This is a genomic window from Anaerotignum lactatifermentans, from assembly GCF_016902535.1.
Taxonomy (GTDB): Bacteria; Bacillota; Clostridia; order Lachnospirales; family Anaerotignaceae; genus Anaerotignum; species Anaerotignum lactatifermentans_A.
The window spans coordinates 1-45,422 of record NZ_JACSNY010000015.1; the positions used below are offsets into that span (position 1 = coordinate 1).

Here is a 45,422-nt window from a genome sequence, read left to right on the forward strand (position 1 = left end):
TATAGTGGCTCATAGTTCCTCCTAGTTTAATGGATGTCTTTGCAAACACCATTTTACCAGAAACTGTGAGTCATTTTTACTTGTTGCACTTAGATTATAAATTCAAACCGGAAAAATAAAATTGCCGGCGTCCTTCGTTCCCGCAAGGATTCCGGCAAATTGATTTTCTTAGGAAAATATTATATTTCAGTCCTTTTCGATCTCTCCTTTGTTTTCTTCCTCCTTAGGCAGAGGATGCCAGGACACAGGCTCCTTGGAAGGAAACAGTCGTTTTTTCAGCCCCTCCAGAATCCCTTCTACAAAACGGAACCACATCTGCCCAAAAATCACCATCCCCAGCATCACCAGGAAGAGAATACCTGCTTCTTTCGGCACTTTCACCACCTCATTTTGTAGAGAAACGGTTCAGGAAGAACTCCGTAAAGGCCTTCAGTTCCTCCTCCTGAGAGACATAAACATAGAGCTTTTCATCCTCCAGCCAGTCATAGGCGTTGATGCCGATATAGCCTTTCTTGTCGGGATAGATTACAAAGGCGTCTGTGGGATATTTATTCCGATAAGCCTTGAGAATCTCGGACTGGCGATAATAAGTAGCATCACCGCAGCCGGAAAGATCCGGCACCGTAGGCACCACTACAATAGTATTGCTTTCCTCGTTCCATCCCACAATCAGATTGCCGATCTTCGTTTTGCTGCCATGGACAAAGCCATAATTGAACCATGCCACATCCTCCGTATAGCCAAAAATCAGACGGTAGTCATCCCCATGTTCCACCACCTGATTGAAAAGCAGACGCATCTTTTTGGCATTAGCATTGCTTTTTTCCATGTCAATCTCCGGCCCTTTGAATAATTTTCCGAATAAACCCATATGCTTTCCCTCCTGAAAAATATATTGCTTAAAAACGGCTTTTTGCCGTCGAACAGCCATAAAAATAAAGATTATTTTTATAAATTATCTTTATTTTAGGAAAAAGGGGCTCCGCCCGGATATGAGAGCGGAGTTTAAGATTCTTTTTTCATTTCTTCCAGACAATCCACTATAGAACGAATCTGAAAACGGACAGTTTCGTCCACCGCCTCCGGCACCAGCATGGGCAATGTTTCGGGAATGGCTCTGCGCAAAATCATCACTGCCAGACTCAGATTCGTAAACAGGGCAATTCGATCCCTATTGGCCCTCACGCCAAATATCTCCAGAATACCGCCAAACAGCGCCATTTGCTTCCGGCGAAAGGTATCATAGCTTTCCGGCGAGAGCCGCCGAAAAATCATCTGCTGTTCTTCCGTAGTCATGACGGCAATGCCGTTTCGCTCCCCATAACAGCAGGTATGGAGAAAACGGGTCACAGCCTCCTGCCAGCTGAGGGCAGGATCTGACACCAGCCTTCTGGCAAAATCCAATACTTTCGGCTGCTGTAAATACAGCGTCTCTACCACAAGGTCCTCTTTTGTGGGAAAGAAGGTATAAAAAAATGTGCGGGAAATCCCTACTTTTTTATAAATCTGCTCTACTGTGGTATGCTGGATGCCCTGCGCGGCCATCAACTCCAGCGCCGTCGTCAGCAGATCTCTGCGAATCTGTTCCCGTTCTTCTTCTGAATACCCTACCTTTGGCATAGATACCCTCCTAATAATAAAAACAAAATTTATAAACTGTTTTTATTTTATCACGAAAAGGCTTATAAGACAAGAGGGAAAACACCTCCCCTCTAGTTTTCCAAAAAAGAATAACTCCAGATACTGTCCATAAGAAAGCAAAGATTGCCGGAATCCTTTTCATTACAAGGATTCCGGCAATCTTTATTTTCTCAGGAAGATAGCCCATTTTCTTTTGCAGTTCCAAACTGGCAATACCGTTTCCTGAAAGGATGGAAAATTACCAGTTCAATGTATCCCAGCGGAAGGAGTACAGTGTCGTATAGCTGCCGGTCTCATCCCCCAGAAACTCCCGTACCACATATTCTGCCTGATCCGCCCAGCATTTCTGGTAGGGCTCAATCACATAGAGGTAAGGGTAGCTATTGTACTGAATGTACTGGTTGCCGGAAAATTCCGGCAGCATCTGGGTATCACACAGTGTCCACAGAAGCAGTGCGTCCCGGGAGCAGAAGAACACATTGTTCCGCACCGCACAATCCTTCTGGGGATTGTTGCCCCCGTCTACGGCGAATGCACAGGCCTCATTGAACGAATTTTCCTTGCTCAATCCGGAAAAGAGAACCATATTGTCCTCAAAGGTGCAATTCTGGAACATATGGGATTCGTCCGCGTTTTCGTCCCGGTTCATATACCCCAGGCCAGAGCCCACATGGTAAATCAGGTTTCCTATATAGTGGGTGTCCACCGGAGAACAACCGTCGCCGCTGAACATTTCCAGACAAATGCCGCAGTCGATGATGCTGTGAATATAGTTGTTCTGAACCGTCACATGGCTGCTGGCACCGTTGATTCCATCGCCAAACCGGGTCACGCCTCTGGGGTTTGCCTCCAGATCATCGAAGCTGTAAGAGGTTACACAGCCGCCGATCCATGCCACTTCGCAGTTTTGTACCCTGCAGTTGTCCGCGTTATAGTGATATGTAACAGTGCCCTGGGTAAATCCGATGTAGAGGTTATCCAGCACAGTTCCCTCCGACAGAACCTCTATGGACGGCATGGGGGTCACAAACTCGATGCTGTCGTAGATCTTACCGGGATTCCCTTCGTCGCAGCGGAAGTAGAGGGGGCCCTGGGTTCGGTACGCCAGGCAGCCCTCGTCGGTAAATTCTGCGTAAGCCCCCATGAGATAGATGGGCAGGGTGTCCGGCAGTTCACTGTCGGCCTGGGAGAAGAAGGTGAGATCCCGATCCAGCTGTTCTGTCACCACAAAGGGGTCGGCAGAGAGAATCTCTTCTGACGAAAAGGCATTGCCGAGGGATTGGTTATCCGGGCCAACATAGTCCAGATACTGCGTTCCGTCCCAGAAGCCAAGAATCTTCTCAGCCGATTGCTTTTCGTCCAGCACGATCATCCCGCAGTCGGGCAGATCCCGATAGAATACCCAGATGTTGTCTGTTCCCTCCAGCAGAGACCACTTGTCCGGGTCGGCCCCGTTTTCGGGCGAGCCAATGAGCCGGGGTTTCGCTCCCTCACCGTAGGCAGAGTAGGTCACATATGGCTGGGGAAGCAGCATTTCGCCCCGCCAGGTATCACCCCGCTGGAAAAACACCGCGTCTCCCTTTTGGAGCTGCGCGCTGTTCAGCCGGCCGATGGTGGCCCAGGCTGTTTCCGGGCTGGTGCCATCGGCGCTGTCATCGCCGTCGTTGGAGAGATAATAGGCGGTACCGGTATACTCGATTTGTGTTTCACTGTTCAGAATAGACTGCCGGCGCTCCTCCGCCTGGGCCAGGATCTCCTCTGCCACGGCGGCGGAGGCTTCCTCCTCAGGAAACAGGGCGGCGATTTCCGGATTGCTTTCGTACAGGCGCAGCACAGCCACAGCGGCCTCCCGATAGGTCAGAAAATCCATAAGCCGCAGGTAGGTCCCGCCCTCCACATCAATGTCTAAAAGGGGAGAGCCGGTGACACGGGAGAGTCTGCTGACTGCGAAATTGATCCCTCCATGAAAATGAGACAAAACCTCACTGTCATGAACCCAGGCTTCTGTTATGGCCTCGCTGGATTCAGAAAAGGATTCCTCACTCCATCCATCCGTTTTCTCCCAGTCCAAGGACCAGAAAGCTAACCAGTCTACAGAATCATTATTCAGAGTAGGATATCCGCCATCCGGCAGATCAGCGATGTCCATAGCCTCTGCCGCGTACAAAAGCTGGATGGCTCCATGGAAGCGGAACACACTGGCCTTATCCCCCTCTTTGATATAGGAGGTATTTTGCCATGTCTCCATGGCCTCCGGTTTATAAAGTTCTACCAGCCGGGTCAGCATGGTATCAAATTCTCCCTGTGTGACATTCCGCTCCGGATCGTCCGTCTCATCGGCCAGGCCATACCAAAGGGCACGCTCATATTCCTCCGTTGGCATGGGGGTATTGGACGATACAGCACCGGCGTTGTCACTTCCTGCGCCTTGCCCGCAGCCGGCAAGGCAAACACACATTACCAAAGCCAATATGAGCGCAATGCTCCTTTTTTTCATCCTGTATCCCTCCTTTTCTGCACATAAAAATGATTGTATGATATTCCCATTGTATCATGAAACTGATACGGGAGCAAAAACCGCCAAGCAGTTTTGCAGACCTCAAATAATTGAGAAAATGCCCGCTGCCACTCACATTGGCATCGGGCCTTTTTTATACGGCTACATAATTATTCTAACGTTTCAACGCTTTCATCACCGATGGCCAGCTTCTCATAGATCATGGTGTCGTTCTCATAGACGCTGTAAACGCCCAAGAGGGTCGATGCATCCGGCACAATCTCCTCTTTATTGTAAACAGTGCCGTTAAAGGTTACTGCAGGGCCGTCCATTATTACACCAATGGCGGATTCTGTCTCCACTGTGACACCTTCACAGGAGACAAACACTTTGACGAAGTTATCATCCATGGTAGCCTCCTTTGCAACTCCGGGCGTAACCTCTTTACAGGTGACAACGGAACCCTCTCCGAAGGAACAGCCGGCGCCTAAGCTGATCATAGCGTGATAATCGCCCAGGACCGTAAGGCCGCCGTTGAAAGTGCAGTTATCAAAATAGATGCCGCTGCGCAAATCAACGGAGGCATCCCGTGTGCTGGCCGGATCGACGGTCACTGTGACCATCTGGTCAAAGGTGACGTCATAGACTTCGGCTGTTTCCCCCGCCTTCAGCTGGTAATCATACTGCACCTCGGCGGTCTCATTCTGGGCGGAATCAGAGTTGTCGGTGGAGGCGGAGTTATCTGAGCTAGAACAAGCGGGAAGGGCCAGCAGCATGACCGCCATAAGGAATGCAAATAGCTTTTTCATGATCGAATCTCCTTTCATTTTTGGATTTCCTGCTACATGTACGCTGCGGCAGGATTTCAAATCCGGTTTTGTGTCGTTTGCATCTCATCACTACTGCCAGGGGCTCGGTAATTTCACCAGAGTACATGCTAAAGCCCTCAGGCAGCCAGGAAGGTACCCAGACCCTTCATGATGTACTCTGCCAGGGTCTTCTGCTCCTCCAGGGAGGTGGGAAGAGGTGCCGCCCTGAGCGGAGCTCACAGCGCCCAGTATCAGGCGTCATGCAAGGGAGAGGGTAATCCATTGTTTTGTTTTACGTTAGATTCCTCCTTCATAGTCAGCCTAAGCTGAAATTTCCTTCAGTATACCATGTCCAAAGGAAAAAGTGGTGCGCAGCCTGCATACTTTACGACTATTCAAACACAATCTCAAAGATCGCCTGTTCCAGTTGTTCCTGGGCCATGGGCTGATGCTGGAGGCTGAGGGTCAGCCGCCTAAGCCAGGGACAATCCAAAAGCGGGGTCAGGTCCGTAAGAGGATCGTTCCGTAGGTCCACATCCGTCATGGCGGGCATTTCAGGCAGAAAGGAAAGATCATTTATCCCTGTTTCACCAAGGTTCAAAAGGCGAAGGCTGGGTAAACTGGTCAGTGCCTCAGGATGAAGAAGTATGCAGCCGTACAGATCCAGATCCTGAAGCTTTTGAAATCCCGTAAAATAAAATAGATCCACGTTCTGCGTAGAATATAGCCGCAGTTCCATCAGACCAGTCAGTCCCGCCAGGGTTTCCGCCGCCCCGCTGGGCAGTTCTCCTATAATCAGGCAAGTAAGGTTAGGACAGGATTCCAGCGGGGAAAAGTCCGTGACCCAAGTACCGCGCACATTGAGAGACTGTATGCTGCTTCCCTCAAGTTCCTTCAGCGATGTAATACCGGATGCTTCCAATATTACCTCCCGCAATGCGGTCAGCTGGGATAGTACTTCCACAGATCGCACAGGGTTTTCCCCCAGATCCAGCACCCGCAGCTCCGTTTGACCGGCCAGCGGACGCAGATCCGAAATCTGATTCCCCGTAAGGCTGAGATACTCCAAGGGCAGTTCCGCCAGGGGGGATATGTCTGAGATCTGCTGATAGTCCAGGATCAGTATCCGCAAGTTAACACACTGTGCCAAAATCTCCAGGTCGCTGTCATTGATGTCCCCATGGGGGGTCTCCACTAAATAGCGATCATGGGCAAAACCAGCCTGTTCCTCGTGCTCCTGAAGAGTGCTCATCAGTTTTTCTCCGCATACCAGAAGCTGTTCCACCTCTCCCAGTCGCTCTATCGGAATGGGCTCATCCTCCTCCAGCCGCAGTTCCTGGCGCAGCGCGTCCTCCAACAGGGAGGAATGTACCTGCGCTTCCCCGGCAGATGACCAGAGCAGCAGAAGGAGAATGACCGCAAACAGTATTCCTCCAGCAATTCCTGCCATAAGATCCAGCCGGGGGTATTTCAGTGCCCGATATACCGCCCGAACAGAGCCATAGCGGTTTTTGGGGTCAAAAGCAGTGCATCGCCGGATCACACGGCATAGATAATTAGGTTCAATGTCCTGTTTGGAGGATTCAAAGCTGCCGGTAAGCAAAAAGCGCATGAGTACGCCCAAGCTATAAATATCAGAGCGCTGATCGGTCTGCTGATAGCCAAATTGCTCCGGCGGGGCGGTGACCTCTGTTCCAAGAAATACGGTATCCCCTTGCTGCTCTGGTCGGAAGCAGCGGGCGGCCCCCAGATCAATCAGATGACACCGTCCGGTTGGGTCCATCACCACATTCTGAGGCTTGACATCTCGGCAGATGACCGGCGGTTTTTGACTGTGCAGATAGTTTAGCACCTGGCACAGAGACAGTGCCGCTGTCCGTACTTTGTCGGGCGAAAGGGGCCCCTGGGCTGTCACCTGCTCATAGAGGCTGACCCCCTCCATATACTCCCGGATCAGATATTCCTTCCCCTCCCATTCCAGATAGGCGATGGGCTGGGGAAGCTGGGGGTGTCGCAGCCCCCGCAGAAGGTCATATTCCTGTCGCAGTGTGTCCTCGCGCCCCGTGGGCTGGAGTTTCAGCACCGCCGGCCAGCCAGCCTGATCCTGAACCAGATATACCTGCCGTTCTCCATCCTTCAGACAGGCCTGAAGGCTGTATTGTTCTCTCAGACCGGGAGGCAGCGCCAGCTTGTCCAGTACCTGCTCCTGATACTCCCGCAAAAACTGTTCCCGTATCTCCATATTAGCTCTCCTTAGTATAAAGGCTTCGTTCAGGCAGGGAAGCCAGCAATTCTTCCGTTTCCAGTAAAGTCATTTTTTGGTTTAGCGCAAAAATCACAGCGGCGTCCCGGCGTATTTTGGGATAAAGCGCCCCGCAGCCTCCCACCGTCAGCAAGCGTTGGGTTTCCTTTAGCCCCAGCGGCAGGATCAGCGCCGTGCGCAGGAGAATGTCCCGTCCCGGAATACGTTCTCCCCGTAAGACCTGATACCCATAGGACTTGCTGATATCGGCGGCGGCAATCCATTCCGGAATAGAGAATCCGGCCTCTTCTAACAGATCCCGCAATACCTGGGCACAGGTGGGCTCTGTCCGCTCCTTCTGCAAAAGGGCCTTACCGCTTTCACGGCCACGCAGTTTTTGGAATAATTTACTTGTAGTTTCGTACATCTCTTTCCCTCCTCTCAATCATAGCCTGACATTCACCCCAGCCAATCAGGCTGAAGAAGCAATTTTCTGATGCCTGATGCTGTCTCAGCGTAAAAGGTACCAATAGAAACCGCCAAATGTAATAAAATTCAATAAACGAAATTTTTATGAGTTTCTGAATGAATTTTATGCTTTTACATAAGCTGGTCCTGCATATTTTCTATTTTTATTTTATCGTAAAATAAATAATTTCGCCATAGGAAAAAACATCTCTAAAACGATTCCCCGAGATCATTTTATCCGTGGATTCCATGAGCCCCTTCCTTCTGCTGCCTGGGAAAGGCGGAGGCCACAGGATAAAAAAGGCCATACCTTATGAAAAGTATAGCCTTTTTCAAAATAGCGGAGACAGGATTTGAAGTTTACCCCAACCACAAAGCGGCCGGGGACCCCGAAAATATCAGGTTCTGCATGAGACATTTCCGGAACATACAAAAAGACACCATACCTGGTGGTATGATGTCTTTTTGTAATAGCGGAGACAGGATTTGAACCTGCGACCTCCGGGTTATGAGCCCGACGAGCTACCGGACTGCTCTACTCCGCGGCAGTATAGAATGGGCGGAGAAGGATTCGAACCTTCGAAGCTATCGCAACAGATTTACAGTCTGCCCCCTTTGGCCACTCGGGAATCCACCCATATAATGGAATCATTTTTTGCTTATGAGTTTCCGACCTTGCGATTGCTTTGCAATGCGCGAGGAAACGAATGAAAAATGATGGAATGGTTTTTCTTCCGCCAGGAAGAAAAAATAATCCTTTTTTGGAATCATTTTTCGTTTATAAAATCCCGCTCATGCGATTGCTCACAATCTGCGAGAAACTTTACAAAAAATGAAACTTACAAAAAAGAAAAAGCCGATGAACGGACTCGAACCGTTAACCTGCTGATTACAAGTCAGCTGCTCTGCCAATTGAGCCACATCGGCGTATTACATCAAATTATTTTCAGATGCGAATATAATAATAGCATAGGAAAATCATTTCGTCAAGTATTTTTCCGCGTTTTTATAAAAAAATTCCTTATCGCAAAAAATCTGCCGGGAAACCTGTCACGGCTCCCCGGCTCTTTTTCTAATATCAGCCGTATTTTACGGTCAGATTTACATAGGAAATATGCTCCCGCATGGCGGAATATGCTGTTTGATAATCCCCGTTTTTGATGGCATCCAGAATTTTTCCATGAAGTTCAATGGTAACATCGATTACTCTGGGGTTCTGGGTCAAAGATTCCCGCATGGCCAGACGGATACCTTTTTCAAAGGATTCTTTGGCGGCGATCATAGTACTCATCAACAGCTTATTATGGGTAGCCGCCGAAACCTGCATATGAAACATAGAGTCGTAATCTACAAAAAGATTGACGTCATTTTTATACTCGATCATTTTTTCATAGCAGTGGGTCAGCTGGACAATATCCTCCGCTGTCGCCCGTTTCGCGGCATAACTGGCTGTTTCCGCCTCCAGCATATACCGAAATTCCAAAAGGTCATTCAAATCAGAATTTTCCACTGTAATACTGAAGGGCGCGATATTGACGATATTATCAATTTCATTGACATAAGTGCCTGCCTTGGAGCGGCGGATAAAGCCAAAGACGGCCAGGGCCGTATACGCCTCCCGCAGTGTGCTCCGACCTACGCCCAGATGCTCGCTGACGATATTCTCGTTAGGCATCATATAGCCTGCCGGCAGTTTTCCATCAATGATGAGCTCCTTGAATCTTTGAAACAATGTCTGGGATATATTATGTTTTCCCAGATCCTGCTTTAAAAAGTCCACGTTCTCTAAAAAATAATCCCGTTCCATAGAGTCCCTCCTTTCTCTGTCGTATTTTTATGCAATTTTATCATTTGTACTTCCACTTTTATTTTATCACCGGTTTCTTTTAACAGCAAGCCGGAAAACAGTTTTTTCTATAAAAATACAATTTTTTAATTATTCCGTTTTTCTATCATAAATTTTATGGCTTTGGAAACACATATTCTTCTTGAATTTCTTCCAGCGGAATGTCCCGATCCAGCAGGAAGCAGGCTGTTTCCTCATGGATTTCCAATAGTCTCTGGTAATCCTTAGGCCGAACTACATCATACCGTTCACTCTCCGGCAGGGTAATCATTTCATAAACACTGCGGACCATAAAATGATCCTCATTGGCCGCGTTGCGGAACTGGGTCCAAATGGGTACAAAGGAAACTTCTTTCACATTAGGCGTATAATCCGCTGTCTGTTCCACAGTGATATGGAGCACAATAGAGGCGTTTCTGGGCGGTGTGGTCTGGGAAGAAATAAAATTTCCCAGTGAATAGATGATAAACCCATCATGAACGCCGTCGCCATGGTCCACCTGCCGGTATTCCATAGGCTGGAGCACATGGGGATGACTGGCCAGCACAATATCAGCGCCGGCTTCAAACATTTTATCGGCCCATTCCACAAAAACATCTCTGGGATAGGTCTCATACTCATTGCCCATATGCGGCATCACCACCACAATATCGGCCATTTCCTGCGCTCGGGAAATATCCGCCAGAAACTGGGGGTCCTCCAGCCGGTTTACCAGATAATCCTCCGGCACGGGGATGCCGTTTGTGCCATAGGTGGCGGAAACAAAGGCAAAGGTAATGCCGTTGACTTCTTTTGTATAAATCTGGTCCCGTTCTTCCTGAGAGGCATAGGTCCCCACATGGTCGATACCGTATTCATCCAGCAGGGACAACGTGCGAAGCACGCCCTGCGCTCCCGTATCCATACTATGATTATTGGCCGTAGTCAGCAGGTTAAAACCGGCGTCCTTGACGGCGTCCAGAAAGCTGTCCGGCGTATTAAAGCAGGGATAGGAGGAATAAGGCCGATCTGTACCTCCGAAAGTCAGCTCCAGATTTCCGATCACAAAATCATAGCCCTCAAAAAACCGCTTCACGTCCTGAAAATTATGCATAAAATTATAGGTATCCGTGGCGGCGTCATAAGCCTCGTTATATTGATAGTCATGCACCATGATATCCCCTACCACCGCCATGGTAACCTCCTTCACCACCGGGGAAGACGCTCCCGCCGAGGCGGTATATTCCGCTTCCTTCTCGCATCCCCCCAAACAGAAAAGCGCCGCCAGCAGCCCAAGAATAAACACTCTTTTTTTCATACCTATGCCCTCCTTTTTCACGATTACGTGGTTCTTACTCCGATTATATCATTTCTTCCCCAAAACCAAAGTATTTTGTCGAAAAAGGACAAAATTATTTTCCCCGGAAATCTATTTTTCCGCAAAAAAAGAGTACCCGCTTTTTTATCAAAAAACGCATACTCTTTCGTGATCCCATCAGGCTGTTGATTCATTTATTTTAGAATTTTCCGCCGCCTCCGCCAAAACTTCTGCCGCCATGGCTGAAGGTAGAGGAACCGCCGCCCCAGCTGGAACCGCCGCTGTGGTGGTTATGATTTTCCGGAATCTCTGTGCGGATGGTATGGGTAGAAACAAAGGAATCACGGTCGATCCTCATATGCAGGCCGTTCTCCTTCAAGTAAGCCCGTCCATCCGTATAGGGCCGCACATTATTATGTCCCCGCTTCATGGAAATCACCGAAACCCCGGCAATCACAATGGAAAGGACAAAGGCCACCCCCAAGCATAACAGCAGGGTATGATTGGATTTTGACATCTGGTATTCGGAAACAAAGCCTTCCGGATTTTCCAGATACTGCTGATACTGTCCACAATAGTAGTCGACATTATCCAGAAACAAAGACATGGCTCCATAGTAATTTCCTGCCGAAAGTTCCGGCTTTACCTGATTCCAGATCCCGTCGATATAATAATCCGTAAAAATATCAATGGCTTCGCCCGCCGTCACCATCTGGGCATCTCTGCCGCCCATATCAATGATAAAGACAATACCGCTCTGGTCCTGTCCCAGACCAAACGCCCCATCGATATAAAACTGGGCCGCATATTCTCTGGCGGAAAGCCCGCCGGTATCCTCTGTGGTCAGAAACAGCACATCCAGTCCCCAATCCTGACCAATCTTCTGAGCTCTGGCGGAAAGCTCCGCCGCTTCCTCCTGTGTATACAGCCCGGCTTCATCAAAGACATAGCCTTCCGTCCGCCCAAAGGCACTTACGGAAAACAGCAGCAAAAAGCAGAGCGTCAGACAAAAGCATCTGATTTTCCTCATAAGAGAACACCTCCCACCAAAAAGGCAAGAATACCTGTAATGACCAGAGAGATCAGGAAAATAAGAAAGAACCATTTGACGCTTTTTCCGCTGTCTATGGGCAGCTGGCCCACAATCTTCCCGGTCTGGCCGTTCATGGCGAACAGATAATTCTGATCCTTATAGCGGCTCATGAGCATCCACACCGGCAGAAGCAGGTAGTCCTGCTTTTCCGATTTGAATTTCGTATCACAGCGGATGCTGTGAACGCTGTGATACCTTCCGCTGTTTTGGCCCGCCTGACGCTGGACGCCGGGAGAAATGCGGTTGGTCATGCGCTCATACAGATCCTTTGGTTCATACGTGTATTTTTCCGCCAGATAGCCGCTGAGATACCGGATATCGAAGGGCTGGGCCTTGGAAAAATCAAAGGGCTCCAAAGCATCCATAAGATCATCCTGCATTTTTTCCGAAGCATCCAGAGGGATCTGCGCAAAATCCATAGTACCAGCCCGGTGGATATGGAACAGGTCGATCTTAGTATAATGAAAACGGCTGTCGCTCCAAATGGTATGTATCTCTCCAGTAGCGTGATAATCGAAATCGGCGCTGCAGTCGAAAAGCCAGAAGGGCACATAAATGCCCGTGATCTTTTCCAGCCGCTGTTCCTCCGTAAATCCGTCAGGCAGCAGCTTTTTCCCCTCACAAAGCTTTAAAAAGGCTTCCTGCGCCTGTTTTTTATCCGTTTCAAAGGGGACCACCGCCGAAGGATGGTATTTACCGCTGAATTTCTGGGGCAAAACCGTAGGGTTCTGGCAGAATACGCAAAAGGTAGCCGCCGTAACGTCATCCGTGATGATTTCCGCCCCGCAGCTGGGACAATGATACGCCCGAAGATGGGCGTCCTCCTCCTGCTCGGTGATATTCTCCTGAAACTCAAATTCCAGTTTTCCCTGTTCTCCGCTGTCGCCGGGGCTTACCTCATAACTGCTGTCCTCCACAGCGGCGCCTCGCTGCTCCAGTTCTTCCTTCGTAAATTCCGAGTCGCAGTAATCGCAGACCCATTTTTCCCTGCCGCCGTCATAACGCAGATAAGCGCCGCAGCCGGGACAAAGAAAGGTAATGGCTTCCATGCCCGCTCCCTCCTTCATGACAGAAAATGTCTCCCACCGGACATTGATCCCATGGGGAGACATTTCACCTGTTTTTTATGCTTCTGTTTCCTGTTGCGCTTCTTCTTGGGCGGAATCGTTTTCTTCGTCCGCAATATCCTCTTCGGAAATTTTTGCCACACTAACTACGCTGACGCCTTCATCCAGATTCATCAGTTTCACACCTTGTGAAACTCTGCCAATCTGGGAAATATCCCGTCCTCTCAGACGAATGATGACGCCTTCGGAGGTAATGAGCATCAATTCCTCGTTTTCCTCTATCACCAGAACCCCTGTCAGAAGTCCTGTCTTTTCCGTCAGCTGATGGATCTTAACGCCCATGCCGCCGCGGTACTGGAGCTTGAATTCTTCCAGGGAAGTACGTTTGCCATAGCCGTTTTCCGTTACGTTGAGGATATCGGCCGTAGGGCTCAGCTTGCAGGCGGAAACCACATAGTCCCCTTCCTTCAGCTGGATGGCCTTTACGCCGGTCGCCGCTCTGCCCATGGGACGAACGTCCTTTTCACTGAAACGAATGCCCATGCCATTTCTGGTGGCCGTAAAGATTTCGTCCTCGCCTTCCGTATTCATAACGGAAATCAGGCTGTCGTCCTCCCGCAGATTGACAGCGATCAGGCCGCCTTTGCGGATATTGGCGAAGCTGGCCAGGTCCGTTTTCTTGATGATGCCGTTTTTCGTTACCATGACCAGATACCGGTCCTCCCGGAACTCCCGGACAGGGATGCAGGCTGTAATTTTTTCATCAGCGGCAATTTCCAACAGATTGACAATAGCCATGCCTCTGGCCGTTCTGCCGGCCTCCGGCACTTCATAGCCTTTCAGGCGGTACACTCTGCCATGGTCCGTGAAGAACAGAATGGTATCATGGGTAGAGGACAGGAACAGGTCTTTTACGAAGTCCTCTTCTCTGGTCTGCATACCCACAACGCCTCTGCCGCCCCGGTTCTGGCTGCGGTAAGTCATCAGCGGCGTACGTTTTACATAGTTCAGATTAGACAGGGTAAAGACGCAGGTCTCTTCCTCAATCAAATCTTCCACGTCGATTTCGCCGGGATTGGGAATCAGCTCTGTCCGTCTGTCATCAGAGTATTTCTCGCTGATCTGCGTGATTTCATCCTTGATTACCCCTAACAGCAGCTTTTCATCCGCCAGCAGGGATTTATAATAAGCGATCTTTTTCTGGAGCTCCGCATATTCCTCGTCGATCTTTTCTTTTTCCAGCCCCTGGAGTCTGCGCAGCTGCATTTCCAGAATGGACTGGGCCTGAATCTCAGACAGGCCAAAGCGTTCCATCAGGCGCTCTTTGGCATTGTCATAGCTGGTGCGGATGATGCGGATGACTTCGTCAATATTGGAAATGGCGATCCGCAGACCTTCCAGAATATGGGCCCGTTTTTCCGCTTTATCCAGATTGAATCTGGTTCTTCTGGTGACCACTTCCTCCTGATGCTTCAAATATTCGGAAAGGATCTCCTTCAGATTCATAATGGCGGGCTTGCCGTCCCGCAGGGCCAGCATAATGGCGCCGAAGCTCTCCTGCAGCTGGGTATATTTATAAAGCTGATTCAGCACTACATTGGCGTTGACGTCTTTTTTCAGCTCAATGATAATTTCGATATCATCCCCGGCGGAGGAATCCCGCAGGGCGCTGATGCCGTCGATGCGTTTTTCCTTGGCCAGCTCCGCGATCTTTTCGATCAGACGCAGCTTATTGACCATATAAGGGATTTCCGTTACGACAATTCTTTCTCTGCCGCCGGAAATAGGCTGAATCTCCACTTTGGAGCGCACCAGAATTTTCCCTCTGCCGGTGCGGTAAGCGGCACGGATGCCGGATTTTCCCAAAATGGTGGCGCCGGTAGGAAAATCGGGGCCTTTGATGTATTCCATCAGTTCCTCAATATCCGTATCCTCTCCGGCAATTTTATGGTCGATCATGCAGGCCAGACCGTTGACCACCTCCCGCAGGTTATGGGGCGGGATATTGGTGGCCATACCTACGGCGATACCGGAGGAGCCATTGATGAGCAGATTGGGGATTCTGGAAGGCAGAACCACCGGCTCTTTTTCCGATTCGTCATAGTTGGGCACAAAATCCACCGTATCTTTTTCGATATCCGCCAGCATAGCCTGGGTGATCCGGGACATACGGGCCTCTGTATAACGGCTGGCAGCGGCGCCGTAGCCGTCAATGGAGCCAAAGTTCCCATGGCCGTCTACCAGCATATAACGCATGGAGAAATTCTGTGCCATACGCACCATAGCCTGATAAATGGAGCTGTCCCCGTGGGGATGGTACTTACCCATGGTATCGCCGACGATACGGGCGGATTTTTTATAGGGCTTGGTCGGCTCCAGATTCATCTCGCTCATGGAATATAATATTCTTCTCTGCACCGGCTTCAGACCGTCCCGGACATCAGGCAGGGCTCTGGCAACGATAACGCTCATGGCGTAGTCGATATAGCACTGCTTCATTTCGTCGTTGATGTCCACGGAAACGACCTTATCCAGTTCCTGATTCATCTCACTCATGCTTTCACCTTAATTCCTTTCCTCAGAAATCCATTTCCGCGTACTGGGCGTTTTCTTCGATAAATTCCTTTCTGGGCTCTACGCTGTCCCCCATAAGCATACTGAAAATCTCATCCGCCAGAAGGGCGTCACCAATGGTGACTTTTTTCAAAATACGGTGTTCCACCGCCATGGTGGTATCCCGCAGCTGGTCGTAGTCCATTTCCCCCAGACCTTTGTAGCGCTGTACTTCTTTGATATTGTCTCTGCCGATTTCGTTGTACAGTTCTTCCAACTGCGTATCGTCGTAAACATAATAATGCTGTTTATTCTTCTCTACCCGATACAGCGGCGGCTGAGCGATATATACCTTGCCTTCCTCAATGAGCTGTGGCATATAGCGATAGAAGAAGGTCAGAAGAAGGGTACGGATATGGGCGCCGTCCACATCGGCATCGGTCATGATGACGATTTTATGATAACGCAGTTTTTCCAGGTCGAAATCATCGGAAATGCCTGTGCCGAACGCCAGGATCATATTTTTGATTTCCTCACTGGAAAGAATACGGTCCATTCTTGCCTTTTCCACGTTCAGGATCTTGCCCCGCAGAGGCAGGATGGCCTGGGTCAGGGGATTTCTCGCCTTGATGGCGGAGCCGCCGGCGGAGTTCCCCTCTACGATATAGATTTCACATTCCAGAGGATTGTTGCTGGTGCAGTCTGTCAGCTTGCCCGGCAGTCTGGTATTTTCCAGCCCCGTTTTATGGCGCACCAGTTCCCTTGCCTTTCTGGCCGCTTCTCTGGCCCTGGAAGCCATCATTCCCTTTTCGATAATGATTTTACCAATGGCTGGGTTTTCTTCCAGGAAATAGGTCAAATATTCGCTCAGAACTGCCTCCACAGCCGCCTTGGCTTCGGTGGTGCCCAATTTGGCCTTTGTCTGGCCCTCAAACTGAGGGTCTTCCACCTTGATGCTGATGACGGCGCTCATGCCCTCTCTTACATCATCGCCGGAAAGCTTTTTGTCGGCATCCTTAATCAGGCCGATCTTTTTGCCGTAGTCGTTGATGGTCTTTGTCAGCCCGGACTTAAAGCCCACCAGATGGGTGCCGCCGTCGGGCGTATTGATATTGTTTACAAAAGTAAACATATTTTCCGTATAGCCGTCATTATGCTGGAAGGCTACCTCTACCAGAATGCCGTCCTTTTCGCCGCTGGCGTAAAAGATACTGTCATACAAAGGCTGGCGGTTTTTATTGATATAAGCCACAAATTCCTTAATGCCGCCCTCATAATGGTAGGTCCGTTCCTGTTCCATGCCTTCCCGCAGGTCAATCAGATTGATTTTCAGCCCCTTGGTCAAAAACGCCGTCTCCCGCAGGCGCTGTTTCAGGGTGTCATAGGAAAATACCGTTTCCTCAAAAATCTCCGCGTCGGGCAGGAAATGAACAAAGGTCCCATGTTCTTCTGTTTCCCCGATTTCCGTCACGGGACAAAGCACATTCCCCCGGCTGTATTTCTGCTCATAAATCTTTCCATCGGTACAGACACGAACCGTCAGCCATTCCGACAGGGCATTTACAACAGAAGCGCCTACGCCATGTAGGCCGCCGGATACCTTGTATCCCCCGCCGCCGAATTTGCCGCCGGCGTGAAGGATCGTGAATACGACCTCCAGAGCGGAAATGCCCTTCTGATGGTGGATGCCTACGGGCACACCACGGCCGTTATCCAGAACGGAAACGGAATTATCCGGATGGATCTTGACGGTAATCTCGCTGCAAAATCCCGCTAACGCTTCATCCACCGCGTTGTCCACGATTTCATAAACCAGATGATGCAGGCCTCTTTCCCCGGTAGAGCCGATATACATACCAGGACGCTTGCGGACTGCTTCCAGTCCTTCCAGTACCTGTATCTGACTTTCGTTATACTCTGCTGACATACTTTTCTCTCCTCACATCTGTCTGCTTTTTTGCTTTTCATACACACAGAGTCATTATATCATTTTTTTCCTGTTTTCACAAGGAGAATGAATTGATTTTTCAAGGAAAACCCGCGTTTTTCATGGATTTTTTTCAATTCTGTATTTTCCTTATAAATGTTTTTCGCTTTTCTTAAGAAAAATTCTCTTTTTTCGACAAAAAAAGAGACCTTCCGTTTTGCCGAAAGATCTCTGTTATTTTTTCTGCCAGGCTTCTCCTGTGATTCTGCCGCGGGAAACATGAAACAGATTTTCCCGATTCAGATATTTTTTCACAGCATCCTCTATGCCGGTACAGGTCAAAAAGGCCTGCATCCCTTCGATGCTCTCCATCAAAAACCGCTGCCGGTTTTCGTCCAGCTCCGAAAGTACATCATCCAGCAGCAAAACCGGGCTTTCCCCCGTTTCCTCCCGGATCAGGTCAATCTCCGCCAGACGGGCGGAAAGGGCCGTGGTCCGCTGCTGCCCCTGGGAGCCGAACTGCTTGACATCTCTGCCATTGACCAGAAAAACAATATCGTCCTTATGGGGGCCGTTCTGGGTGCTGCCCAGAAGAATGTCACGTTCCGTGCTGCGCTCCAGACGCTCCGCCAGGGCACCCCCCTCACAATTTGGCTTATATTCCGTTCTAAGGGCGTCTCTGCCTCCCGTCAGTAAATCCTGCTTCTTTGCGGCAATCTCGTCCAGACGGGCCAAAAATCGGCTTCTGGCGGCTATAATCTTTTCTCCCCGCTCCGCCAGCTGACTATCCCATATGGAAAGGGTATCGGCCAGAGCCGGTTTTTTCCGGATTTCCTTCAGCAGATTGTTCCGGTGCTTCAAAATACGGTAATACTGCTGCAAGTCGTAGTAATAGACCTTATTGAGCTGACAAAGCTCCATATCCAGAAACCGCCGCCGTTCTCCCGGTCCGTTTTTTACCAGAGAAAGGTCCTCCGGGGAAAAAATCACAGTATACAGTGTACCAAAAAGATCCCCCAGCCGGCGAATGGGAATCCCATTGACGGCAATGCCCTTTTTTTCCTCCCGTTTCAAATGGACGTCAATTCGATCCTGCCGGTAAGAGGAAACCAGTTCCAGCCGGATATGGCTTTCTCCTTCCCCAAAGGCAATGAGCTGCTGCTCGTGGCGGCTGCGCATAGACCGGCCCATGGCGCAAAAATAGAGAGACTCCAGAAAATTGGTCTTTCCCTGCGCGTTTTCACCATAAAACAGGTTGATGCCTGGCGACGGCGTCATATGAAGGGGCTCCAGATTCCGGAACCCCTGTAAAAAAACTTCTTTTATATACATAAATATGCACCAAGCTTTATTAAATATAAATTTTGCATAATACCCATGCATTATCCCCGCACGCTTATGCAGTCCGGCGGTTCTTTTTTATCAACAGAGCATTACGCTTCCGCCAAAACTTCCACTTTGCCGATGCCCTTTACTTCCACCACATCGCCGGGGTGAATTTTCTTTCCCCGCTCTGTGGCTGTAACTCCATTGACCAAAACCTGACCTTCCGCCAGGAACACCTTTACATCAGAGCCCTGGTCAATAAATCCCGCCAGCTTCAATACCTGCTGCAATTTGATAAATTCCGTATGAATATAGACTTTTTCCATGGTTCCACGTCCTTTCTTACATCCGCAGAGGAAGGATCAGATATTTATAAGCGTCTCCCTCCACTGGTGTAATGATGCAGGGACTGAGAGAGCCGGTGAAACGGATGGATACCTTTTCATCGTCGATGGCCCGCAGGGCTTCTATCAGATATCTGGGATTAAAAGCGATTTGCAGCTCGTCCCCGTCTGTTTCATTGGCCACTTCCTCATAAGCGGTGCCCATATCACTGCGGGAAGTAATCACCAGCACGTTGGGCTTTAATTCCAGGCGCACTGGCGTTTTCCGATTATCTCTGGAAACCAGGGAAGCCCGTTCCAATGCCTGAATCAGTTCGTCGGTATCAATGAGGATCTTTGTTTTGTAATCCTCAGAGAAATTATTTTCATAGCTGACATAATCCCCCTCCAGCAGGCGGGAAACCATAATGGCGGTGCCCAGATCGAAAAGAACATGTTTGTCTGTAAAATACAGATGCACTCTGTCCTCTTCTTCCTGAGAAAGGATTTTGGTCAGTTCATTCAATGTCTTGCCGGGAACAACAACGCTTTTTTCCGCGAATTCATGCGCCAGCGGGCTTTTGCGGAAGGAAATGCGGTAGCCGTCGATGGAAACCACCTGCAGGCTGTTTTCTTTCATTTCGAATAATTCCCCTGTCAGAATCTGTTTGGTAGATTCCTGAGAAATGGAGAATATGGTCTGACGGATCAGCTCCCGCAGTTCGTTCTGGCCCAGCGTATAAACTTCCTCCTGGGCTACGGAAGGCAGACCGGGGAAGTCCTCCCCTTTCTGTCCCATAATGGTAAACTGGGAAGAGCCGCCGGTAATGGTGATGGTATTTTTTTCGTCTGTTTCCAGCGTTACCATCTCTCCGTTCAAACGGCGGATGATTTCAAAGAATATCTTCGCTTCAATGGCGATTTCTCCCCGTTCCAGAATATCCGCTTCAATGGGGGCGGTCTGAATCCCCAGTTCCAGATTGTTGCTGGTCATGGTAAATCCTCTGTCATCCGCTGTCAGCAGGATACATTCCAGAATGGGCAGTGTGGTTCTGGCGGATACGGCCTTGTTGACAATATTGATGTACTGCAGCAGTACGTCCTTCCGGCAAATCAGTTTCATTGTTGTACACATCTCCTTTTTGCACAGTGAAAAGATAATATAATAGCATTTATTAAGTCGTAATCGTAGTAGGGGCTGTGATATTGTGGAAAAGTCGGTTTTCCTTGAAAATCTAAGGAAAATGAGCTGGGATAACTCTGTGGAAAAGTACGCCGTATTTTTTCAGTTATACACATTGTGCACAAAAGAAAGCGGCGGAAGAAAATCATCCACACAGATTCCCTGTTTTTTCACAGCGAAATGTGGATAAAAAGAAACTTCCGTTTTTCTTCTGAAGTTATCCACAATATCATTGATTTTTGATCTCTTTTTCCAGTTCCATAATGGTATTTTTCAATTCCGCATCAGCCTCCATCTGCTTTTCGATTTTGCCGATGGCGTGGATGACGGTGGTATGATCTCTGCCGCCGAAGGCCTCGCCGATTTTCGGCAGTGTCAGATCCAGCATCTTTCTGCACAGATACATGGAAATCTGTCTGGGGAAAGCGATGTTCTTGGGCTTTTTATTGCCCTGGATATCCTCTACCCGAATATTGTAATGGCTGGCGACAACTTCCTGGATCAGTTCCGCCGTCAAAGGCACCTGGGCGCTGTCGCTGTAAATATCCTTCATGGATTTTTCCGCCAGGGAAAGAGAAATCTTCTGGGTAGTCAATGTGGCATAGGCCACAATTCTGGTCAGAGCGCCTTCCAGCTCACGGATATTGGATACAATATTTTTGGCGATATATGCCATAACGTCATCGGGCACTTCCAGATGATCCCGTTCCGCCTTGGTACGCAGAATGGCGATTCTGGTTTCATAATCCGGCGGCTGAATGTCGGCGATGAGGCCCCACTCAAACCGGCTGCGCAGTCGGTCTTCCAGCGTTTTGATTTCCTTGGGCGGACGGTCCGAGGAAATGATAATCTGTTTATTGGATTCATAAAGGGCGTTGAAGGTATGGAAAAATTCCTCCTGAGTCCCTTCTTTTTTGGAAATAAACTGAATATCGTCAATGAGCAGTACATCAATATTTCTGTACTTGTTCCGGAATTCCTCGTTTTTGTTGTTCTGGATCGAAAGGATCAGCTCATTGGTGAAGGTCTCACTGGTCACGTAGAGTACCTTTGCCGCCGGGTTTTTATCCAGTATAAAATGGGCGATGGAATGCATCAGATGGGTCTTGCCCAGACCGGAGTTTCCGTAAAGGAACAGCGGATTATAGGCCTTTGCCGGGGATTCCGCAACAGCCAGAGAAGCGGCGTGGGCCATACGGTTGCTGTTGCCAACGACAAAGGAGCTGAACACATATTTCGGGTTCAGGTTCTGGGGAAGTTCCGGACGGCTGTTTTCTGTTTTCTGTGTCTGTGTCACCACAGAGTCGATGTCCTGATTTTCCTCCAGAATTACGATTTGATAGTTGACCTTTGTAACGGCCGCCACAGCACTCTGGATCAGGGGCAGAAACCGTTTTTCTACCATATCCTTATAGATGGGGTCCGGAATCCGGAATATAAATTTGTCCTCCTTGATCCCCACAGGGACCAGAGGCTGGATCCATGTCTGAAAGCTGAAGGAAGAAGCGATCTCGTCCTCGATGATCTTCAGCGCTTCCGACCAGTATTGATTGATGTCCATAAATTTTTCCTCCTGTTTATTGGTTGTTTTTTTTCTGCGCTCCTCTGTGTATAACCGCTCCGGTTGTCCACATATTCGGTGGATGTTTCCGTGGACAGGCTGCCGGCGGAAAAAGTTATGCACAGGATGTGAAAAAAAGAAACAGAAGTTTTACACAAAAAAGGATTTCGGTAAAAATCTGTTGTTTCATCCCTGTTTTCATAAAAAACCCACAGTATTTTCACAGCTTTCAAAAGTTATGCACAAAGTTATCAACATCGTGTGGATAACATGAATAGATTTTTCTGGAAAATGTGGATAGCTTAGAAAAAATCATAATTTTTTTCAGTATAACAAAAGTTATCCACAATCGCAAGGATGAAGCGCCTGATTTTTTCCTTCCGCGGACTTTTTTGTGCCTGAAAAAAATTTTTTTTCCACAAAGCCAGCTCTGCCTAAGATCAATATATGGAAAAAAAAGTCTCATTTCGTCTCAAATTACTCTTTATGTTGTAAAATTAGCGGCGGTTGTCTGGGGACTTTCCTTTATTTTTCATAGTTTTCGTGAATTTTTTTCTTGACGGCGGATTGCTTTTTCAATATAATAGTAGCAGTGCTCGTTAGTGGGCAGTCATGAAACTGCAAGGAAGAGGAGGTGCGTCGTAAATGAAAATGACATTTCAGCCTAAGAAAAGACAGAGAAGCAGAGAACACGGCTTCAGAAAAAGAATGAGAACAGCAAACGGCAGAAAAGTGCTGGCTGCAAGAAGAAGAAAAGGTAGAAAAGTATTATCCGCATAATTTTCGATCATACCAGATAAGATTAAGGCCGCTGAATGTGGCCTTTTGTTCGTACTAGGAGAAAATTTTCGGGTAAAAAAACGGTATTTTTTTGGGAAGGAAGGGGAAAGAAATGCTTTTTACAGAATCCCTGAAAAAGAATTTTCAGTTTCGGTATGTTTATCAAAAAGGAAAATCCTTTGCCAACCGCCAGCTGGTCATGTATGTGATCAAAAACGGTACCCAGAAAAACCGCTTGGGGATCTCCGTCAGCAAAAAGGTGGGCAAGAGCGTGATGCGCTCTCATGTGACCCGCCTGATCCGGGAGGGCTACCGCAGCCTGGAGCCGGAGCTGAAAAAGGGCTATGATATTGTGGTCATCGCCCGGGTATCCTGCAACGAAGCCACATATTGGCAGGTACGGGACAGCCTGCGTCATTTACTGAAAAAACATAATTTTATTCTGACCGTTCCCGCGGGGGCGGAGGAAAAGAATCGAGATGAAAATTGATGGCAAAAAAAATTCTTCTGTTTCTCATTCGGTTGTATCAGTTGGGGATCTCACCCTATATCGGGCCCCACTGCCGTTTTACGCCAACCTGTTCCAGATACGCGTATGAGGCCATTGTAAAGTACGGGGCCATCAAAGGCGGCTATCTGGCAGTACGGCGTTTATTGAAGTGCCATCCCTTTCATGAGGGCGGCTATGATCCCGTTCCATAAGAAAAAGGAAAAAGGCTGTTTGAAAGAGAGAGCAGCGACAGCGGCAGTCATGTTTTGTGGCGGGATGGAAGGTCCGGGCCGCTGAAAAAATCCGTTATTTAAGGAGGCAAAAGTGTGATTGAGTTTAGTTTGTTGACGGCCATGAAAATGGTTCGTGAGCCGGGGATCTTCAGTCCCATTGCGGCTTTTCTCGGGAAGTTTTACAATATGCTGTTTAACGGCATCTACGGCAACGTCAGCGCCGGGGCGCTGGGTCTTGCCATCATCGTATTTACTCTGATCGTAAAACTGATCCTCTTCCCTCTGATGGTAAAGCAGCAGAAATCTTCTTTTAAGATGCAGCAGCTGCAGCCGGAGATGAATAAGATCAGGAATAAGTATAAAGACAAAAAGGATCAGCTTTCTCAGCAGAAAATGGCCATGGAGATCCAGGACCTGCAGAAAGCCAACGGCGTTCATCTGATGGGCGGCTGTCTGCCTCTGCTGATCCAGCTCCCCATTCTGTACGCCCTGTTCTATATTTTCCAGAACGCGTATGTATATGTAGACGTCATTGGAAACAACTATACGGATATCGCCAATGTGATCCTGCAGATTCCTGAGGCGCTGCGTGTAGAAGTATTCGCGCCTTTCGCGCAGGATATTGTCAATACATATAAAATTCAGGAAGGGATTGACCTGAAGAGCCTGAATGATGTGATCCTGCTGGTAGCCAATATCAAGGCGGATGACTGGACCACCATTCTGAATACTCTGGGTGACAGCGGAAGCGCACTGCTGCCTCTGATGGATGTGAAGAATAATATTGAAACCTTCCTGACCATTCCTCTGGTCAGCAAATGCGGCCTGTCCTTCCCCGGCATTATTGTGCCCATTGTGGCAGGTATTTCCACATATGCCCAGTCCAAGATCATGTTGATGATGACTTCCTCCAATACGGCGGCAGCTGGCAACGATCAGGCAATGGCGATGACCAACAGCATGAACAAAATGATGGTTTACTTTATGCCTTTTATGATGGCGTTCTTCTGCATCAACGTACCCGCGGGTCTTGGTGTGTACTGGACCATCAGTAATATTTTCGGTATCCTGCAGCAGATTTTCCTGCAGAAATACTACAAAAAGAAACTGGCAGAGGGGGCGTTGTAAGCAATGGATGAAATCAGAAAAAGCGGCAAGACCATTGACGAGGCTGTGGCTGCGGCCCTGGCGGAGCTGAACGCTTCCAAAGAAGAGGTCAGCATCACCGTTATTGACGAAGGCTCTAAGGGTTTTCTGGGCATGTTCGGCGGCAAAGACGCGGTGGTTTTGGTAAAGAAGAATTTTAACCCGGAAAAAGCGGCGGAAAATTTCCTGCGGGAAGTATTCCTGTCCATGGGGCTGATTATTAAGATCACAACAAAAATGGAGGACAAGCATCTTCTGGTTAACCTGACCGGGGATGATATGGGCATCCTCATTGGTAAGCGCGGTCAGACACTGGACGCTTTGCAGTATCTGGTGAATCTGGTAGTCAATAAACACAGCGCTTCCTATATCAGCGTGATGCTGGATACGGAAAACTACCGCCAGAGAAGAAAAGAAACACTGGAAACACTGGCCTTCAATCTGGCGAAGAAGGTAAAACATACCAGAAGAAATGTTGTTTTGGAGCCCATGAATCCTTATGAAAGACGGATCATCCATTCCGCCCTGCAAAACGACAGATATGTAACTACCTTCAGCGAAGGGGAAGAACCCTTCCGGAATGTAGTCATCGCTCTGAAAGCGAAGAATTCCAAAGATTCCAGAAGAGCGGAACGGGCGGAAAGAACAGAAAAAACAGAAACAGCGGAATAAGAATTACAAAAGACGGCCGTGCGAAAACAGCGTTCGGGCGTCTTTTTGCATACAGAAAGGAGTCGTTTTTATGCTGCAGAAAGCCAATTTTCTGGATGATATTATCGCGGCCATTTCCACCCCTTTGGGCAGCGGCGGCATTGGCATTGTCCGTATGAGTGGGGCAGGCTGTATCGAACTGGCGGATCAGCTGTTTCAGGGAAAGAAGCATCTGACACAAAAGGCCACCCATACCATTTCCTACGGCAGAATCACCGATGGGAAAGACGGGGAGGTCATTGACGAGGTTTTAGTATCTGTTATGAAGGCGCCCCATACTTACACAAAAGAGGATATTGTGGAAATCAACTGCCACGGCGGTTTTCTGGTGACGCAGCGTGTTTTGCAGGCCATGCTCCATGCCGGCGCCAGACTGGCGGAGCCCGGAGAATTTACGAAACGCGGATTTTTGAACGGCCGGATTGACCTGACCCAAGCGGAGGCGGTCATTGACCTGATCCAGTCCAAAACGGAGCTTTCCCGTCAGGCGGCGGTGAATCAGCTGGAGGGCCGGCTGAAAACGGCGGTCCGTGAAATGCGCAGTGAGATCATTGATATGATCGCCTCCATTGAGGCAGTCATTGACTACCCCGATTATGATATTGAGGAAGAGACCTACGGCAGTATGGAGGCGGGCGCCAGAAAACTGCTGGCGGAAATGGAGTGTCTGCTGGCGGGGGCGGACCGTGGGAAAATCCTGCGGGAAGGCCTTCAGACAGTTATCGTGGGAAAACCGAATGTGGGAAAATCTTCTCTTTTAAACTGGTTCCTGGAGGAGGACCGGGCCATTGTAACGGATATTCCCGGCACTACCCGAGATACGGTGGAGGAGTATATCAATATTGACGGTATCCCCGTAAAAATCGTGGATACGGCAGGCATCCGGGAAACGGGAGATATTGTGGAAAAAATGGGCGTGGAAAAATCCAAGGCCTATGCCGAGCAGGCGGATCTGATTCTGATGATGTTAGACGCCTCCCGGCCGCTGGAGGAAGAGGATAAGGAGATTCTTTCCTTTATCCGGGAAAAGCACAGTATTGTGCTGCTGAATAAATCGGATCTGGAGCAGGTTCTTTCGCTGGAAGAGCTGTCCCGGTTTGTGCCAAAGGAGCAGATTCTGTTTGTGTCCGTAAAACAGAATACGGGTTTCGACGCTTTGATCGACGCCATCAAAACCATGTTCTTCAGCGGCCAGACGGCAACGGCCGACGATGCTCTGTTAGGCAATACCCGACACAAAAACGCTTTGTATCAGGCAAAAGAGGCCATGGAGCATTGTCTGGTGACCATCCAGACCAGAATGCCGGAGGACTTTATCTCTATGGATTTACAGGACGCCAGCCGGGCATTGGGTGAAATTACCGGCGACGTGGCTGATGAGGAAATTATTGATCGTATCTTTACGAAATTCTGTTTAGGCAAATAAGAAAAAAGAAGGTGCCGTTTATGGAACATCAACCTGAACTGCAAAAAGGTCTGGAGCAGGAAAATCCGCTGGGGACGGAAAATATCAGATCCTTATTGAAAAAGCTGGCCTTTCCGGCCATTACAGCCCAGGTGGTCAATGTGCTGTATAATGTGGTAGACCGTATTTATATCGGGCATATCCCGGAAACAGGGGCTTTGGCGCTGACAGGGGTAGGGGTCTGCATGCCTATTATCATGCTGATTTCCGCTTTTGCGGCTCTGGTCAGCATGGGAGCCGCGCCCAGAGCCTCTGTGCTTATGGGGCGGGGCGAAAAGGAAGAAGCGGAAAAAACACTGGGCAACAGCTTTGTGATGCTGCTGGCTATTGCCGTAATACTGACGGTGTTTTTTCGGCTGTTTGCCAGAGATTTTCTCATGGCCTTCGGCGCCAGTGAGAATACCATCGGCTATGCCATGGAATATATGAATCTCTATTGTCTGGGTACCATATTCGTACAGCTGGCGCTGGGGCTGAACGCCTTTATTACGGCCCAGGGCTTTGCCAAGATCAGTATGCTCACTGTGATGATCGGCGCGGCGTTAAATATTGTGTTAGACCCTGTGTTTATCTATCTTTTGGGGATGGGAGTACAGGGAGCGGCACTGGCGACCATCCTTTCTCAGGCGGTTTCCGCCCTTTGGGTCATCCGTTTTTTACTGGGAAAAAATACTATTTTAAAGCTGCGGGCGAAAAATTTCGGACTGCGGGCCAATGTGGTATTTCCCAGCCTGCTGTTGGGGATGTCTCCTTTTATCATGCAGGCTACGGAAAGCGCCATCAGTCTTTGCTTCAATTCTTCCCTGTACCGCTACGGCGGGGATACGGCCGTAGGCGCCATGAGTATTCTCACCAGCATCATGCAGTTTTCCATGCTGCCTCTGATGGGGCTTGCCCAGGGCGCCCAGCCCATTACGGGCTATAATTTCGGCGCCAAAAAACCGGGGCGTGTCCGGGAGACCTTCCGGCTGCTGCTCAAATGCAGTCTGGCCTATTCTCTGAGTCTGTGGGCTGTCTGTATGATTTTCCCCCGGCTGATCCCTATGCTCTTTACCAAAAATGAGGGCCTGCTGGATTATACGGCCTGGGCTTTACGGTATTATTTCGCCGGGGCCGGGATTTTTGGCATACAGATCGCCTGCCAGCAGACCTTTATCGCCATTGGCAACGCCAAAACATCGCTGTTTCTGGCCGTATACCGGAAGATTATTCTGCTGATTCCGCTGATTTATCTTCTGCCCGCTTTTCTGGAACAGAAGGATCGGGCCGTATTTCTGGCGGAGCCTGCGGCGGATATCATCGCGGTCTGCACCACGGCCGCCATGTTCTTTTTCCAGTTCCGAAGGGTTATGGCAAAATTGGAAAAAGAAGAAAACGCGCCGAAAATGGCGTAAAAATCGGATATTTTTTGATGGGACCCCCGAAAATGCTTGCATTACGGGGGTTTTTCCCATAAAATGATACAATGGAATTTTAATAGACAAAACAAACGGCGGTTTTTTTGATATACAGAGGTGAATGGGAAAATGTACGAAGCGGAAACCATAGATGTGGCCGTCATCGGCGGGGGACACGCCGGCTGTGAGGCGGCTTTGGCGGCGGCGAGACTGGGCATGAAAACAGTGATGTTTGCCATCAGTCTGGACAGTATCGCCATGATGCCCTGCAATCCCTCCATCGGCGGCAGCTCCAAGGGCCATCTGGTCCGGGAGATCGACGCTCTGGGCGGGGAAATGGGCAGAAATATTGACAAAACCTATATTCAGACAAAAATGCTCAATACGGGCAAGGGGCCGGCGGTTTATTCCCTGCGGGCCCAGGCCGATAAAACGAGATACCACGAGGAAATGAAGCATACTCTCGAAAAAACGGAAAACCTGAAAATTAAGCAGGCGGAAATTTCCGAGATCCTCATGGAGGACGGCCATGTTTGCGGCGTAGTGACTACCAGCGGAGCGGTATTCCGCTGTCGGGCGGCGGTGCTGTGTATGGGCACTTATATGAAAAGCCGCTGTCTCAGCGGGGATCATATTGTGGAAAGCGGACCCAATAACCTGATGCCCGCCACAAAGCTGAGTCAGAATCTTATGGATATGGGCATCCGGCTTTTCCGTTTCAAAACAGGCACTCCCGCCCGTATGAACCGGAATTCTCTGGATTTCAGCAAAATGGAACCGCAGTACGGAGACAGGGACATCGTTCCTTTTTCCTTTGAAAATACGCCGGAGGACATCGCCAGAGAGCAGGAGCTTTGCTGGCTGACTTATACCAACGAAAAGACCCATGAGGTCATCCGGAAGAACCTGCACCGTTCTCCTTTGTTTGGCGGGCTCATCGAGGGCACCGGCCCCAGATACTGCCCCTCCATTGAGGACAAGGTAGTGCGCTTTGCCGATAAGGAACGCCACCAGCTTTTTGTGGAGCCGGAAGGGGAAAATACAGAGGAAATGTATATTCAGGGCATGTCCTCTTCTTTGCCGGAGGATGTGCAGATCGAGATGTACCGCACCATTCCCGGCTTGGAACACTGTGAGATCACCCGTTTTGCCTACGCCATTGAGTATGACTGCATCGACGCCACCCAGCTGAAGCTGTCTCTGGAATTCAAAGACTTCCATGGCCTTTTTTCCGCCGGACAGTTCAATGGTTCTTCGGGCTACGAGGAAGCGGCGGCACAGGGGCTTATGGGCGGCATCAACGCCGCACGGTATATTCAAGGGAAGGAGCCTGTGGTCCTGCGCCGTTCCGATGGCTATATCGGTGTTTTGATTGACGACCTCATTAGCAAAGGCAGTAAGGAGCCTTACCGCATGATGACCTCCCGGGCGGAGTTCCGTCTTTTGCTGCGGCAGGACAACGCCGACCAGCGTCTGACGCCTTTGGGCTATGAAATCGGCCTGATTTCTCAGGAGAGATATGACAGCCTGCTGGAAAAGGAACGTCAGACGGCGGAAGAGATCCAGCGGGTACAAAATCTGACCATTGCGCCTTCTCAGGAGGCGGCGGCGGTACTGGAGCAGTATCATAGCTCTTTGATTAAAACCGGCGTTAAGCTGGCGGATCTGGTGAAACGGCCGGAGCTGGACTATGAAAAGCTGGCGCCCATAGATAAGGATCGTCCTGTTCTGCCGCCGGCGGTGCGGGAACAGGTGAATATCCAGATCAAATATGAAGGCTATATCAACCAGCAGCTGAAACAGGTGGAACAGTTCCAGAAACTGGAGAACCGCAGACTGCCGGAGGATATAGACTATGAAACCATACAGGGGCTGCGTCTGGAGGCCAGACAGAAGCTCAACGCCATCCGCCCCGAATCTTTGGGACACGCCTCCCGTATTACCGGCGTTTCCCCGGCGGATATTTCCGTACTGCTCATTTATATGGAGCAGCACAAACGGGGCCGATAAATAGAAAGGAGGTAGAAAGAAATGTTTTTTCTGCCTTGGCACCAAAGAAAACAGGAACAGAAACGAAGAATGAGATTATATCTGCCGTCAGTCCGCCGCAGGTTCCCCATGGAAACGGCGGCTCTGCGGTGTTTGAAGCAGCCGTATTTCTCTCTTTCCGATACCCGGGGAACGGTCATGGCCTTTCTTCGGGCGCTGCAGAAAAACCGGACGGAAGAGGCCAGAGGTTATCTTTCCCGGACGGTGGGAAACGGCGCGGATATGGAGCAGATCCAGAAGTTCTTTTCCTCCGAGGGCAGCTACTGCCTGTTTCTGGAGGAAAAAGGAGAGCGGACCAGAACGGTTTCTCTGGCCTGCGCAGACCGGCGGGAAATGATTTTTCTGCGGCTGGTGACAGAGCCGGACGACTACGGCAGATGGAAGATTTATGAGATAGAAAAGGAGTAAGCCATGGAGCATAAAAGCCTGCTGATGGACTGCGCGAAGGAAATGGGTGTAGAACTGACGGAAGAGATGCTGTCCCAGTTTGAGACGTATTTTTCTTTGCTTATCGAATGGAATGAAAAAATGAACCTGACGGCCATTACGGAGGAGCGGGAAGTGGTGCTGAAGCATTTTGCCGACTGCATCAGTGTACTGCCCCATCTGGCTCTGACAGGGAAGGAAAAGATCATTGATGTAGGCACCGGCGCTGGGTTCCCCGGCATCCCCTTGAAGATTGCCTGCCCCTCTTTAGAGGTGACACTGCTGGATTCTTTGCAGAAGCGCATCGGTTTTCTGGAGGAAGTGGGGCGGCAGCTGAATCTGGAAGGCGTGACCTATCTCCACAGCCGGGCGGAGGACGGCGGCCAGAATCCGGAACTGCGGGAGCAATTTGATCTGTGCGTATCCCGGGCGGTGGCTAATCTGTCGGTGCTTTCGGAATACTGCCTGCCTTTTGTGAAAACCGGCGGCAGACTGGCGGCTTTGAAAGGCCCCGATGCCCTCAGAGAGCTGGAAGAGGCCCAGGGCGCCCTGAAAAAGCTGGGCGGCACTTTGGAGAAAGTAGTGGATGTGGAGATTCCTTTTACCGACCTGCGCCATAAACTGGTCATCATCAGAAAAACAGAGAAAACACCGGCGCAGTACCCCAGAAAAGCGGGAAAAATACAGAAAAATCCCCTGCGTTAAAGAAAGACAGCGTTTTCCCATGGGTTTGGGAAGACGCTTTTTTTTCGGGGAAATATGGAAAAATCACGGTTCCTGTCGAGGAGCCGTTTTTTTTGTTGTACGGTTTTTGGGAAAGAGCGAGAAAGCTGTGCTACCATTAAAAAAAGAGGGGGATCTGCCCGTCTTTGGACGGAAAATACATCAAAAAAGGAGTGATCCTATGGAAGCATTGAAATTTCCTGATCTGCGTATGAAAAAAGAAATGTCGGTCTGTCATCTGCCTTTGGATAAAATACGCCCCAATCCCTATCAGCCCAGAAAGTATTTTAACCGAATGGCGTTGGAGGAACTGGCGGATTCTATTGCCGCCTATGGCCTGCTGCAGCCTATTACGGTGCGGAAAATGCATAATGGATATTACGAGCTGGTGGCGGGGGAACGGCGTCTGCGGGCGGCGGAAATGGCAGGACTGACTTTGATTCCGGCCATGATCTTACAGGTGGGAGAGAATGAAAGCGCCCTGCTGGCTTTTATTGAGAATATCCAGCGACAGAATCTGTCCTTTCTGGAGGAGGCGGAGGGCTACCGGAATTTGATGGAGGACTATGGTATGACCCAGGAGGAACTGGCGGAAAAGCTGTCTAAAAGCCAGTCCTTTATCGCCAATAAGCTGCGGCTTCTCAGATTGGAGGAAAGCGTCCAGCGGATGCTTATGGACCACCATTTCACGGAGCGCCACGCAAGAGCCCTGCTGCGGCTGCCGGACGAGGAAAGCCGGATGACGGTGCTGGAGCGGATGATCCGGGAGGAATTGAATGTCCGCAAAACGGAGGAATTGGTGGAGGACACCATGGAGCGACTGCGGGCGCGGACGGAGGAAAAGCCGGAGCAGAAGGAAAAGCGGTATGTGACGGATTTCCGGCTGTTTACCAATACCATCAAGCAGTCGGTGGAGGTGATCCGAAAGGCAGGGATGGAAGTCCTTTATGAGGATAAGGCAGAGGAGGATGGCTGTGAAATCCTGATCCGGATTCGCAAAAAAGAGGAATAGGCTTATAAGAAATAGATAAAGGGTTCTTGTTTTTTGTGAAAAGAAATGGTATATTTTACTTAAACACAGCGGTTTTTATCAGAACAGGCTCTGTTTTGTGTATAAAAACTGGAAGAAGAAAGAAAATATTGTGTATTTTGCTTTCTTCCGCGCTGAGAGAATGTTTTAGGGAAAGAACAGTAAAAGGGGGAATGTACCATGAAAAAACAATGGAAGATCATCAGTGCCATGGGGCTGACACTGGCCCTTCTGGCCAACAGCGTACCGGCTTTTGCGGCCCATCCTAAGGGATACTGGCCCTATCTTTCCGCTTTTACGGAAGCGAAAAACGCCAATAATAAAGATCAGATGCTGGTAAAGGGCAACGCTTTGCTCCAGTATTATCAGAATCTGCCGCTGGATTCCGATGTGGCGTCTATCCGGTATAATGTCAATTACGCCAACTACCCCATTTATGAATCTAAAGGGAATTATACCAAAGCCAAAGAGGCTCTTCAGCAGGTGGAGGTCAACGGGGCTTATCTGGGCTTTACAGACGCTGTGACCATGGCGAAGGAACGGGAGAGAAAGATTTCTCCCAACGCTCAGGTATACGCTTTGACCAATGCCCAGGCGCCTTATTATGGGGCGAAAAATGAGCCGAAAAGCGGCACCTGGTACGGCCGTGTCTGGACGGAGGCCAATGACGCGGCGGCAGAAGGGGAATCTATCGTTTCCTTCTATGTAGAGCTGGGTCAGAGCACGGCGGCGGATATGGACCGGTATATTTCGCCTTTTGACGATGGAAAACACGCCATCCATATTGCCTGGAACTTCCCTCAGGAGGGGAGCACCGTTGCCGCCATCAACGCGGGAACGTATGACGCTAATATCCAGAAAACGCTGAGCTATCTGGCAACGTTGAAAAGCCCTGTGCTTCTGCGTATCGGCGGGGAAATGAATGTATGGACCAACGCGACTATGGGAGAGGCCTTTAAAGCGGCCTATACCAGAATCGCGCAGAAAGCCAGAACTGTGGCGCCTAATGTGGCTCTGGTCTTCTCGCCCAACTACACCTCCTCCTTTGGCGGGGATATGGAGACTTATTTCCCCAGCGCGTCTTTGGTGGACTGGGTAGGCGCTTCTCTGTATGTGAACCAATATCAATCCGCTTTCAGTCCCAAACCGGGGCAGGATGCCAATGAAATGTATTTCGGCATCGGCAATTACGCGGACCCTGTAAAGAGCTTTTCCCACGCGGCGGATCTGGCAAAGAAATATAACAAGCCTATGATCGTAACCGAGGGGGGAAGCGGACACAGCATTTCCGGTTCCGCTTCTTTATCCAATTTCGCGGCGGAGCGGGTGAAAGAACTGTATACGACCCTGAATATGGTTTATCCGCAGGTAAAAGCCATCATTTATTTTGACAGAAACGGCAGTGGATATGACTATACTCTGCAAAATAACGCGGCGGTACAGGCGGCTTATGTCAGCGCTTTGAAATCCAATCCTACGCTGATCTCTCAGGTGGGACAGCAGGCGCAGACCTTCCAGCCTCTGTCGGCAGTCCGCGGCGCCAGCGGCGTCATTACCCTGCGGGCATACTGTGATGTCATTGGCCAGACCGTGACGGCAACTTATTCCGTAGACGGAAAATGGCTGGGCACACAGACCTCGATGCCTTATCGGTGCCAGCTGGACAGCAGTACATTGACGGTGGGAAATCATACCCTGCGGGTAATTTTCCAGGCGCCCAACGGTTACAGCCAGACTTTGAATTATCAGCTGACCAAGGCGGCGGACGGAAGCGTTTCCTTCCAGCAGGCATAAAATCGCATAAAAAAGAAAGGAGCATGGGCCCTTTTGGGGCCATGCTCTTTTTTTATACGGGGGTAGGGAATGTCTGCTCCAGCTTCATAAAGGTGGCGTTGGATACCGCCGCCAGGATATCATCCCGCTCCAGCCGGGCTTCCGCCGTCAGGTGGTAGATGGTATGGCCCATACGGTTGATGCGGACCTTATAATGGATGGTATCCGTCTCCATGACCGGCTTTAAGAAGGTGGTATCAATGGAGATGGTGGAGATCATATGCTGTTTGGCGTAGTAATGGCATAGCAGGCCAAAGGATACGTCAAAGCCTGTGACGATAATGCCGCCATGAAGGCCTTTTTCCGGGTTCAGCTGCCATTCCTGTACGGCAAAGGCAAATTCCGCCGTTCTGTTTTCATAATCACAGGAAATGACTTTTGGCTGAAGAAGCTGCAGGACACTGTCTTTTATCAGACCAAATTCCGGGTTTTCCAGCTGTTTCAGCCAGGCCAGCATTTCTTCCTGAGAGGAGTGTTCTTCTGTTAAATAAATCATAAGGACTTCCCTTCTTCCGCGGCCTTCTGGGCCAGTAATTTTTGTTTTGTCTTATAGTGCAGGATTTTAAATGTACCTGTTGCCGTTGCCGCTAATTTGCCGCTGCTTTTCAGATAAACTTCGCCGTCCATGGTGACCAGGCTTCTGCCGAAGGATTTGATCTTGCTGTGAAAGAACATGGTGTCTCCCAAACGGATGGGCCGCAGAAAAGAAGTAGATAGATTGACTGTGGTCAAAATATTAGGAGAAGCGTAGTAATGACAAAGCATGCCCAAAGAAGTATCAAATCCGGTGGACGTAATGCCGCCATGGATCATTTGCTGAGGGTTCAGTTCCCAATCCAGCACTTGAAAGGACATAACGCTTTCTCCTGCCAAAAAATCGCAGCTGACAAAGGAGGGTTTCATTTTGGCGATGACGCCGTTTTTCAGCCGAGGGGAATCCGGTCCGGTCCCTTCCCGGAACCAGGCTTCCATATGTTCCTGGGAAAGCCCAGGGATCTCATTAAAATTCAAATCAAAGACCTGCCTTTCTTTTGTGTTTTTTACCGCTGTTCGTCTATAAACTGAGTTACAGAAGAGACAAAAGCGGCAGTGTTTTCCATATGGGGCAGCGCAGCAGTATTTTCAAACAATAAAAATTCGCCGTTGCTCCGTGTTTTTTCCGCTTCTTCCATGTACTGCCAGGGATTGGCGATGTTTTTTTCGCCCCAGATCAGAAGGAATGGCTTTTCCAGACGATGAAAGGCGTCTTTTGTATCCGCCGCCGCGAATCTTGTTTTTATGGCCGCATAGACCATTTGGGCATGGGCACCCCGGCGGGCGTTTTGGCAAACAGCCTCCAGAAAATCGGGGTCCAGACGTTCTTTTTCGTAGAACATTTCCTCCAGCATGGATTTGAGCCGGCTTTTTTTGGTGTCCTGCAGAAAACGCTGGGTCCCTATGACAGGAGAAAGCAGCATTTTCAGCGGTTTCATATCCTCTGTTGTGGCAAATCCACGGCCAAAGCCCTCTGGTGAAATCAGCACCAGCTTTTCCAGATCTTCGGGATAAAGCATAGACCAAATCAGCGCCAGGTCAGCGCTGCTGTTGGCTGCCAGGACAGAAACGCTTCCGGAAATTTCTTTTTGAACGAAGTCATGAAGAAAGGCGGCATATTGATAAGCCGTCCAAGGTTTTTTTGGCTGTTGGGACTGTCCGAAACCGGGCAGGTCCATGGTATAAACCGTGTACTCTTTCGAAAGCGCTTCCGCTGCTTTCTCCCATTCCATTCGAGAGGCTCCAGGAAAAATACTGTGGAGCAGAAGCAGTTTTTTCCCGTATCCTCTTTTTTCAAAGGCTGTTTCTATTCCATAAAACTCCTGCTTCTGGCAGGAGGACAGATTTTCTTTTTGATTGGCCCGACGGAGGGTCACGCATTGATAAAGAATCAGCGCGCCCATAGTGGCGCCCAATGAAGCTGCCAGCGGAAGTGAAAACTGTTTGAGTATTTTTTTCATCATGGGAAAAGCCTCCTTTCCAGTATAAATTTCTGTATTACTATTATGAACCGAAAAGCGGCATTTGAAAAGGGGGTATTTCATAGGATAGAATGAAGTTTTTTTGGAGCGGGGAGGCGTTTTGGTGGATTTATTCATGACTTTGGCGGGACAGCTGTTTTTGATTCTCTGCGTTCAGTCCATATTGGAGGTACTGGCGGCATCCCGCTGGTCCGGCAATTTGCAGAAGGTCATTTCCTTTGGCTGTTACCTGGCGGCCCTTGTTTTGGTGCTCCAATTCATGCAGCAGTATATGGATGATATTTTTCGATCCATCCTTCGGATATTCTAAGGGAAAGAACGTTGATTTTACGCGGATTTTATGTTAAATTATCATAGGACAGCTATGGTATTCGCATGCAGCCATGGCAGAAAGAAAATAGGTTAGGAACAGAAGCAAAATCTGACAAAAGAAAGCAGATCATTTTTCTTTGTGATTTTGAATTATGTAAACCAATATTCGGAGGTTTGTAAGTATGGATATGAAAATGGAACTGGCGAAATGTCTGGCAGAAGCGTCAGGTGTGGATGCGAAGGAAATATATGGAGCATTGGAAGTTCCCGCAAATAAGGAAATGGGGGATTATGCTTTTCCTTGTTTTAAGTTGGCAAAGGTACTGCGTAAGGCGCCGCCTATGATCGCGGCGGAAATTGGAGAAAAACTGCATAAGCCTGATTTTATCGAAAAGGTGCAGATCGTAGGGGCATATATCAACTTTTTTATGGACAAGCATTTTTATGCTAAAATGGTGCTGGAAAGTGTACTGACAGAAAAGGAAAACTATGGAAAGAGCCATATGGGTGAGGGAAAGACCATTGTCATTGACTATTCCTCTCCCAATATCGCGAAACCTTTCCATGTAGGCCATCTGCGTTCTACAGTGATCGGCAATGCTTTGTACCAGATTTATAAGGCGCTGGGCTATACCTGTGTAGGGGTCAACCATTTGGGAGACTGGGGCACACAGTTTGGCAAGCTCATCGTTGCCTATAAAAAATGGGGCAGCAAAGAAGCCGTAGAAGAAAAAGGCATACAGGAATTGATGCGGATTTATGTAAAATTCCATGACGAAGCGGAAAAAGCGCCGGAACTGGAAGACGAAGCAAGACTTTGGTTTGTAAAAATGCAGAACGGAGACGAAGAGGCTCTGACACTTTGGAAATGGTTTTATGACATCAGCATCAAGGAATTTGAACGTGTTTATGATATGCTGGGCGTAAAATTTGACGCTTATACGGGCGAGAGCTTTTATAACGACAAAATGGCGCCCGTTGTGGAAGAATTAAAGGAAAAAGGTCTGCTGGAGGAAAGCGAAGGGGCGATGATCGTAAAGCTGGACGAGGAAAATATGCCTCCCTGCCTGATTATCCGGAAGGACGGCGGTACCCTTTACGCTACAAGAGACATTACAGCGGCGCTGTACCGGAAGAAAACATACGATTTTGACAAGTGTATTTATCTGACCGCTTTGGACCAGAATCTGCATTTTGCCCAGTGGTTTGAAGTTATCCATAAAATGGGTTATGACTGGTACAAGGATCTAATTCATGTGCCCTTTGGTCTGGTTAGTCTGGACAGCGGCAAGCTGTCTACCCGTCACGGGAATGTGGTGCTGATGGAGGATCTGCTGCATCAGGCCATCGCGGAAACCAAAAAGATCATTGAAGAAAAGAATCCGGATCTGCCGGACAAGGAAGAGGTAGCCAAGAAAGTAGGCATTGGCGCTGTTATTTTCAATGACCTGTATAATACCAGAATCAAAGATGTTGTGTTCTCCTGGGAGAGAATGCTGAACTTTGACGGGGAGACAGGGCCTTATGTACAGTATACCCATGCCAGAAGCTGCAGTATCCTGAAAAAAGCGCCGGAATTCACTCTGGATGGACTGGATTACAGCAAGCTGGCGGATGAGGCGTCTATGGATGTCTGCAAACTGCTGGAAGCCTTCCCTGAAAAAATTAAGGACGCGGCCGCAAAGCTGGAGCCCTATCTGGTGACCCGCCATCTGGTGGCGATTTCTCAGGCATTCAATAAGTTCTATCATGACAATCCTATTCTGAACAGTGAGCCGGAAGTTCGTCAGGCAAGACTGGCTGTGGTAGTTGCGGTAAAGACCGTTCTGGCGGAAGGTCTGGCGTTATTGGGGATTGAGGCGCCGGAACAGATGTAATGTTTTTCGAGGAGGGTGACCGAATGAAAAAACTGAAATTGATTTACAATCCATTTTCCGGAAACAAAAGCTTTAAGTTTGATCTGGATGTCTGTTTCGGTATATTTCAGAAGGGCGGCTACGAGGTACACCCCTTCCGTACGCTGACACCTGGGGATATCGAGGAGCATATTGCCCAAATGGACGAGGATTATGACGCTGTGGTAGCCTCCGGCGGCGACGGCACCATCAATATTGTACTGAATGCCCTGATGCACCGTGGTCTTCGGATTCCTCTGGGGATCATCCCTTCCGGTACTGCCAACGATTTCGCTACTTTTTTAGGATTGAAAAGCGGAAATGTGGAAGAGGCCTGCCGTGTGATCGTAGAAACAAAGCCCCAGAAAATAGATATCGGTGTAGTCAATGAGAATTTGTATTTTATCAATGTCTGCGCCGGGGGTCTGCTGACCAATGTTTCCCAGACAGTGGACAAGGATGTGAAAAACGCTTTGGGCAGCCTTTCCTACTATTTAAAAGGCGTAGAGCAGCTGCCCAACTTCCATAAGATCCCCTTCCGGATTACGGCGGGGGATAAGGTTATAGAGGAAAATCTCTATCTTTATATGATTATGAACAGCACCGGCACCGGCGGATTTACGAAGCTGTCTCCCGAGGCCGATGTCACAGACGGGAAGTTTGAGCTGATCGGTGTTCGGGGAAAATCCATACTGGATATTCCGCCTGTTTTCTTAAAAATGCTGACGGGGGATCATATCAAAGACGAAAAGGCCATTCTCTATCTGCGGGAGGATTCCTTCCGGATCGAATGTCTGGATGAAAATTTCAAAATCATGGAGACAACGGTCGATGGTGAAATGGGACCGAAAATGCCGCTGGATGTGCGGGTGTTAAAGGAGGAATATCCTGTTTTCGGCAATATTAAACCAAAGCCTGTTTCACGTGAAACAAAATTACCCTTTTCCGTTAACATAAAAAAATAAAAAAGTAAGAGATGTTTCACGTGAAACATCTCTTTTTCATTTGCAGGACAGAAAAAATATGCTATAATTTACTTTACAAAGTACGGGAGAAAGGCAGGGTGAGCAACCATGGGAAGAGTAAGAGTTATTGCCATAACCAACCAGAAGGGCGGCGTAGGAAAAACCACTACGGCCATCAATCTGTCCGCCTGTCTGGCGGCGGCGGGAAAGAAGGTGCTGGCCATCGACGCGGATCAGCAGGGAAATACCACCAGCGGTCTGGGTCTGGAGAAAAACGAAATGGAACGCACCATCTATGAACTGCTGTTGGGAGAGGCGGAGATCTCTGAAGTAATGCAGCCCACCTGCGTGGAGGGGCTGGAGGTAATCCCTGCCAACATTCGTCTGACCGGTGCGGAGATTGAGCTCATCGGCAAGGAAGGCCGGGAATTCATATTGAAAGAAGCTCTGGACCCCATCAAGGATCAATATGATTTTATCATTATCGACTGCCCGCCCTCTTTGAATCTGATTACCATTAACGCCCTGACGGCGGCGGATACGGTGCTGGTACCGATTCAGTGTGAGTATTTTGCGTTAGAGGGGTTGGAACAGCTGCTCCACGCCGTAAATCTGGTAAAAAAACGGTTGAATCGACATCTGGAAATCGAGGGCATTGTCTTTACCATGTTTGACGCCCGTACCAATCTTTCTTTGCAGGTAGTAGAGGAAGTCAAACGGAGTCTGGGGGAAAATGTATACCGCACCATTATCCCGCGGAATGTGCGACTGGGGGAATCCCCCAGCCATGGTCTGCCCATCCATCTGTACGATCCCAAATCCAAAGGGGCCGAAAGCTATGGACTGCTGGCGGAGGAAGTCATGGAAAAGGAGTGGAACTAAATGGCTGCACCGAAAAAAGGACTGGGCGCCAAAGGTTTGGGACTGGAAGCGCTCATTAACAATAAAATGGAAGATTTCCAGAATGCCGGAGACGGTATTTTAGAGCTGGATATCAATAAGATCGAACCCAACCGGAAACAGCCCAGAAAGCATTTCGATGAAACGGCGCTGGAGGAACTGGCGGAGTCCTTAAAGGAATACGGTGTAATCCAGCCGCTGGTGGTACGCAAAAACGCGGAAGGCTATTATGAGATCATCGCTGGGGAACGTCGCTGGCGTGCCGCGAAAATCGCCGGACTGCATACGGTGCCCGCGGTACTGCGCGGCTGGGAAGAGGAAGAGGCTTTCGGCGCCGCGCTGGTAGAAAATCTCCAGCGGGAGGACCTGAATCCTATGGAGGAGGCCCAGAGCTACCGCCGTTTGCAGGAGGAGTTTGGATACAGTCAGGAAAAAATCGCCGAGAAGGTGGGAAAAAGCCGCCCCGCCATTGCCAACGCCATGCGTCTGCTCCAGCTGGACAGCCGTGTGCAGAATTTTGTGGCGGAAAATAAGCTGACGGGCGGACATGCCCGGACATTGCTGGCCATTGGGAATGGAGACCTTCAGTTTGAGCTGGCGGAACATATTATCGAGGACGGTCTCAGCGTCCGTGCCGTGGAGGCCATGGTAAAACGGGTGTTGGAGCAGAAAGAGAAAAAACCGGAACCGCCTGCACCGAGGAAAGAACCTGGTTACATCAGGATTGAGGAAGAATTGAAGCAGATCTTTGGAACAAAAGTGAAGGTAAATCAAAAAAAGAATAAGGGAAAAATCGAAATCGAATACTATTCCGAGGAAGATTTGGACCGTTTGCTGACAATGATGAAAAAACTGGAAACAGAAAGGTTATGACGACATGACAGCTTTTTTTCAGGAATATATGGCGCTGCTGTTTTGCGCCCTGGGGGCTGCCGTACTGTTCCTGCTGGTTTTCTGTATCATTCTGCTGGTGAAGATCAACAGGGAGAAAAAGCGGTACGACTATTTTATGGGGGCCAATCGCCGTCCGTCCCACAATCTGGAAATGAAAATACAGGAATATTTTGAAACATCCAAAAGTATCGAGGAAAAATACGAAAAACTGCTGGATATGGTAACGGATATGGATAAAACCATGAAGTCCAACGTGCAGAAAGTGGGGCTGGTACGCTACAATCCCTTCGAGGAAATGGGCGGCAATCTCTGTTTTGCCCTGGCACTGCTGGATGGAGAGGATAATGGTGTGGTGCTCAACGGCATCCATAGCCGGACCGGTTCCTTTACCTATGCTAAGCCCATTGAAATGGGCGTCAGCATATATATGCTTTCCGAAGAGGAGAAGCAGGCGGTAAAAATGGCGCAGGATCATGCCTATGTACCGGAGCATGAAAAGGTAATGAAGGTAAAATTCAAACCGCTGTTCAAACGCCGCTATGCCGCTATGGATCAGCAGATGGAGCTGGAGGAAATGCTGGCGGAGGCCAGAGAGAAAATCAAATCCATCGGCGATGTGACTATGGCGGAAAAAGAACAGATTCAGGAAGAGGAAACGCAGGCGGGAAAAATCGCCGCTGCGGAGGAAACGGCACCGGTGATCCAGGAGGCGCCGCTGTCTATTTCAAAAGAAGAGATCCTGGAACAGATGGAGCTGGAGGATTTTTCCTCGGAAAAAGAGGAAGAAATCAAAAAGCCCCAGGAAAAAAACGAAGAACCAGACAAATAAGAAAACCGCCGTTTGTCTTTTGGGACGACCGGCGGTTGACTTTCATCTATTGATTTTGTCTGCGAAATAATGTGGAAATGTGAATAAAACTTGTGGAAAAGTCCACAAAAACGAAAAGTTATCCACATTTTGCCGGGAAAATCCTGGGATTTGTCCACATTTCCCCGATTTTTTATCCACAAAAAGGGGAGAAGTGGTGGATAACTTATGTAAACACAGGAGGATGGAAACATGGCCTATAAAATGATATTTTCCGATATGGACGGCACTTTATTGAAAACGGAGACAGAGATTTCTCAGAAAAATGTGGACAAAGTGATCCAGGCCGTCAATCATGGCACAGAATTTGTCATCTGCACCGGCAGAGGTGTCTATGGCGTAGAACGTTTTTTGGAACAGCTGAAACTGATGGGACGCAGTGGATATGTAATCTGCCAGAACGGCGCGGCGGTCTATGATCTGCGGGATATGCGCCTGACCATACAGCATCATTTTTCCGCTGATGTTCTCCGCCCGGTGGTAGAGACAGCCAGAAAAATGGGGATTGCTGTTTATCTGTACGATGATCGGACCTTTATGGCGGAAAAAATGACAGAGGAAGTAAAAGCCTACTGCCGTGTCATGCATGCCGATATGCGTATTTTGCCCGACGGGCTGGAATACGAAGGGAATTATACGAAATGCTTGCTAAGCGGACCCGGGGAAAAGCTGGAACGGCTGAAGCTGGAGGTGACACCGGCGGTGGGGGACCAGCTGAATATGTTCTTTTCCGGCCCCCATTACCTGGAGTTTGTGAAAAAAGGCGTCAGCAAGGGCAAGGCCATGGAAGAAACGGCGGCAAAGGCCCATGTGGATCTGAAGGAGGTTATTGCCATCGGTGATAGTGATAATGACCTTTCCATGATCCAGAAGGCCGGTCTGGGCATTGCCGTAGCCAACGCCCAGGATCATGTGAAAGCGGCGGCGGATTTTATCACACAGGGCACCTGTCAGCAGGACGCTGTGGCGGAAGTCATTGACCGGTTTATTTTCGGAAAATAAGAATATGATGCGGCGTGAAGTGCTTGATTGAGAAAACGTTTCTGTTTCTCAGAAAGCCGCTTTGCGCCGGTTTTTTCGCAAAAAAAAGCACCCGATGATCGGGGAACCATCGGGTGTCGGACGTATCAAACGTCCTGGGGCATAGTTTATGTACAGGAAAAGGGGCCTCCTTGTACAAAAACTATCATACTATAAGAACCTGAGAGAATCTCTAAAGCAAAATTAAAATTTGATTAGAATTATTCAGAACGGGTTCGGAAAAAAGACAAAAAAAGTGCTTGCCTTTTTTCCGCCTTGTGCTATAATATTCTTCAATAAGGCGCAAAACGACGTATTTTTGTCGTCACAGGAAAACTAAGCCCTGGGAATTCCTCCAGAGAGCCGGCGGTTGGTGCGAGCCGGCGGAAGGAACAAGGCCCTCCACTTTCTTAGCCGCCGGTGAAAGCCGGAAGGGTAAGCCCTTTATCGCTGTTTAAAGTGGTTCGAAAATTTGTTTTCGGGCAATGCGGGTGGCAACGCGGGAGCAACTCTCGTCCCTGTTTTTGGGATCGGGGGTTTTTTTATTTTCCGAAAAACCCCGAAATCCCCGAGATTCGTATAGGCAAAGGAAAAAAAGAAAGGAGAAACAAAATGTTAGACATTAAATTTGTAAGAGAAAACCCTGAAGTCGTAAAGGAAAATATCCGTAAAAAATTCCAGGATGAAAAACTGCCTCTGGTAGACGAGGTGATCGAACTGGACGCGGAAAACAGAACCATCAAGCAGGAAGTAGAAGGCCTGCGCGCTCAGAGAAATAAACTGTCCAAACAGATCGGCGGTTTGATGGCAAAGGGCGAAAAGGATGAGGCGGAAAAGGTAAAAGCACAGATCGCCGCTGACGCGGAACGTGTAGACGAACTGTCCGCAAGAGAAAAAGACGTGGAAGAACGCATCAAAAAGATCATGATGACCATTCCCAATATCATTGATCCTTCCGTACCCATCGGCAAAGATGATAGCGAAAACGTGGAAGTAGAACGCTTTGGCGAACCCGTTGTTCCTGATTTCGAGATCCCTTACCATACAGATATTATGGAAAGCTTCGGTGGCATTGATCTGGACAGCGCCAGAAAAGTAGCCGGCAACGGTTTCTATTACCTGATGGGCGATATCGCAAGACTGCATTCCGCAGTTCTGGCTTACGCAAGAGACTTCATGATCGGCAGAGGCTTCAAATACTGCATCCCTCCTTTTATGATCCGCAGCAACGTTGTAACCGGCGTTATGAGCTTTGCGGAAATGGACGCTATGATGTATAAGATCGAAGGCGAAGACCTGTACCTGATCGGTACCAGTGAACACTCCATGATCGGTAAATTTATCGATACCATGAACAAAGAAGAAGACCTGCCTCAGACCCTGACCAGCTATTCCCCTTGCTTCCGTAAGGAAAAAGGCGCTCACGGCATTGAGGAAAGAGGCGTTTACCGTATCCATCAGTTCGAGAAGCAGGAAATGATCGTTGTCTGCAAGCCTGAGGACAGCCCTATGTGGTATGATAAGCTGTGGCAGAACACCGTTGACCTGTTCCGTTCCATGGATATCCCCGTAAGAACTCTGGAATGCTGCTCCGGTGACCTGGCAGACCTGAAAGTAAAATCCGTAGACGTAGAAGCATGGTCCCCCAGACAGAAGAAATACTTCGAGATCGGCAGCTGCTCCAACCTGGGCGACGCGCAGGCAAGAAGACTGGGTATCCGTGTGGTAGGCAAAGATGGCAGAAAATACTTCGCCCATACACTGAACAACACTGTAGCCGCTCCTCCCAGAATGCTGATCGCTCTGCTGGAGAACAACCTGCAGGCAGATGGCAGCGTTCGTGTGCCTGAGGTACTGCGTCCTTACATGGGTGGCCTGGAAAAACTGGAAAAGATCCAGAAATAATTCCGTATTCCTGAAAAATACAATGGCTCCGCTTTTGGAAAAAGGCGGAGTCTGTTTTTTTGAAAAAAAGGTTTGACATAAGGCGGAATAGATGGTATACTATCACTTGCAGTAGGCTGTTTGGAGAAGTACTCAAGAGGCTGAAGAGGTGCCCCTGCTAAGGGTATAGGTCGTTAACGCGGCGCGAGGGTTCAAATCCCTCCTTCTCCGTCAAAGACATCAACGAAGGTTGGTGTCTTTTTTTTATTTATTAAAAAAGAACCCGAGCGCCGCGGCGCGGGATTCTCCGTCGACCGCTGCCGGTGGCAGGAGGAGGGAGACGGAGAATGCGAGAGGAATTCTTTTTTCCTGCGGAAAAAACCGCAAACCGCGCGTCCACTTGGCCTTCGCAGCGCAGCAGCGCAGGGTCAGGCCATCGTAAACGGACGCAAAGTTTTGCTGAACGGCCTGTTCAAATCCCTCCTTCTCCGTCAAAGACATCAACGAAGAAGTTCCCTGGGGGCAGGACTTTGGCTTCGCCAAAGGTCCACGG

41 protein-coding genes and 4 tRNA genes are annotated in these 45,422 nt (G+C 49.2%); 21 read left to right on the forward strand and 24 right to left on the reverse strand.

The window, feature by feature from the left end:
• Window positions 1-186: 186 nt before the first annotated feature.
• The 20 genes from H9X84_RS10435 to dnaA all read right to left on the reverse strand — a co-directional run bounded on the left by H9X84_RS10435 (window position 187) and on the right by dnaA (window position 21,833).
• Entirely contained in the window at window positions 187-375 is a 189-nt protein-coding gene (locus H9X84_RS10435; RefSeq protein ID WP_205134042.1) for a hypothetical protein, read from the reverse strand.
• Between the two features lie 10 nt (window positions 376-385).
• Complete coding sequence (locus H9X84_RS10440) at window positions 386-871, reverse strand: hypothetical protein (RefSeq protein WP_205134043.1); 486 nt, start codon at window positions 869-871, stop codon at window positions 386-388.
• Between the two features lie 134 nt (window positions 872-1,005).
• Window positions 1,006-1,620, reverse strand: a complete 615-nt coding sequence (locus tag H9X84_RS10445) for a TetR/AcrR family transcriptional regulator (protein ID WP_205134044.1) — start codon at window positions 1,618-1,620, stop codon at window positions 1,006-1,008.
• Between the two features lie 259 nt (window positions 1,621-1,879).
• The gene (locus H9X84_RS10450) at window positions 1,880-4,138 is read right to left on the reverse strand and encodes a hypothetical protein (RefSeq protein ID WP_205134045.1); all 2,259 of its coding nucleotides are present in this window, start codon (window positions 4,136-4,138) and stop codon (window positions 1,880-1,882) included.
• Window positions 4,139-4,308: 170 nt separating this feature from the next.
• The gene (locus H9X84_RS10455; RefSeq protein ID WP_205134046.1) at window positions 4,309-4,947 is read right to left on the reverse strand and encodes a hypothetical protein; all 639 of its coding nucleotides are present in this window, start codon (window positions 4,945-4,947) and stop codon (window positions 4,309-4,311) included.
• A 391-nt stretch (window positions 4,948-5,338) separates the two neighbouring features.
• The gene (locus H9X84_RS10460) at window positions 5,339-7,189 is read right to left on the reverse strand and encodes a protein kinase domain-containing protein (protein ID WP_205134047.1); all 1,851 of its coding nucleotides are present in this window, start codon (window positions 7,187-7,189) and stop codon (window positions 5,339-5,341) included.
• A gap of 1 nt (window position 7,190) precedes the next feature.
• Window positions 7,191-7,616, reverse strand: coding sequence for a hypothetical protein (locus H9X84_RS10465; protein ID WP_205134048.1), 426 nt, complete (start codon window positions 7,614-7,616; stop codon window positions 7,191-7,193).
• A 512-nt stretch (window positions 7,617-8,128) separates the two neighbouring features.
• Window positions 8,129-8,202, reverse strand: a tRNA-Met gene (locus tag H9X84_RS10470).
• An 11-nt stretch (window positions 8,203-8,213) separates the two neighbouring features.
• Window positions 8,214-8,294: transfer RNA gene (locus tag H9X84_RS10475), tRNA-Tyr, on the reverse strand.
• A 217-nt stretch (window positions 8,295-8,511) separates the two neighbouring features.
• Window positions 8,512-8,584 (reverse strand) — tRNA-Thr (locus H9X84_RS10480).
• A 151-nt stretch (window positions 8,585-8,735) separates the two neighbouring features.
• Window positions 8,736-9,464, reverse strand: coding sequence for a FadR/GntR family transcriptional regulator (locus H9X84_RS10485; protein ID WP_205134049.1), 729 nt, complete (start codon window positions 9,462-9,464; stop codon window positions 8,736-8,738).
• Between the two features lie 154 nt (window positions 9,465-9,618).
• Window positions 9,619-10,800, reverse strand: coding sequence for a CapA family protein (locus H9X84_RS10490; RefSeq protein ID WP_205134050.1), 1,182 nt, complete (start codon window positions 10,798-10,800; stop codon window positions 9,619-9,621).
• A 199-nt stretch (window positions 10,801-10,999) separates the two neighbouring features.
• Window positions 11,000-11,830, reverse strand: coding sequence for a TPM domain-containing protein (locus H9X84_RS10495; protein ID WP_205134051.1), 831 nt, complete (start codon window positions 11,828-11,830; stop codon window positions 11,000-11,002).
• Window positions 11,827-12,942: a hypothetical protein gene (locus tag H9X84_RS10500; protein ID WP_205134052.1), complete on the reverse strand. Its 1,116-nt coding sequence runs from the start codon at window positions 12,940-12,942 to the stop codon at window positions 11,827-11,829. The genes H9X84_RS10495 and H9X84_RS10500 overlap by 4 nt, the downstream gene beginning before the upstream one ends.
• 75 nt (window positions 12,943-13,017) lie before the next feature.
• A complete protein-coding gene (gene gyrA, locus H9X84_RS10505) occupies window positions 13,018-15,516 on the reverse strand; it encodes a DNA gyrase subunit A (RefSeq protein ID WP_205134053.1) in 2,499 nt (832 codons plus the stop codon).
• Between the two features lie 22 nt (window positions 15,517-15,538).
• Complete coding sequence (gene gyrB, locus H9X84_RS10510; RefSeq protein WP_205134054.1) at window positions 15,539-17,440, reverse strand: DNA topoisomerase (ATP-hydrolyzing) subunit B; 1,902 nt, start codon at window positions 17,438-17,440, stop codon at window positions 15,539-15,541.
• Between the two features lie 234 nt (window positions 17,441-17,674).
• Complete coding sequence (recF, locus tag H9X84_RS10515; RefSeq protein WP_205134055.1) at window positions 17,675-18,823, reverse strand: DNA replication/repair protein RecF; 1,149 nt, start codon at window positions 18,821-18,823, stop codon at window positions 17,675-17,677.
• Between the two features lie 50 nt (window positions 18,824-18,873).
• Complete coding sequence (locus tag H9X84_RS10520) at window positions 18,874-19,092, reverse strand: RNA-binding S4 domain-containing protein (protein ID WP_205134056.1); 219 nt, start codon at window positions 19,090-19,092, stop codon at window positions 18,874-18,876.
• 16 nt (window positions 19,093-19,108) lie between these two features.
• A complete protein-coding gene (gene dnaN, locus H9X84_RS10525) occupies window positions 19,109-20,212 on the reverse strand; it encodes a DNA polymerase III subunit beta (RefSeq protein ID WP_205134057.1) in 1,104 nt (367 codons plus the stop codon).
• A 289-nt stretch (window positions 20,213-20,501) separates the two neighbouring features.
• Window positions 20,502-21,833, reverse strand: coding sequence for a chromosomal replication initiator protein DnaA (gene dnaA / locus H9X84_RS10530; protein WP_205134058.1), 1,332 nt, complete (start codon window positions 21,831-21,833; stop codon window positions 20,502-20,504).
• 645 nt (window positions 21,834-22,478) lie between these two features.
• Here dnaA and rpmH point away from each other — a divergent pair.
• From rpmH to H9X84_RS10590, 12 genes are all read left to right on the forward strand, one after another.
• Entirely contained in the window at window positions 22,479-22,613 is a 135-nt protein-coding gene (gene rpmH, locus H9X84_RS10535; RefSeq protein WP_022253700.1) for a 50S ribosomal protein L34, read from the forward strand.
• Between the two features lie 112 nt (window positions 22,614-22,725).
• Window positions 22,726-23,103, forward strand: a complete 378-nt coding sequence (gene rnpA / locus H9X84_RS10540; protein ID WP_205134059.1) for a ribonuclease P protein component — start codon at window positions 22,726-22,728, stop codon at window positions 23,101-23,103.
• Entirely contained in the window at window positions 23,103-23,315 is a 213-nt protein-coding gene (gene yidD / locus H9X84_RS10545) for a membrane protein insertion efficiency factor YidD (RefSeq protein ID WP_205134060.1), read from the forward strand. The genes rnpA and yidD overlap by 1 nt, the downstream gene beginning before the upstream one ends.
• Window positions 23,316-23,429: 114 nt before the next feature.
• Window positions 23,430-24,464 (forward strand): YidC/Oxa1 family membrane protein insertase, encoded by a 1,035-nt coding sequence (locus H9X84_RS10550; protein ID WP_205134061.1) that lies wholly within the window; start codon window positions 23,430-23,432, stop codon window positions 24,462-24,464.
• Between the two features lie 3 nt (window positions 24,465-24,467).
• Complete coding sequence (jag, locus tag H9X84_RS10555; protein WP_205134062.1) at window positions 24,468-25,154, forward strand: RNA-binding cell elongation regulator Jag/EloR; 687 nt, start codon at window positions 24,468-24,470, stop codon at window positions 25,152-25,154.
• 70 nt (window positions 25,155-25,224) lie between these two features.
• A complete protein-coding gene (gene mnmE / locus H9X84_RS10560) occupies window positions 25,225-26,619 on the forward strand; it encodes a tRNA uridine-5-carboxymethylaminomethyl(34) synthesis GTPase MnmE (protein ID WP_205134063.1) in 1,395 nt (464 codons plus the stop codon).
• A 20-nt stretch (window positions 26,620-26,639) separates the two neighbouring features.
• Complete coding sequence (locus H9X84_RS10565) at window positions 26,640-28,052, forward strand: MATE family efflux transporter (RefSeq protein WP_205134064.1); 1,413 nt, start codon at window positions 26,640-26,642, stop codon at window positions 28,050-28,052.
• Window positions 28,053-28,184: 132 nt separating this feature from the next.
• The gene (gene mnmG, locus H9X84_RS10570; protein ID WP_205134065.1) at window positions 28,185-30,065 is read left to right on the forward strand and encodes a tRNA uridine-5-carboxymethylaminomethyl(34) synthesis enzyme MnmG; all 1,881 of its coding nucleotides are present in this window, start codon (window positions 28,185-28,187) and stop codon (window positions 30,063-30,065) included.
• Between the two features lie 21 nt (window positions 30,066-30,086).
• Window positions 30,087-30,512 carry a hypothetical protein gene (locus tag H9X84_RS10575; RefSeq protein WP_205134066.1) on the forward strand — a complete coding sequence of 142 codons (426 nt, stop codon included), beginning with the start codon at window positions 30,087-30,089 and terminating at the stop codon, window positions 30,510-30,512.
• A gap of 3 nt (window positions 30,513-30,515) precedes the next feature.
• Window positions 30,516-31,235: a 16S rRNA (guanine(527)-N(7))-methyltransferase RsmG gene (gene rsmG, locus H9X84_RS10580; RefSeq protein ID WP_205134067.1), complete on the forward strand. Its 720-nt coding sequence runs from the start codon at window positions 30,516-30,518 to the stop codon at window positions 31,233-31,235.
• Window positions 31,236-31,434: 199 nt separating this feature from the next.
• Window positions 31,435-32,265 carry a nucleoid occlusion protein gene (gene noc, locus H9X84_RS10585; RefSeq protein WP_205134068.1) on the forward strand — a complete coding sequence of 277 codons (831 nt, stop codon included), beginning with the start codon at window positions 31,435-31,437 and terminating at the stop codon, window positions 32,263-32,265.
• A gap of 198 nt (window positions 32,266-32,463) precedes the next feature.
• A complete protein-coding gene (locus H9X84_RS10590) occupies window positions 32,464-34,077 on the forward strand; it encodes an Ig-like domain-containing protein (protein ID WP_205134069.1) in 1,614 nt (537 codons plus the stop codon).
• 52 nt (window positions 34,078-34,129) lie between these two features.
• Here H9X84_RS10590 and H9X84_RS10595 read toward each other — a convergent pair whose 3' ends face one another.
• From H9X84_RS10595 to H9X84_RS10605, 3 genes are read right to left on the reverse strand one after another with little or no spacing between them, the layout of a single operon-like run.
• Window positions 34,130-34,612 carry a PaaI family thioesterase gene (locus tag H9X84_RS10595; protein WP_205134070.1) on the reverse strand — a complete coding sequence of 161 codons (483 nt, stop codon included), beginning with the start codon at window positions 34,610-34,612 and terminating at the stop codon, window positions 34,130-34,132.
• Window positions 34,609-35,127, reverse strand: a complete 519-nt coding sequence (locus H9X84_RS10600; protein ID WP_205134071.1) for a PaaI family thioesterase — start codon at window positions 35,125-35,127, stop codon at window positions 34,609-34,611. Before H9X84_RS10600 ends, H9X84_RS10595 begins: the two co-directional genes overlap by 4 nt.
• A 29-nt stretch (window positions 35,128-35,156) precedes the next feature.
• Window positions 35,157-36,113, reverse strand: coding sequence for an alpha/beta fold hydrolase (locus tag H9X84_RS10605; protein WP_205134072.1), 957 nt, complete (start codon window positions 36,111-36,113; stop codon window positions 35,157-35,159).
• A 121-nt stretch (window positions 36,114-36,234) separates the two neighbouring features.
• Between H9X84_RS10605 and H9X84_RS10610 the strand changes: the two genes are divergently transcribed.
• From H9X84_RS10610 to H9X84_RS10650, 9 genes are all read left to right on the forward strand, one after another.
• Window positions 36,235-36,441 (forward strand): hypothetical protein, encoded by a 207-nt coding sequence (locus H9X84_RS10610; RefSeq protein ID WP_205134073.1) that lies wholly within the window; start codon window positions 36,235-36,237, stop codon window positions 36,439-36,441.
• A gap of 184 nt (window positions 36,442-36,625) precedes the next feature.
• Window positions 36,626-38,320 (forward strand): arginine--tRNA ligase, encoded by a 1,695-nt coding sequence (gene argS, locus H9X84_RS10615; protein ID WP_205134074.1) that lies wholly within the window; start codon window positions 36,626-36,628, stop codon window positions 38,318-38,320.
• Between the two features lie 23 nt (window positions 38,321-38,343).
• The gene (locus H9X84_RS10620) at window positions 38,344-39,303 is read left to right on the forward strand and encodes a YegS/Rv2252/BmrU family lipid kinase (RefSeq protein WP_205134075.1); all 960 of its coding nucleotides are present in this window, start codon (window positions 38,344-38,346) and stop codon (window positions 39,301-39,303) included.
• 108 nt (window positions 39,304-39,411) lie between these two features.
• On the forward strand, window positions 39,412-40,185 hold the full coding sequence (locus H9X84_RS10625; RefSeq protein WP_205134076.1) for a ParA family protein: 774 nt from the start codon (window positions 39,412-39,414) through the stop codon (window positions 40,183-40,185).
• Entirely contained in the window at window positions 40,186-41,076 is an 891-nt protein-coding gene (locus H9X84_RS10630) for a ParB/RepB/Spo0J family partition protein (RefSeq protein WP_205134077.1), read from the forward strand.
• 4 nt (window positions 41,077-41,080) lie between these two features.
• Entirely contained in the window at window positions 41,081-41,926 is an 846-nt protein-coding gene (locus H9X84_RS10635) for a DUF4446 family protein (protein ID WP_205134078.1), read from the forward strand.
• Window positions 41,927-42,157: 231 nt separating this feature from the next.
• Window positions 42,158-42,967, forward strand: a complete 810-nt coding sequence (locus tag H9X84_RS10640) for a Cof-type HAD-IIB family hydrolase (RefSeq protein ID WP_205134079.1) — start codon at window positions 42,158-42,160, stop codon at window positions 42,965-42,967.
• Window positions 42,968-43,597: 630 nt separating this feature from the next.
• Entirely contained in the window at window positions 43,598-44,890 is a 1,293-nt protein-coding gene (serS, locus tag H9X84_RS10645) for a serine--tRNA ligase (RefSeq protein WP_205134080.1), read from the forward strand.
• Between the two features lie 122 nt (window positions 44,891-45,012).
• Window positions 45,013-45,100, forward strand: a tRNA-Ser gene (locus H9X84_RS10650).
• A 33-nt stretch (window positions 45,101-45,133) separates the two neighbouring features.
• Here the strand turns inward: H9X84_RS10650 and H9X84_RS10655 are convergent.
• Window positions 45,134-45,422, reverse strand: a 289-nt coding sequence (locus tag H9X84_RS10655; protein WP_205142729.1) for a hypothetical protein, incomplete at its 5' end; no start/stop codon positions are given.

What these genes read in the sequence shown, in the direction of transcription:
- H9X84_RS10575 (WP_205134066.1), top strand. Translation starts at nt 30,087, where the DNA reads ATGTTTTTTCTGCCTTGGCACCAAAGAAAACAGGAACAGAAACGAAGA.
- rnpA (WP_205134059.1), top strand. Translation starts at nt 22,726, where the DNA reads ATGCTTTTTACAGAATCCCTGAAAAAGAATTTTCAGTTTCGGTATGTT.
- mnmE (WP_205134063.1), top strand. Translation starts at nt 25,225, where the DNA reads ATGCTGCAGAAAGCCAATTTTCTGGATGATATTATCGCGGCCATTTCC.
- H9X84_RS10605 (WP_205134072.1), bottom strand. Translation starts at nt 36,113, where the DNA reads ATGATGAAAAAAATACTCAAACAGTTTTCACTTCCGCTGGCAGCTTCA.
- H9X84_RS10485 (WP_205134049.1), bottom strand. Translation starts at nt 9,464, where the DNA reads ATGGAACGGGATTATTTTTTAGAGAACGTGGACTTTTTAAAGCAGGAT.
- gyrA (WP_205134053.1), bottom strand. Translation starts at nt 15,516, where the DNA reads ATGAGTGAGATGAATCAGGAACTGGATAAGGTCGTTTCCGTGGACATC.
- argS (WP_205134074.1), top strand. Translation starts at nt 36,626, where the DNA reads ATGGATATGAAAATGGAACTGGCGAAATGTCTGGCAGAAGCGTCAGGT.
- mnmG (WP_205134065.1), top strand. Translation starts at nt 28,185, where the DNA reads ATGTACGAAGCGGAAACCATAGATGTGGCCGTCATCGGCGGGGGACAC.
- H9X84_RS10595 (WP_205134070.1), bottom strand. Translation starts at nt 34,612, where the DNA reads ATGATTTATTTAACAGAAGAACACTCCTCTCAGGAAGAAATGCTGGCC.
- H9X84_RS10620 (WP_205134075.1), top strand. Translation starts at nt 38,344, where the DNA reads ATGAAAAAACTGAAATTGATTTACAATCCATTTTCCGGAAACAAAAGC.
- rpmH (WP_022253700.1), top strand. Translation starts at nt 22,479, where the DNA reads ATGAAAATGACATTTCAGCCTAAGAAAAGACAGAGAAGCAGAGAACAC.
- rsmG (WP_205134067.1), top strand. Translation starts at nt 30,516, where the DNA reads ATGGAGCATAAAAGCCTGCTGATGGACTGCGCGAAGGAAATGGGTGTA.
- yidD (WP_205134060.1), top strand. Translation starts at nt 23,103, where the DNA reads ATGGCAAAAAAAATTCTTCTGTTTCTCATTCGGTTGTATCAGTTGGGG.
- H9X84_RS10445 (WP_205134044.1), bottom strand. Translation starts at nt 1,620, where the DNA reads ATGCCAAAGGTAGGGTATTCAGAAGAAGAACGGGAACAGATTCGCAGA.
- H9X84_RS10500 (WP_205134052.1), bottom strand. Translation starts at nt 12,942, where the DNA reads ATGGAAGCCATTACCTTTCTTTGTCCCGGCTGCGGCGCTTATCTGCGT.
- H9X84_RS10490 (WP_205134050.1), bottom strand. Translation starts at nt 10,800, where the DNA reads ATGAAAAAAAGAGTGTTTATTCTTGGGCTGCTGGCGGCGCTTTTCTGT.
- gyrB (WP_205134054.1), bottom strand. Translation starts at nt 17,440, where the DNA reads ATGTCAGCAGAGTATAACGAAAGTCAGATACAGGTACTGGAAGGACTG.
- H9X84_RS10635 (WP_205134078.1), top strand. Translation starts at nt 41,081, where the DNA reads ATGACAGCTTTTTTTCAGGAATATATGGCGCTGCTGTTTTGCGCCCTG.
- H9X84_RS10625 (WP_205134076.1), top strand. Translation starts at nt 39,412, where the DNA reads ATGGGAAGAGTAAGAGTTATTGCCATAACCAACCAGAAGGGCGGCGTA.
- dnaA (WP_205134058.1), bottom strand. Translation starts at nt 21,833, where the DNA reads ATGGACATCAATCAATACTGGTCGGAAGCGCTGAAGATCATCGAGGAC.
- H9X84_RS10520 (WP_205134056.1), bottom strand. Translation starts at nt 19,092, where the DNA reads ATGGAAAAAGTCTATATTCATACGGAATTTATCAAATTGCAGCAGGTA.
- dnaN (WP_205134057.1), bottom strand. Translation starts at nt 20,212, where the DNA reads ATGAAACTGATTTGCCGGAAGGACGTACTGCTGCAGTACATCAATATT.
- H9X84_RS10465 (WP_205134048.1), bottom strand. Translation starts at nt 7,616, where the DNA reads ATGTACGAAACTACAAGTAAATTATTCCAAAAACTGCGTGGCCGTGAA.
- H9X84_RS10630 (WP_205134077.1), top strand. Translation starts at nt 40,186, where the DNA reads ATGGCTGCACCGAAAAAAGGACTGGGCGCCAAAGGTTTGGGACTGGAA.
- H9X84_RS10590 (WP_205134069.1), top strand. Translation starts at nt 32,464, where the DNA reads ATGAAAAAACAATGGAAGATCATCAGTGCCATGGGGCTGACACTGGCC.
- recF (WP_205134055.1), bottom strand. Translation starts at nt 18,823, where the DNA reads ATGCATGGGTATTATGCAAAATTTATATTTAATAAAGCTTGGTGCATA.
- H9X84_RS10640 (WP_205134079.1), top strand. Translation starts at nt 42,158, where the DNA reads ATGGCCTATAAAATGATATTTTCCGATATGGACGGCACTTTATTGAAA.
- jag (WP_205134062.1), top strand. Translation starts at nt 24,468, where the DNA reads ATGGATGAAATCAGAAAAAGCGGCAAGACCATTGACGAGGCTGTGGCT.
- H9X84_RS10450 (WP_205134045.1), bottom strand. Translation starts at nt 4,138, where the DNA reads ATGAAAAAAAGGAGCATTGCGCTCATATTGGCTTTGGTAATGTGTGTT.
- H9X84_RS10455 (WP_205134046.1), bottom strand. Translation starts at nt 4,947, where the DNA reads ATGAAAAAGCTATTTGCATTCCTTATGGCGGTCATGCTGCTGGCCCTT.
- H9X84_RS10495 (WP_205134051.1), bottom strand. Translation starts at nt 11,830, where the DNA reads ATGAGGAAAATCAGATGCTTTTGTCTGACGCTCTGCTTTTTGCTGCTG.
- noc (WP_205134068.1), top strand. Translation starts at nt 31,435, where the DNA reads ATGGAAGCATTGAAATTTCCTGATCTGCGTATGAAAAAAGAAATGTCG.
- H9X84_RS10460 (WP_205134047.1), bottom strand. Translation starts at nt 7,189, where the DNA reads ATGGAGATACGGGAACAGTTTTTGCGGGAGTATCAGGAGCAGGTACTG.
- H9X84_RS10440 (WP_205134043.1), bottom strand. Translation starts at nt 871, where the DNA reads ATGGGTTTATTCGGAAAATTATTCAAAGGGCCGGAGATTGACATGGAA.
- serS (WP_205134080.1), top strand. Translation starts at nt 43,598, where the DNA reads ATGTTAGACATTAAATTTGTAAGAGAAAACCCTGAAGTCGTAAAGGAA.
- H9X84_RS10565 (WP_205134064.1), top strand. Translation starts at nt 26,640, where the DNA reads ATGGAACATCAACCTGAACTGCAAAAAGGTCTGGAGCAGGAAAATCCG.